At 35.8% G+C, this 48,317-nt stretch carries 22 protein-coding genes (1 of these 22 only partly in view); 13 read left to right on the top strand and 9 right to left on the bottom strand.

Annotation, left to right across the window (positions count from 1 at the left end):
• From B0A81_RS21630 to B0A81_RS10130, 6 genes are all read left to right on the top strand, one after another.
• Positions 1-253, top strand: a 253-nt coding sequence (locus tag B0A81_RS21630; protein ID WP_089057915.1) for a hypothetical protein, incomplete at its 5' end; no start/stop codon positions are given.
• Between the two features lie 198 nt (positions 254-451).
• Positions 452-21,628 (top strand): DUF7507 domain-containing protein, encoded by a 21,177-nt coding sequence (locus B0A81_RS10150; RefSeq protein WP_089057914.1) that lies wholly within the window; start codon positions 452-454, stop codon positions 21,626-21,628.
• Between the two features lie 15 nt (positions 21,629-21,643).
• Positions 21,644-22,561 (top strand): PorP/SprF family type IX secretion system membrane protein, encoded by a 918-nt coding sequence (locus tag B0A81_RS10145; RefSeq protein ID WP_089057913.1) that lies wholly within the window; start codon positions 21,644-21,646, stop codon positions 22,559-22,561.
• Between the two features lie 10 nt (positions 22,562-22,571).
• Positions 22,572-24,518 carry an OmpA family protein gene (locus B0A81_RS10140; RefSeq protein ID WP_089057912.1) on the top strand — a complete coding sequence of 649 codons (1,947 nt, stop codon included), beginning with the start codon at positions 22,572-22,574 and terminating at the stop codon, positions 24,516-24,518.
• Positions 24,519-24,701: 183 nt separating this feature from the next.
• Complete coding sequence (locus tag B0A81_RS10135; protein WP_165768056.1) at positions 24,702-28,580, top strand: hybrid sensor histidine kinase/response regulator transcription factor; 3,879 nt, start codon at positions 24,702-24,704, stop codon at positions 28,578-28,580.
• 569 nt (positions 28,581-29,149) lie between these two features.
• Positions 29,150-29,716 carry an RNA polymerase sigma factor gene (locus B0A81_RS10130; RefSeq protein WP_089057910.1) on the top strand — a complete coding sequence of 189 codons (567 nt, stop codon included), beginning with the start codon at positions 29,150-29,152 and terminating at the stop codon, positions 29,714-29,716.
• Between the two features lie 173 nt (positions 29,717-29,889).
• Here the strand turns inward: B0A81_RS10130 and B0A81_RS10125 are convergent, their stop codons facing one another.
• Positions 29,890-30,099 (bottom strand): hypothetical protein, encoded by a 210-nt coding sequence (locus B0A81_RS10125; protein WP_089057909.1) that lies wholly within the window; start codon positions 30,097-30,099, stop codon positions 29,890-29,892.
• Positions 30,100-30,444: 345 nt separating this feature from the next.
• The gene (locus tag B0A81_RS10120; RefSeq protein ID WP_199170224.1) at positions 30,445-31,755 is read right to left on the bottom strand and encodes a DUF389 domain-containing protein; all 1,311 of its coding nucleotides are present in this window, start codon (positions 31,753-31,755) and stop codon (positions 30,445-30,447) included.
• Positions 31,756-31,975: 220 nt separating this feature from the next.
• Here B0A81_RS10120 and B0A81_RS10115 point away from each other — a divergent pair, with 220 nt between their 5' ends.
• A complete protein-coding gene (locus B0A81_RS10115; RefSeq protein ID WP_089057908.1) occupies positions 31,976-32,467 on the top strand; it encodes a GNAT family N-acetyltransferase in 492 nt (163 codons plus the stop codon).
• Positions 32,468-32,470: 3 nt separating this feature from the next.
• Positions 32,471-32,956, top strand: a complete 486-nt coding sequence (locus B0A81_RS10110; protein ID WP_089057907.1) for a MarR family winged helix-turn-helix transcriptional regulator — start codon at positions 32,471-32,473, stop codon at positions 32,954-32,956.
• A 332-nt stretch (positions 32,957-33,288) separates the two neighbouring features.
• Here the strand turns inward: B0A81_RS10110 and B0A81_RS10105 are convergent, their stop codons facing one another.
• From B0A81_RS10105 to B0A81_RS10095, 3 genes are all read right to left on the bottom strand, one after another.
• Positions 33,289-34,134 carry an outer membrane beta-barrel protein gene (locus tag B0A81_RS10105; RefSeq protein WP_089057906.1) on the bottom strand — a complete coding sequence of 282 codons (846 nt, stop codon included), beginning with the start codon at positions 34,132-34,134 and terminating at the stop codon, positions 33,289-33,291.
• 51 nt (positions 34,135-34,185) lie between these two features.
• A complete protein-coding gene (locus B0A81_RS10100; protein WP_089057905.1) occupies positions 34,186-39,126 on the bottom strand; it encodes a T9SS type A sorting domain-containing protein in 4,941 nt (1,646 codons plus the stop codon).
• A 120-nt stretch (positions 39,127-39,246) separates the two neighbouring features.
• Positions 39,247-39,834, bottom strand: a complete 588-nt coding sequence (locus tag B0A81_RS10095; protein WP_165768055.1) for a phage tail protein — start codon at positions 39,832-39,834, stop codon at positions 39,247-39,249.
• A 587-nt stretch (positions 39,835-40,421) separates the two neighbouring features.
• On the opposite strand from B0A81_RS10095, the gene B0A81_RS10090 reads away from it, so the two are divergent.
• The 3 genes from B0A81_RS10090 (at position 40,422) to B0A81_RS10080 (ending at position 42,669) form a co-directional block, all read left to right on the top strand.
• Positions 40,422-41,324, top strand: a complete 903-nt coding sequence (locus B0A81_RS10090) for an urea transporter (RefSeq protein WP_089057904.1) — start codon at positions 40,422-40,424, stop codon at positions 41,322-41,324.
• Between the two features lie 156 nt (positions 41,325-41,480).
• Positions 41,481-42,119, top strand: coding sequence for a hypothetical protein (locus B0A81_RS10085; RefSeq protein ID WP_244281353.1), 639 nt, complete (start codon positions 41,481-41,483; stop codon positions 42,117-42,119).
• A gap of 103 nt (positions 42,120-42,222) precedes the next feature.
• A complete protein-coding gene (locus B0A81_RS10080; protein ID WP_089057903.1) occupies positions 42,223-42,669 on the top strand; it encodes a hypothetical protein in 447 nt (148 codons plus the stop codon).
• A 125-nt stretch (positions 42,670-42,794) separates the two neighbouring features.
• Here B0A81_RS10080 and B0A81_RS10075 read toward each other — a convergent pair whose 3' ends face one another.
• The 4 genes from B0A81_RS10075 to B0A81_RS10060 form a co-directional block, all read right to left on the bottom strand.
• Positions 42,795-43,265: a heme-binding domain-containing protein gene (locus B0A81_RS10075; RefSeq protein WP_089057902.1), complete on the bottom strand. Its 471-nt coding sequence runs from the start codon at positions 43,263-43,265 to the stop codon at positions 42,795-42,797.
• A 2-nt stretch (positions 43,266-43,267) separates the two neighbouring features.
• Positions 43,268-43,837 (bottom strand): DUF3347 domain-containing protein, encoded by a 570-nt coding sequence (locus tag B0A81_RS10070; protein WP_089057901.1) that lies wholly within the window; start codon positions 43,835-43,837, stop codon positions 43,268-43,270.
• 306 nt (positions 43,838-44,143) lie between these two features.
• Positions 44,144-44,512, bottom strand: coding sequence for a hypothetical protein (locus tag B0A81_RS21625; RefSeq protein ID WP_165768054.1), 369 nt, complete (start codon positions 44,510-44,512; stop codon positions 44,144-44,146).
• 190 nt (positions 44,513-44,702) lie between these two features.
• Positions 44,703-46,310, bottom strand: a complete 1,608-nt coding sequence (locus B0A81_RS10060; protein ID WP_089057899.1) for a class I SAM-dependent methyltransferase — start codon at positions 46,308-46,310, stop codon at positions 44,703-44,705.
• Between the two features lie 286 nt (positions 46,311-46,596).
• Here B0A81_RS10060 and B0A81_RS21620 point away from each other — a divergent pair, with 286 nt between their 5' ends.
• Both B0A81_RS21620 and B0A81_RS10055 read left to right on the top strand, forming a co-directional pair.
• Positions 46,597-46,755, top strand: a complete 159-nt coding sequence (locus tag B0A81_RS21620) for a hypothetical protein (RefSeq protein WP_165768053.1) — start codon at positions 46,597-46,599, stop codon at positions 46,753-46,755.
• 76 nt (positions 46,756-46,831) lie between these two features.
• On the top strand, positions 46,832-48,317 hold the 5' portion of the coding sequence (locus B0A81_RS10055) for a DUF1254 domain-containing protein (RefSeq protein WP_089057898.1). It continues 5 nt past the right edge of the window; 1,486 of the gene's 1,491 nt are visible here — the first part of the coding sequence; its start codon is at positions 46,832-46,834; its stop codon lies beyond the right edge, outside the window.

Here is a 48,317-nt window from a genome sequence, read left to right as displayed (position 1 = left end):
TATGGATTTAGATGTAAATAATAGTATAGTAATAGAACCCATTATTGATGGTGAGAGATACAAAGTAAACGGATACTTTGTGTATAAAAATAAATTAAGGAATTGGTCTTGTGAAGAAGATCTTTCTGATAGTGAACTTGGAGCATTTGATTTGTATGAGAAATTAATCATTAATAATCCAAGGTTAAAAAAACATATTATTGCGGTTTATAATGTTACTATTGGTCAAAATTTAAAACATAATTTTTTATAAGAAATATCTTGTAATTTGTTGCTGTTTTGACAGTGTTTTAAATCGTAAATACTTAAAAACGCTATTTTGCTTTGGTAATTTGAAGTTCAATTTTTTATAAATATTTCCGTACACGTTATCAAATGAAAATTTAACATTTCGTTTTGTGACTTTTAACAGAAGCTTGGGTCAAAATTAAATAATTAGTTACCTGAGCTTATGAAGAAATTTTACGTACTCCTTTTGGTTTTGTTTTTGTTTGGAAAAAATTTTGTTTTCGCAAATAAAAATACTTCAGATCGCAATTTTTATTTTGACTCGTCGCTGGTAGTTCTGAAGAATTATTCAAGCGATTTTTCTGCGTCTAAAAATGTGTTTCATTTGTTTACTCATGGAAGAAGCGGTGAACTGCTGATTGATGGAAAATGGCGAAATTCAGAGGAAATTGCAGCTTGGTTTTTAACCAATGTTGACTTAGATAAGTACGACTATATTAACCTTTATGGCTGTGAATTTGCTAAGGGTGAAAAAGGAATTTTAGCAGTTAAAAACCTTGAAAAACAGCTTCATAAGAAAATTTCAGCTTCAAATAATATTACTGGAGCAGGAGGTGATTGGATTTTAGAAATAGGATCAAATCAGAATACAATTGCATATCCTTCGTATCCTTACAGTCTTCAATGTGCTAATTATGGAACTGCTCCAAATCAGGATTTTGATTGTGATGGTATTATTAACAGCCTTGATATTGATGATGATAACGACGGAATTGTGGATTCAACAGAAAGTCCGTCGTGTTTTTATTTGGCCTCTGAATGGAATACTGGCGCTAAACCTGCAAATGGAGTTACTATAACATCAGGATTAACAACTACAACGGGCAATTTTTCTGAACTGACAAATGGGGTTAGTAATACAACTGCGGTGACTTTTACGGCTGGACAAGCTATTTTGAATGCTAATGTTTATCTTTTTACTTTTGCTCGCGCAGTAAAACTTGATGCTTTGTATTTGCAGTTTAATACTGTTACACAATTTGGAGGTACGACTAAAATACAAGGATCTAATACAAATAATGGCTCGGACTGGGTTGATCTGTCGGCTGCAATAGCCTTAACAGCAGCAACAAATGTGACTGCAAATGGTATTGTCAGTGCAACTACTTCTATTAAATATCCTGTAACTTTAAATAAAACAACTGCCTACAAATATATCAGGATTACAGGTGCTGCAGCTTCTAATATTGCAGCTCAGAATGCATCTGAAGTGTACTTTGATTTCAATATTGCGTCTTATGTAGCTTCTTATTATTCGAAAGCAACTTGCGTTGATGCAAATATTGATGGTGATGGTTTTGCTCCTCATATGGATCTCGATAGTGATGGTGACGGCTGCAGTGATGCTTTTGAAGCAGGAGCTACAACGGTAACAACTGCTAACTATGTTTTTCCATATACAGATAGTAACGGTGACGGTTTGGTAAATGCTGTAGATTCAGATGGTGATGGTATTACAAATTATACTTCTACATATGTTGCTTATGCAAAGAATAATCTGATATTGTTATGTAACGATTCTGATGGTGACGGCATTCTGGATGTTAACGATATTGATGATGATAATGATGGAATCCCAGATAAAGATGAACAAGCACTAGGATCGTGTGTTACCACAAATTGTGATTCTTGGGTTACTCCACCTTCAACGGGTGCGGGAACTACTGCACCTGCAACAATAATTGTTGATGGCGAAGAGGTATCCTATACCATGACTACAAATACAAGTTTTACACAGCAATCGGGAGCTTACACATTACAATGTTCTGGAGCAAACGTAACCAATGTGCCTTATTGGCAGCGTGTTGATGCAAACAATCAAACAGTAACATTTAATTTTAGTAAACCGGTAACTAATTTTCAAATTGTCATGACGGCAATTGAAAGTGCTCCGCCAGGCCTGCTGGAATCTATACAAGTAACAACAAACAATTCTACTGGCCAGCAAACCATGTGTGAATCTTGTAACAAAAGTGGTATGGTGACTATAGACAGTCAAAATATTACGGTTATGGGGAATGGAACTGCTGCGGAAATTTTTAATGTAAATGGGCCTGTCTTTACATCAGTTACTGTAAAAGTTACTAGTGTAGGAGGAGCATATTTAATGTCGTATGGTCTTTGCGCATTAAAAACTTACAGCGAATCGCTTTATACAGATATTGATACTGATTCAGACGGAATTCCAAACCGTTTAGATTTAGACAGTGATGGCGACAATTGCCCTGATTTAAAAGAAGCTAAAGTTAGTCCGGCTACAGATATAATTACTCCATCGGCATTAAACAATGTTGGGAAAAGTTATGGAATAGCAACCTTAAGCGGAAGTCAGTTAAATCCTTTGGCGGCTGATACCAATAATGATGGTCTAAATGACAGTGTTGATACGGATCTAAACGGAAGTCCTGATTATTCTAGTTCTTATATTCCTTCGGCATTAAGTAAAGCAATTAATTTATGTTCGGATATGGATGGAGATGGTATTCCTGATCTTACCGATATAGATGATGATAATGATGGTATAACAGATGCGGTTGAAAGTCCGAGTTGTTTTTACACAACTATAAATGATCTTAAGACTACAGCCAATATTACTTCTGATCTTTCATTTACATCATCCTCGCAGCCTTTTCCTTTAACTATAGATGGAAATACTGCAACATGGGCGGATATAGATTTTGGAATAGTTATAGATAAAAATTTAGTGCAGCTAAGTTTACCACTTGCAAATCCAATTCCGTTATCTACAGTTACCATTCAGATCGGAATTAATAATGCATTTCCAGGCAGTAGTTTTCAACTTCAGGGATGGTCTGGCAGTGTATGGGAATCTTTATCTGCAACTCAAGCAATGGCTACATCTAGTACAACATATACGTTTACTAATACGCTTAACACTTCAAAAGCATATAGTAAATATAGAATTAGAGGTTTGGCAGGTTATGCTGCAAGTGGAACTAGATTACACGAAGTTAATTTCACTTTTGCACAACCTATAGTAGGTTCTTTGCAACCAAGACAAAATTGTACTAATGATACTGATGGTGATGGAATTTACAATCATCAGGATTTAGATAGCGATGGTGATGGTTGTTCAGATTTAGTAGAATCGGGAGTTAGTCCTTCTACGGATATTTTTACACCATCTTCTGTTAATAATAGTAACGGTACGAGTTATGGTATTACAGCGAACAAACTTGCTGGAAGTCAGTTAAACCCTGCCGCGGCAGATACCAATAATGATGGTCTTAATGATTCTGTTGATTCTGATCTAAATGGAATTACGAACTATGCTTCGACTTATATTCCTTATGCGATCGGCTCTAATTATGCTGCTTGTTTGGATAGTGACGGCGATGGTATTTTGGATATTGATGATATTGATGATGATAATGATGGAATATTAGATGCGGTTGAGAGTCCTTCTTGTTTTTATACAGAGACTGAAGCTAGAAATCTTATAAATACGACTGTTGCATCTGATTTTGCTTGGAATACTTCATTCCCTTTAACAAATGCATATGATGGAACTACAACGAATATTGCATGGGCTAATACTGCTGTTACTAACATTGCAGGATTAGGTCTTATTGATTTTACAGTTCCAACACAAAAAAAGACACTGCTTTCGAATATTCAAGTTGTGGTAGGAGTTACAGCTTTATCTAGTTCAACTTCGGCATTGTGGAGGCTTGAAGGTTGGGATGGTACTGCTTGGGTCGCATTATCAGCGGCACAACATATGAATACCGTAAGTACTAGTTATACATTTAGTAATACACTTCAGCCTGCTGTAAAATATATTCGATATCGTGTAGCAGGAACAACTGCAGTTGCAGGAATTCCTGTAAATGGAAGATTAGTAGAAGTATATGTTAATTATAATAATTATGCTCCTTCTCTTTATCCAAAAACAAACTGTATAAGTGATCTTGATGGTGACGGCATCCCAAATCATTTGGATTTGGACAGTGATGGTGATGGATGTTCGGATTTAGGGGAATCTGGAGTGAATCCTTCTACAGACATTTTCACACCTTCATCGGCGACAAATAAAGAAGGTAAAAGCTATGGTATTATATCCAGTAAACTTAATGGAAGCCAGTTGAATCCTGCGGCGGCAGATGTTAATAATGATGGGCTTAACGATTCTGTTGATCCAGATCTTAATGGTATTCCTAATTATACTTCGACTTATAATCCTTATGCTATAGGTGCAAATATCGCAGCCTGTCTTGACAGTGATGGAGATGGAATTAATGATGTAATTGATATTGATGATGATAATGATGGTATATTGGATGCTGTAGAAAGTCCTGCTTGTTTTTATTCAACGGCGGAAGTAACAACGCCAACTACTATTACGTCTGAATTATTACCTTATTCTACTAATGTAGCTGTTAACACCATTGATAACAATCCTGCTACTTATGGCGCTTTTAGTCCTTCTGTAAACTGGGTTGGTAAGGAATTGTATAAAATTAGTCTTCCTACTGCTGTACCTATTACCTCAGTACAATTGGATTTAATCAATTGGGCTTTGTCTTCTACTACAGCAATGACATTTAAGCTGCAAGGTTCTACTAATAATACCACTTGGGATGATCTTTCTGCAGCAGTAGCTTCTACAGCTTTATCTGGAACATTTTCAGTTAATAATACATTATTGCCTAATAATGCTTATAGTTATTACCGTTTGCTTGGTGTAGCAGGAACATCTTATTATGGAGGTGTTACAGAAATTCGATTAGTAAGTACTACTTACAATCCTTCTACCAATCCAAAACCAACTTGTGCTACGGATACTGATGGAGATGGGATTTTGAACCATTTGGATTTAGACAGTGATGGAGATGGTTGCAGCGATGCTCAGGAGGGAGGATCAACTAGTAGTTTAACAGCCAATTATAAATTTACTGGAGCAGTAGGAGCAAATGGGCTAGACAATACATTAGAAACATTAGATAATGGAGTTGTTACCTATACGTCTACATACAATCTTTATGCAATTAACTCGTCTATTAAAGCTTGTACGGATACTGACGGTGACGGAATAGTAGATGTAATTGATATTGATGATGATAATGATGGTGTATTAGACAGTGTAGAATGTCCAACACTTTTTGCAAGTATGACCGGAAATGGGGGATTCTCTACAGCGGCCGCTAGTATAACAAATTGGTATATGGGATTAGCTTCTGCTACACTTCCTATAGCGGAACCTTTTACACCAACAGTAATAACGATTACTAATACTGGAAGCGTGTATAATTATGGTATTGGTGGAGGAAATCAAGTTAATTCGCCACTTACTGGAGGACTTTTTGATATGTATGGAGGAGTAAATACGGCTACTGGTGTTCAGTATATTTTGCAAGAAAACGATCCAAGCAGACCTGTAGTTTCTAAACTGCCGAATGTTTTGGTTGCGGGAGCTTCTTATAATTATTCTTTCGATCTTGGAAATAGAGGTTCTGGCTCTGCTAATAAGTATATTGTATTACTGTATAATGCTGATACAAAAATGCCTGAAAAAATAATAGAATCAGGTGTTTTAAATACACTGCCAGCAGTTTCTGATACACCTAGCTATAAAAACATCACGGGAAGCTTTATTCCAACATCATCAGCAAACTACTATTTATTATTTTATCCATCTGTTTCAGGAGGTGCAAATGATGATTTTGCAATAGATCGTGTTGCTGTAGTTGGATCAGGAGTATCTGCTTGCGATATTGATAATGATGGTATTCCGAATTACTTGGATCTTGATAGTGATGGTGATGGTTGTCCGGATACTAAAGAAGCTGTATTGTATAATCATTCAACAGAAGCTTCTATAGTAGGAAATGTACAAAATGGCAGTGGAGGTGCTGTAACTTCTACTGTATCAACACCAAATGCTATGGTCCCTGGTCCTTATGGCAGCAATGGTTTTGCAGATGCTTTACAATTGGCATCTGATGCTAATGCTTATAAATATGTATATACTTATTTATTCTTGGCTACTCTTAAAGATATTAGCGCTTGTGATAATAAATTTTTAATGGATATCGATTCAGATGATGATGGTATTCCAGATGCAGTAGAGTCGCCTTCTTGTTTCTACACAGAAACACAGGCGATGGATATTACTGAGGGAGTAACTTCAGATTTTACTTGGCAGGCCGCCAATCCGCTTTCGAATACCTATGATGATAACATTGCAACAACTAACTTTGGAACAGTAACTCCTGCAATTAGCATTCAGAACAAAGCACTTATTACTTTCGATTTACCTGTGATAGATGCTGCGCTTATTGATAATGTAAAATTAAATGTAGGAAGTACTGCTTTTGGTACAGGAAAGTGGAAGTTACAAGGATTAGATCTTAATACTATGGTATGGACAGATCTTTCTGTTTCTGCTGGTCAAGCGATGAGTGCTGCCAGTACTACTTATACCTTTACTAATACTTTAATGCCTGCTACAAGATATTACTCTTATAGAATTATAGGAATTGATAATATTAATATTACTGATACAGCAAAATTAATAGAGTTCAGTATTCAGTATAAAAATTACAATCCTTCGCTGCATCGTACCAAAATGGGATGTAGTTCTGATCTAGATGGAGATGGTGTTCCTAACTATATAGATCGCGATACCGATGGTGATGGATGTCCAGATGCGGTAGAAGCTGGTATCAGTTTATCATTATTAGTTCCTTCAAATTTCTATAATATTGGCGGTGAAGTTTCAGGTGCCCACGTTATTGTAGGCGGGAACTACAGTTCTAATGGTATGTCTGATTCTGTAGAAACGACGCCAGATAGCGGTATTATTAATTATAATTCTACATATACCCTTTATGCAAGAAATAGTGCTTTTAATTTGTGTACAGATACAGATGGCGACGGTATTCCAGATCTTATAGATATAGACGACGATAATGATGGAATTCCAGATGCGGTAGAAAGCCCTAGTTGTTTCTATAGTTATGACGAAATATCTGTTCCTTCAACTGTAACAACGGCTGTTGCAAATACAGGTGTTTTAAGTTATGTAAACGATAGTAATAAATCAACCACTTTTGCTTTTACTAATAGTGCGACTAAAGCCAATGTTACCGTGTTTGAAATGACACCTCAGTATCCTTTGGAAGCAACAGCTATGGAGATTGAAATGGGCACTGGAGGGCAAACTATTTTTTCTGCAACGAATGCTTCATTAGCGATTGATGGTTGGAATGGTACGACTTGGGTAAACTTATTACCTGCGTTTACGCCACCTACGACAGGAATACTTAATTTCATGACGTTTACATTTACTCAAAACCAAACAGTAAAGTATAGCAAATTTAGATTACAAGGACTTGCCGGTACAGTAACAAATAATTTAGTTAAAGAAATAAGGCTAATTCCTGCAATTACATATGTAGCTTCTGCAAATCCTAAAGCAAGCTGTTCAGATGATTATGATGGTGACGGCATTCCAAATCACCATGATCTTGACAGTGATAATGATGGATGTTTTGATAAGTATGAAGCACATGTTACAGGTGTAACCCTTACAGGTACGTATTCAGACAGCCTTACAGTCCCTGCCAATACAACAGGTGATGTAGGTGTTAATGGTTTATCTAATTCTGTTGAAACAGTTAATGATAATGCAATTTTAAATTATAACAATACGTACCAATATGCGATCAACGCTGCAATAAAATTTTGTACGGACACTGATGGTGACGGAATACCAGATTCAATAGATATTGATGATGACAATGATGGAATATTAGATACTATAGAAGGAAATAGTGATGGCGAAATTGCAATAAAACCAACTTCGAACGCTTTTGCTTTTACGTCATGTTCAGCACCTGCTGCTGTGGTAAACAATACAGTTACTTTTACAACTAATGGAGGAGTTTTATCTACTGCTACGGCAGCAGATGGTTTCACATATGGAGAAAAGGGAACAGGTGTTGATGCAGGTGATAAATATTCATTAACTTTTGCTACACCTGTAATTTTAAGTAAATTAATGGTTAACTCTGTTTTCGCTCCAATAGGAGAGTTTACAGTGGTATACGATGACAATACTACAGCGACAAAACTGCCTGTTACAATTGTTGCTGGTCAATCGCCGGCAACATATGGATACACAAATGTTTCGTCAAGTTTGAGCGTAAATATTGATGGTACTTATGGCCCTTATGTAGCCAACTATCTTTGGGGCGGTTCTTCAAACGGTCAGGGAGGAGCAATTCTTAGTTTCCCGACTTTAAGTGAAACTAAAAAAATAAAATCAATCACTTTCACAATTGTAGCTATTCCTACTGGTGGAACAGCTACATTAAATGGTCTTGTTGCTCCAATTCTTAGAGAAAACTGCAATTTAGATACTGATAATGATGGAATTCCAAACCACCTCGATCTTGATAGTGATGGTGATGGCTGTACAGATGCTTTTGAGGCAGGAACGTACAATCAAAGTGGTGTGACTATGCAAGCAGGAAACATTAAAAATGGTTCTGGCGGCGCAGTAACTTCTACGGTTAGTAATCCTGCTGCAGTTGTTGCAGGTCCTTATGGGAATAATGGTTTTGCAGATAGTGTAGAAACTGCAATTGATTCGGGAATTTATAAAGCTGCATATACATATTCTGACGCAACTACTGCTGCAGTTCATAATTGTTGTCCAATAATAACTAATAATACTATTAGTTCAAATCAAACATCGTGCTCTAATAGTACACCAGCTGCATTAAATGGATCATTACCAACTTTAACTCCAACAGGAAATACAGTACAGTATCAATGGATGAGCAGTATAACAAGTGCTTCAACTGGATTTAGTAATATATCTGGAGCTGTATCTCAAAACTATACATTCTCAGCACCTTTAAGTCAAACGACCTATTTTAAAAGAGTTGCTTATGTAACTGGATGTTCTTCATCTGATAATACTTCAGCTGTTGTAACCATAACCGTAAATAGTGATACTGCAGGAACGGCTTCATCAACTCCAACGGTTTGTATAAATACTCCTATTACAAATATTACACATACTACAAGTGGAGCAACTGGTATTGGTACTGCTTCAGGTCTTCCTGCGGGAGTAACGGCTGCTTGGGCAACAAATACAATTACAATAAGTGGTATACCAACAGCAAGCGGTATATTTAATTACAGCATACCATTGAATGGAGGTTGTGGTGGAGTAAATGCGACTGGTACAATTACAGTAACAGCTCTGAATGCTGCAGGGACAGCATCATCAACTCCAACAGTATGTATTAATAATGCTATTCCGAATATTACACATACTACAACTGGCGCAACTGGTATTGGTACTGCTTCAGGACTTCCTGCGGGAGTAACAGCTGGCTGGGCATTAAACACGATTACTATAAGCGGTATACCGAGCAGCAGTGGTACTTTTAATTATACAATTCCATTAACAGGTGGATGCGGAAGTACTAGTGCAGTTGGTACAATAACAGTAACTCCCGCAAATACAGCTGGTAGTGCTTCATCGAGTCCAATTGTATGTGTAGATACAGCAATATCAAATATTACACATACTACCACTGGAGCAATTGGAATTGGTAGTCCAATTGGGCTTCCAAGTGGAGTAAGTGCTGCTTGGGCTTCCAATATGATTACAATTAGCGGCGCACCAACACAGAGTGGAACATTCAACTACAGTATACCATTAAATGGTGGTTGTGGAGCTGTGAATGCTATAGGAACTATTACGGTAACAGCTGCAAACACAACAACAGCGGCTTCATCGAATCCAACAGTTTGTATAACTTCGGCTATACCGAATATTACTCATACAACAACGGGAGCCACCGGCATTGGTGCAGCTTTGGGGCTTCCAGCGGGAGTAACAGCAGCTTGGGCCTCTAACACGATTACCATCAGCGGAACACCAACGGAAAGTGGTTCGTTTAATTACAGCATCCCTTTAACAGGAGGTTGCGGTAGTATAAATGCGGTAGGTACAATAACAATAACACCAGCCAATACAACTACAGGAGCTTCATCTAGTCCTACAGTATGTATTAATAATGCTATTACGAATATTACACACACTACGACAGGAGCAACTGGAATTGGTTCAGCTTCAGGTCTTCCAACGGGGGTAACAGCTTCTTGGGCATCCAACACTATTACTATCAGCGGCACACCAACTGTAAGCGGTACATTTAACTACAGTATACCTTTAACAGGCAGCTGCGGCAGTGTAAACGCTATAGGAACTATTATTGTAACACCTGCAAACACAGCAGGTTTGGCTTCATCAAATCCAACATTGTGTATCAATACAGCTCTTGTAAATATTACACATACTACAACAGGAGCAACTGGTATTAATACAGCTTCAGGTCTTCCTGCAGGAGTAACAGCATCTTGGGCATCCAATACGATTACCATCAGCGGAACACCAACAGAAAGCGGCACATTTAATTACAGTATACCATTGACAGGCGGATGCGCAAATGTGAATGCTACAGGTACAATAACAGTAAAAGCGGCAAATACTACAGCTGGAGCTTCATCGAATCCAACAGTGTGTATTAATACAGCTCTTGTAAATATTACTCATGTTACAACTGGCGCAACAGGAATTGGTACAGCTTCAGGACTTCCTGCAGGCGTAACAGCTTCTTGGGCATCCAACACAATTACGATCAGCGGAACACCAACCAGCGGTGGGACATTTAATTACAGTATTCCGTTAACAGGAGGCTGCAGCAGTGTGAATGCGACAGGCAGTATAACAGTAACACCAGTAAATACAACCACAGGAGCTTCATCTAGTCCAACGTTGTGTATTAATACAGCTTTAATCAATATTACGCACACTACTACAGGTGCAACTGGTATTGGCGCGGCTTCAGGACTTCCAACAGGAGTGACAGCTGATTGGACATCCAACACCATTACCATCAGCGGAATACCAAGTGTAAGCGGTACTTTTAATTATAACATACGATTAATTGGCGGCTGCGGTACAGTTAGTGCTATTGGCACAATAACAGTAAAAGCAGCAAATACCGCTGGTTCAGCTTCATCAACTCCAACAGTATGTATTAATAATCCTATTACTAATATTACGCATACTACAACAGGAGCAACAGGTATTGGCAGTGCGAGTGGTTTACCAGCAGGAGTAACAGCTGTTTGGGCTTCTAATACCATTACCATCAGCGGAACACCAACTGCCAGCGGAACATTTAACTATACAATTCCACTAACAGGAAACTGTGGTACTGTAGAAGCTGCTGGAACAATTACAGTAACACCAGCAAATACAGCTGGTACAGCTTCTTCAAGTCCGACGGTTTGTATCAGTACAGCTATTACCGATATTACGCATACAACAACAGGAGCAACCGGTATTGGTGCGGCTTCAGGACTTCCGTCAGGAGTAACAGCTGCTTGGTCATCCAATACCATTACGATAAGCGGAACACCAACTGCAAGCGGTACGTTTGATTACAGTATACCATTAACAGGCGGTTGCGGTACTGTAGAGGCGACAGGCACTATTACAGTAACCCCTGCAAATACAGCAGGTACAGCCTCGTCAAGTCCGATAGTTTGTATTAGTACCGCTATTGCTGATATTACTCACGCTACAACAGGAGCAACAGGTATTGGCAGTGCGAGTGGTTTACCAGCAGGAGTAACCGCCGCTTGGGTATCTAATACCATTACGATAAGCGGAACCCCAACAGAAAGCGGAACTTTTAATTACAGTATTCCATTAACAGGAGGATGCAGTAATGTGACCGCTACAGGTATTATTACAGTAATTCCTGCCAATACAGCAGGCACAGCTTCTTCAAGTCCAACAGTTTGTATTAGTACAGCTATTGCCGATATTACGCATACTACAACAGGAGCAACAGGTATTGGCAGTGCGAGTGGTTTACCAGCAGGAGTAGCCGCTGCTTGGGCATCCAATACAATTACCATCAGCGGAACTCCAACAGAAAGCGGTATTTTTAATTACAGTATTCCATTAACAGGAGGCTGCAGTAATGTGAACGCCACAGGCACTATTACAGTAACCCCTGCAAATACAGCAGGCATAGCTTCTTCAAGTCCAACAGTTTGTATTAGTACAGCTATTACAGCTATTACGCATACTACAACAGGAGCAACAGGTATTGGCAGTGCAAGTGGTTTACCAGCAGGCGTAACAGCTGCTTGGGCATCCAATACTATTACGATCAGCGGAACTCCAACAGAAAGCGGTACATTTAATTACAGCATTCCATTAACAGGCGGCTGTGGTAGTGTGGACGCGATTGGAACTATTACAGTAACTCCTGCAAATACAGCAGGTACGGCTTCATCAAGTCCAACAGTTTGTATTAGTACAGCTATTACCAATATTACGCATACTACAACAGGAGCAACAGGTATTGGCAGCGCGAGTGGCTTACCGGCAGGCGTAACAGCTGTTTGGGCATCCAACACTATTACTATCAGCGGTACTCCATCAAGCAGCGGTACCTTCAACTACAGTATTCCATTAACAGGAGGCTGTAGTAATGTGAATGCTGTAGGAACTATTACGGTAACGCCGGCTGCCAATGCAGGTACGCTAAGTGGAGCAAGTAATATTTGTGTAAACGGAACAACTACTTTTACAGGAAACGGCAGCAGTGGAGGAAGCTGGACGTCTAACGATGGAAGTATAGCTACAGTTGATGCTGCAGGAATAGTAACAGGTCATGCAGTTGGTACAGTAACAATTACATATACAGTATCTGCAACAAGTCCTTGTACAGCAGCGGCAACGGCTACAAGAGATGTAACAGTAGCGTCGGCACCAAATGCAGGTACATTAAGTGGTGATACCGAAATTTGTTTAGGCGGAAGCACAAAATTTATTCCTGTAGGCGCAAATGGTACAGGTACTTGGTCTAGTACGAGTCCAGGAATAGCTTCTATTGATGCATCTACAGGTGTTGTAACAGGCGAATCGTCAGGTATAGCAACTATCAGCTATACTGTAACAGGAGGTGCTGGATGCAGCAGCTCGACATCAACAGTAGATGTTACAGTAGGAGTTACGGCTGGACCTTCAGCCGGTATATTAACTGGTACTCAGGAAGTTTGTGTTGGAGAAAGTACTGTTTTCGGTTCATCAGGAGCAAGTGCAGCTGGTGCATGGTCTACTTCAGATCCAAGCATAGCTTCTATAGATGGCTCTGGAGCGATTACGGGTCTGACTGTAGGAACAGCTACGATTACTTATACTGTTGCCGGTGGCGGCGGTTGCGAAGATGCATTTGTTTCTCGCACAATCACTGTAAATCCTACAAACACAACAACAGCAGCTTCATCGAATCCAACAGTTTGTATAACTTCGGCTATACCGAACATTACTCATACAACAACAGGAGCAACTGGCATTGGTGCAGCTTCGGGACTTCCGGCAGGAGTAACAGCGGCTTGGGTCTCTAACACGATTACCATCAGCGGAACACCAACGGAAAGTGGTTCGTTTAATTACAGCATCCCTTTAACAGGAGGTTGCGGTAATATAAATGCGGTAGGTACAATAACGATAACACCAGCCAATACAACTACAGGAGCTTCATCTAGTCCAACAGTATGTATTAATAATGCTATTACGAATATTACACACACTACGACAGGAGCAACTGGAATTGGATCAGCTTCAGGTCTTCCAGCGGGAGTAACAGCTGCTTGGGCATCCAACACTATTACTATCAGCGGCACACCAACTGTAAGCGGTACATTTAACTACAGTATACCTTTAACAGGCAGCTGCGGCAGTGTGAACGCTATAGGAACTATTAATGTAACACCTGCAAACACAGCAGGTTTGGCTTCATCAAATCCAACATTGTGTATCAATACAGCTCTTGTAAATATTACTCATACTACAACAGGAGCAACTGGTATTGATACGGCTTCAGGTCTTCCTGCAGGAGTAACAGCATCTTGGGCATCCAATACGATTACCATCAGCGGAACACCAACAGAAAGCGGCACATTTAATTACAGTATACCATTGACAGGCGGATGCGGAAGTGTGAATGCTACAGGTACAATAACAGTAAAAGCTGCAAATACTACAGCTGGAGCTTCATCGAATCCAACAGTATGTATTAATAATGCTATTACGAATATTACACACACTACGACAGGAGCAACTGGAATTGGATCAGCTTCAGGTCTTCCAGCAGGCGTAACAGCTTCTTGGGCATCCAACACAATTACGATCAGCGGAACACCAACCAGCGGTGGGACATTTAATTACAGTATTCCGTTAACAGGAGGCTGCAGCAGTGTGAATGCGACAGGCAGTATAACAGTAACACCTGTAAATACAACCACTGGAGCTTCATCTAGTCCAACGTTGTGTATTAATACAGCTTTAATCAATATTACGCACACTACTACAGGTGCAACTGGTATTGGCGCGGCTTCAGGGCTTCCAACAGGAGTGACAGCTGATTGGACATCCAACACCATTACCATCAGCGGAACACCAAGTGTAAGCGGTACTTTTAATTACAACATACCATTAATTGGCGGCTGCGGTACAGTTAGTGCTATTGGCACAATAACAGTAAAAGCAGCAAATACCGCAGGTTCAGCTTCATCAACTCCAACAGTATGTATTAATAATACTATTACTAATATTACGCATACTACAACAGGAGCAACAGGTATTGGCAGTGCGAGTGGTTTACCAGCAGGAGTAACAGCTGTTTGGGCTTCTAATACAATTACCATCAGCGGAACACCAACTGCCAGCGGAACATTTAACTATACAATTCCGCTAACAGGAAACTGTGGTACTGTAGAAGCTGCTGGAACAATTACAGTAACACCGGCAAATACAGCTGGTACAGCTTCTTCAAGTCCAACAGTTTGTATCAGTACAGCTATTACCGATATTACGCAGACAACAACAGGAGCAACTGGTATTGGTGCGGCTTCAGGACTTCCAGCAGGAGTAACAGCTGTTTGGGCTTCTAATACCATTACGATAAGCGGAACACCAACTGTAAGCGGTACGTTTGATTACAGCATACCATTAACAGGCGGTTGCGGTACTGTAGAGGCGACAGGTACTATTACAGTAACCCCTGCAAATACAGCAGGTACAGCTTCTTCAAGTCCGATAGTTTGTATTAATACCGCTATTGCTGATATTACTCACGCTACAACAGGAGCAACAGGTATTGTCAGTGCGAGTGGTTTACCAGCAGGCGTAACCGCTGCTTGGTCATCTAATACCATTACGATAAGCGGAACCCCAACAGAAAGCGGAACTTTTAATTACAGTATTCCATTAACAGGCGGCTGTGGTACTGTAGAGGCAACAGGTATTATTACAGTAATTCCTGCCAATACAGCAGGCACAGCTTCTTCAAGTCCAACAGTTTGTATTAGTACAGCTATTGCCGATATTATGCATACTACAACAGGAGCAACAGGTATTGGCAGTGCGAGTGGTTTACCAGCAGGCGTAACAGCTGCTTGGACATCCAATACAATTACGATAAGCGGAACCCCAACAGAAAGCGGAACTTTTAATTACAGTATTCCATTAACAGGAGGCTGTAGTAATGTGAACGCTACAGGAACTATTACAGTAACCCCTGCAAATGCTGCAGGCATAGCTTCTTCAAGTCCAACAATTTGTATAAGTACAGCTATTACCGATATTACGCATATTACAACAGGAGCAACAGGTATTGGTGTGGCTTCAGGACTTCCGGCAGGCGTAACAGCTGCTTGGGCTTCTAATATCATTACAATAAGCGGAACCCCAACAGAAAGCGGTATTTTTAACTACAGCATTCCATTAACAGGAGGTTGCAGTAATGTGAACGCCACAGGAACTATTACAGTAACTCCTGCAAATACAGCAGGAATAGCTTCTTCAAGTCCAACGGTTTGTATTAATACAGCTATTACCGATATTACGCATACTACAACAGGAGCAACAGGTATTGGCAGTGCGAGTGGCTTACCGGCAGGCGTAACAGCTGTTTGGGCATCCAACACTATTACTATCAGCGGTACTCCATCAAGCAGCGGTACATTTAACTACAGTATTCCATTAACAGGAGGCTGTAGTATTGTGAATGCTGTGGGAACTATTACGGTAACTCCTGCGAATACAGCAGGTACGGCTTCTTCAAGTCCATCAGTATGTATTAATACAGTTCTTACTAATATTACGCACACAACAACTGGAGCAACAGGTATTGGTACAGCTTCAGGTCTTCCTGTGGGAGTAACAGCTTCATGGGGATCAGATATGATTACTATAAGCGGAACACCAACTGTAATTGGTACATTTAATTATAGTATTCCGTTACTTGGAGGATGCAGTAATGTAAACGCTGCTGGTATTATTACAGTAGTGTCAGAAAATACAGCAGCGGCAGCTTCATCTAGTCCTGTTGTATGTATGAATACTGCGATAGCAGATGTTACTCATGTTACAGCGGGAGCAACAGGTATTGGTACGGCTTCAGGTCTTCCGGCAGGAGTAACAGCTGTTTGGGCATCCAATACAATTACCATCAGCGGAACACCTGCTGAGGATGGTACATTCAATTACAGTATACCATTGACTGGAGGTTGTGGCAGTATAAATGCAACTGGAACAATAACAGTGACTGCTGCTCCAAATGCTGGTGTAATAAGTGGTAATTTATCACTTTGTGGAAGTCTTACAACGGTGTACAGTTCAAGTCAATCTGGCGGTACTTGGTCTTCCAGCGATCTAACAATTGCCTCAATAGATACTAATACGGGAGTGTTAACAGGTATTTCTGAAGGAAAAGCTATGATCAAATATACTGTTAATGGTACTGGAGGCTGCACAGACGCAATTGCGGAGCAAGAGATAACAATCTTGTCAATGTCAGTTTGTGCTTCACTAGAACTTAATAAAACGGCAGTATTCAATGATACCAATAATAATGGTATTGCCGAAGCAGGTGAGACAATTACGTATAGTTTTACAGTTAAAAATACAGGAAGTGTAAACATTACTGATATTACAATTAGTGATCCATTAGTTACAGTAACTGGCGGACCTATCAGCTTGGCACCGAATGCATCAGATTCAACAACTTTCACAGCTGTTTACACCATTAAACAGTCAGATGTTGATGCAGGAAAAATTACAAACAGTGCAACAGCGACAGGAACAAATCCATCAGGAACACCTGTAACAGCAACTTCTGATGATCCGTTAACACCAGCTCCAGGAGATAGCACCGTAATTGATCTTCCACAATCAGGTAAGCTTGATTTAAAGAAAACAGCTGTATTCAATGATACCAATAATAATGGTATTGCAGAAGCAGGTGAGACGATTACGTATAGTTTTACAGTTAAAAACACAGGAAATGTAACCATTACTGGAATCACAATAAATGATCCATTAGTTACAGTAACTGGCGGACCTATCAGCTTAGCACCGAATGCATCAGATTCAACAACATTTACAGCTGTTTATACCATTAAACAGTCAGATGTTGATGCTGGAAAAATTACAAACAGTGCAACGACTACAGGTAAAGATCCAAATAATACTACGGTAACAGTTACTTCTGATGATCCTTTAACACCAGCTCCAGGAGACAGCACCATAATCGATCTTCCACAATCAGGTAAGCTTGATTTAAAGAAAACAGCTGTATTTAATGATACCAATAATAATGGTATTGCCGAAGCAGGTGAGACAATCACGTACACTTTCACGGTTAAAAATACAGGAAATGTAACCATTACTGGAATCACAATAAATGATCCATTGGTAGCAGTAACTGGCGGACCGATCAGCTTGGCACCGAATGTATCAGATTCAACAACTTTCACTGCTGTTTATACCATTAAACAGTCAGATGTTGATGCAGGAAAAATTACAAACAGCGCAACAGCGACAGGAACAAATCCATCAGGAACACCTGTAACAGCTACTTCTGATGATCCGTTAACACCAGCTCCAGGAGACAGCACCGTAATTGATCTTCCACAATCAGGTAAGCTTGATTTAAAGAAAACAGCTGTATTCAATGATACCAATAATAATGGTATTGCAGAAGTAGGTGAGACAATCACGTACACTTTCACTGTTAAAAACACTGGAAATGTAACTATTACTGGAATCACAATTAATGATCCATTGGTAGCGGTAACTGGAGGACCTATCAGCTTGGCGCCGAATGTATCAGATTCAACAACTTTTACAGCTGTTTACACCATTAAACAGTCAGATGTTGATGCAGGAAAAATCACAAACAGTGCAACGGCTACAGGTAAAGATCCTAATAATACTACGGTAACAGTTACTTCTGATGATCCGTTAACACCAGCTCCAGGAGACAGCACCGTAATCGATCTTCCACAATCAGGTAAGCTTGATTTAAAGAAAACAGCTGTATTTAATGATACCAATAATAATGGTATTGCCGAAGCAGGTGAGACAATTACATACAGTTTTACAGTTAAAAACACAGGAAGTGTAACTATTACTGGAATCACAATTAGTGATCCATTGGTAGCAGTAACTGGAGGACCTATCAGCTTGGCACCGAATGTATCAGATTCAACAACATTTACAGCTGTTTATACCATTAAACAGTCAGATGTTGATGCAGGAAAAATTACAAACAGCGCAACAGCGACAGGAAAAAATCCATCAGGAACACCTGTAACAGCTACTTCTGATGATCCGTTAACACCAGCTCCAGGAGACAGCACCGTAATTGATCTTCCACAATCAGGTAAGCTTGATTTAAAGAAAACAGCTGTATTTAATGATAGCAATAATAATGGTATTGCCGAAGCAGGTGAGACAATTACATACAGTTTCACTGTTAAAAACACAGGAAATGTAACTATTACTGGAATCACAATTAATGATCCATTGGTAGCAGTAACTGGCGGACCGATCAGCTTGGCACCGAATGCATCAGATTCAACAACTTTCACTGCTGTTTACACCATTAAACAGTCAGATGTTGATGCAGGAAAAATCACAAACAGTGCAACAGCGACAGGAACAAATCCATCAGGAACACCTGTAACAGCTACTTCTGATGATCCGTTAACACCAGCTCCAGGAGACAGCACCGTAATTGATCTTCCACAATCAGGTAAGCTTGATTTAAAGAAAACAGCTGTATTCAATGATACCAATAATAATGGTATTGCAGAAGCAGGGGAGACAATTACATACAGTTTTACAATTAAAAACACAGGAAATGTAACCATTACTGGAATCACAATAAATGATCCATTAGTTACAGTAACTGGCGGACCTATCAGCTTAGCACCAAATGCATCAGATTCAACAACTTTTACAGCTGTTTACACCATTAAACAGTCAGATGTTGATGCAGGAAAAATCACAAACAGTGCAACTGCTGCAGGTAAAGATCCAAATAATACTACGGTAACAGCAACTTCTGATGATCCGTTAACACCAGCTCTAGGAGACAGCACTGTAATTGATCTTCCACAATCAGGTAAGCTTGATTTAAAGAAAACAGCTGTATTCAATGATACCAATAATAATGGTATTGCCGAAGCAGGTGAGACAATTACATACAGTTTTACAGTTAAAAACACAGGAAATGTAACCATTACTGGAATCACAATAAATGATCCATTGGTAGCAGTAACTGGCGGACCGATCAGCTTGGCGCCGAATGCATCAGATTCAACAACTTTCACAGCTGTTTACACCATTAAACAGTCAGATGTTGATGCAGGAAAAATCACAAACAGTGCAACTGCTACAGGAACAAATCCATCAGGAACACCTGTAACAGTTACTTCTGATGATCCGTTAACACCAGCTCCGGGAGACAGCACCATAATTGATCTTCCACAATCAGGAAATCTTGAATTAATGAAAATGGCAGTCTTTAACGACTTAAATGGTGACGGGATTCCAGAGGCTGGAGAAACAATTACGTACACCTTCACAGTTAAAAATATTGGAAGTGTAACTATTAGTAATATTACAATCAATGATCCAATGGTAACAGTAACTGGCGGGCCTATAAGTCTTGCTCCAGATGCTAAAGATAATACCACTTTTAGAGCGGTTTATACAGTTCTACAGTCAGATATTGATGCGGGACAAGTAAGTAATTTAGCGATTGTTTCTGGAAAAACACCAGACGGAACACTTGTAACGGCAGCATCAGATGATCCGATGACAGCAACACCAAGAGACAGAACCATAACGCCGCTGCCACAATCAGGTAAACTTGATTTTAAGAAAACAGCTGTGTTTAATGATGAAAATGGTAATAAAACTGCCGAAGCCGGCGAAACTATTACTTACAGTTTCATTGTTAAAAATACGGGAAGTGTAACCATTAAAGGAATTACTATCAATGATCCATTAGTAGCTGTGACTGGCGGGCCGATAGATCTAGCGCCAAATGCATCTGACTCGACAACTTTTAAAGCTGTATATAAATTAACACAAGATGATGTAAATGCTGAAGGAGTAACGAATCAAGCCTTAGTTATAGGAACAGAGGCAGGAGGTATTCCTATTGCAGCCGTTTCTGATGATCCTTCAACTCCTGCTCCTGAAGACAGCACGGTTACTTTATTGCAGCCACACGGAGCTATTTCTTTAAAGAAAAAAGGAGAGTTTAATGATATAAACGGTAATGGTTCGGCAGAAGCAGGCGAAACGATTACATATTCATTTGAAATAAGTAATACAGGAGCGGTTGATTTATTAAATGTAGCACTTGACGATCAACTTGAAGGCATTGTAATAACAGGCAAAACTATTCCAGTACTGGCAGTTGGAGCAACAGATTCAACTACTTTTAAAGGAACATATACCTTAACACAAGCTGATATTAATAGAAAACAAGTAGATAATCAAGCTGTCGTTTCAGCGAATACGGTAAAAGGACAAAAAGTTTTAGCTAAATCCGATGATCCTTTAACAGCTGCTGTGGAAGACGCAACAGTAATACATTTAAAAGCTTGTGAACTTATAGTATACGATATCGTAAGCCCTGATGGTGATGGCAAAAATGAAGAGTTGGTAATAGAAGGTTTGGATTGTTACACCAGCAACAAAGTAGAAATCTATAACAGATGGGGAATAAAAGTATTCGAAATGGAAAATTATGGAACAAACGGAAATGCATTTAATGGATATTCTGATGGAAGAGCCACTTACAAAAGAGGTCAAAAACTTCCTACCGGAACCTACTATTATATACTTCTGGTAATTGATTCAAACAATACCATTCACGAAAAAACTGGTCCTATATACGTTATCACAGATTAAAATACATTAGAAAATATGAAAAAAAGATTGTTTATTCTTGTTACATTAATCTCATTAAGTACCAGTTTTGTAAGAGGTCAGCAAGACTCACAGTTTACAAATTATATGTACAATACAATGAGTTTTAATCCGGCCTATACAGGCACAAGAGATGCGTTGAGTGTATTGGCATTATATAGAAATCAATGGGTAGGAATAGATGGAGCGCCAAAAACTATGAATTTTTCGGCGCAGGCGCCCGTAGGTAAAAAGCTTGGATTAGGTGTTAATGTAGTCAGTGATAAAATATTTGTGGTTACCGAATCTGCGGTAGATTTTATGCTTAGCTATCAAGTAGATGTTTCTTATAGAGGGAAATTATCATTTGGAATAAAAGGAGGCTTAAATATTTTTAATACCGATTTTACTCAGGCGAATACTGGACCAAAAGATCCAAATGATATAAATTTAAGTATAACCAATGAAGTTTCACCGCAAGTTGGAGTAGGAGCTTACTATTATACAGACTCGTTTTATACAGGTTTAAGTATTCCGAATATAATAGAAACTAATCATTTTAATGATTCAGAACGCAACGTAAAAACAGAGCGTCTTCATCTTTATTACATCATTGGAAAAGTATTTGACTTGAGTCCAGATTTAAAATTTAAACCATCTGGACTTGTAAAAGTGGTAACTGGAGCGCCAGTGCAAGTTGATGTTTCAGCAAATTTTTTAATTTCCGAAAAGCTGACATTAGGACTTGCCTACAGATGGGATGCAGCGTTAAGCGGCATGGCAGCATTTCAAGTTTCTGACAGATGGATGATTGGATATGCTTACGATTGGGAAACAACCAAACTAGCAAACTACAACAGCGGATCGCACGAAATTTTTCTGCGATTTGAACTGATATCTAATAGAAGTAAAATATTATCACCTCGATTTTTTTAATATCTAATTTATGAGAATAGTAAAAACTTTAAAAACTAGTTTTCTTTATTTCTTCCTTTCATTTTCCTGCTTAACGTATTCTCAAAATCGAGTAATTAAAGAAGGTAACAGAGAGTATGATAGGTTTGCATTTATAAACTCGAGAGATTATTACTTAGAACTTGCCGAGAAAGATGCTCCTCCGCAAGAACTCCTAGAAAGGCTAGGCAATTCCTATTATTTTACAGCAGATTATGTAAATGCTGCAAAATGGTACAAAAAGCTATTTGCAAATTACAAAAAAGCAAAAGCTGAATATTTATACCGTTATGCCCTTGCGGTAAAAAGTACTGGAAATTATACCGTTTCAGATTCGTTAATGAATTCGTTCTATGCCTTAAAGGGAACCGATTTTAGAGCGCAGCTCTTTAATAAACAACGTGATTATTTGAAAGAAATCGAAATGCAGTCGAATAGATATGAAATAAATAAAGTTTCATTCAATTCCCCTATGTCCGATTTTGCTCCAGCCTTTTATGGAGATTCCATCGTGTTTTCAAGCAGCAGAGGTCGAGTTTCATTAGAAAAAAATATCCATCTCTGGAATAATCAGCCATTTTTAGATTTGTACAAAGTCACAGATCTAAATAAAGAAAATAGAAAAAACACAGTTAAAGAGTTCGATAAATCAATAAACACCAAATTTCATGAATCGACAGCTGTTTTTTCAAATGATTTTAAGACCGTCTATTTTACAAGAAACAATTATTTTAATAATGTCTATCAAGAAGATTCACAAGGTGTTAATTTGTTAAAACTTTTTAGAGCAGACAAAGTCAAAGGCAAATGGATTGTTAAAGAACTGCCTTTTAACAGCAATGAATATTCAGTAGCTCATCCTGCACTAAGCACAGACGGAAAAACACTCTATTTTAGTTCTGATATGCCAGGTGGATTTGGACAAGCAGATCTATATAAAGTGGAAATAAAAGGAACAGGATATGGGACTCCAGTAAATTTAGGAAGTTCCATAAACACAGAAGGACGAGAAACGTTTCCGTCTATTTCAAAAGATAATAAATTGTACTTCTCTTCTGATGGTCATATAGGTTTAGGCGGATTGGATATTTTTACTGCCGAAATAGATTCAAAAGGAACGCTTGGAGATTCCTTTAACTTAGGAAAACCACTTAACAGCAAGTATGATGATATAACTTTTATAATGAACAGTACTACCAGAATAGGATATTTTTCTTCAAATAGAGATAATGAACCCTATAATGATGATATCTACGAAGTGCTGCAAAAGCAAGACATAATTTCAAAATGCAGTCAGTTCTTAAAAGGGAATATCAAAGATGCAAAAACGAATGAACCTATCGCAGATACAGAAATTCAATTGTACGATCAAGATAACAAACTCATATCGACAACAAAATCTTTAAAAGATGGAAGCTACAGTTTTGATAAAGAACTTTTATGCCAAAAAGTATATTCGATACGAATAGCAAAAAGTATTTATGCTCCGATAGACTTGATTATCTCTACAGCTGGAATGACACAAGATACCATTCATGCAGATGTACTTCTTGAAAGAGAAACTTTAATTAAGAATACAGATTTAGCCCGAATAATGAACTTAAAGCCAATTAAATTTGAGTTCGACCAATCTAAAATAGCTGCAGAATCTGAAAGTGAGTTGAATAAAGTTATTGAAGTTATGCAGTTGTTCCCAGACATAAAAATTGAAGTTCGTTCACATACTGATAATAGAGGTACTGCAGTATACAACAAAGCATTATCTGATAAAAGGGCCAAATCAACAATTGCCTATATAATCGAAAAAGGGAAAATAGATCCTAATAGAATATCTGGCAAAGGTTATGGCGAAGCTGTTCCGTTATACGATTGTGACAAAATTTTATGTACGCCGGAACAACACCATGCCAATAGAAGAAGTGAATTTATTATTAGATAATCTAATTTTCTTACTTCTTAGTTTCTAATAAATTACGCATAATAACAAAAGCTGTCTAGTAGACAGCTTTTGTTGCGTTTGCCCAGTAGTGGGAATTCTGTAAAATTTTTAATAGTATTTGAATGTTAAAATCTCTCATATATCGTAACTTTATGTGCCCAAATCTTTGTAATTATGAAAAAAATGAAAAATAGTATACAACTTTTGCTTGCACTATTTTTTTCTTCTTCAATGCTCTTTTCACAAAATATTAGGCACTTATCGGTTGACGAAGGACTTCCACAATCTTTTGTATCAGGCATAGTAGAAAATAAAGATGGCTTTATATGGTTGAGTACCAGAAATGGGCTTGCAAGATTTGACGGGCATAATTTCAAGATTTTTCAGCACATTCATAACGATAAAAATTCACTTACCTCAAATTTAATTGAACAAATAAAAGAGAGTGACAGTAATACTCTGTGGATAAAATATGAATCAGGAGAACTCGATAAATTCAATTATAATACTGAAAAAGCAAATCCAGCTATTACTCAGTCATTCTTAGAAAAAAACAATATAACAATAAGCAGAAGAGTTTGGTTTGTAGACCATGAAAATATACTTTGGTTTAGAACCAAAGACAGTAATGTACTTTGTAAAATAAATTTAAACGAGAAGAAAAAACTCGTAAACTATGGTTCCTACTTTAGTCAATTTGGGCCAATTTATAACATACTCGAAACTTACAATAAAGAGCTGTGGGTTTTAAGTAATAAAGCAATCAGCAGATTCGACAAGAAAAAGAATAAATTCATTCCCGTAATAATACCATATCAACTTTTTCCTGAAGGATACAAAGAAGACGGAGTAATATTTAATGCCTTTACAGAAAGAAAAAATGGAGAGCTAATGTGGGCCGATAATTCTTTTATCTATTTTTTTAATCCAATAAAAAAAGAATTTAGAAAAGTAAGCCTGCCTGTAAAATCACCATTTCCTGTAAGATATATAGATGCTGATACTGAAGGTAAAGAATTCTTTATTTTCGAAAAAACGATCTACGAGTACTCAGATAAAAAAGGTATCGTGAGCATGGCTAAAATAAAAATGGATGCCAATGCTCAAGCTTTTTTAGTAGATAAATCAGGTCTTTTTTGGGTAGCAGGCGATGCAGATGGCGTTTATACTATTGATACAAGTATAGATTTCGCCAGCTTTGACTATAAAGAAGGTTTTATTACAGATTTATTCAATCAGTATTATCATATTCCGGCCTTACAATTCTTTGATTGGAAATTTTCAAATGCACCATTAACTCCTTCTTATTATGTGCGATCCGTAAAAATTAAAGATGGCGTTTGGATTGCCCTTAATCGAACAGTTGCATTATTTGATAATTATGGCAGTGTTGTAACAAAACTTCCTCAACTGCCAAAAGTTCCCGAAACACTTTTTGCACCTATAATCGGGTTTTCTTTATATAATGATAATCCAATAGCACTTGATAGAGAAAATTCTATTTATTTTTTCAATAAAGAAAAAAAGGAATGGGAATTATTTATATCGTTAAATACTATTTCTGTCCATCCAAAGAAAAGAATTGTCTGCAGAGGAATGCATGCCGATATGCAAGGAAACGCATTATGGATTACAACTGAAGCACATGGATTAATTCGTATTGCAGTTGATACAAAAAAAGTTGAATTGTATCAAAAGTCAGAGAAAGGACTGCCTATTAATAATCTTATAAGTATAAGACCTGATTATAAACGCAAAGATGTATTGTGGCTGGGAAGTTCAATAGGTTTGATTTCTTTTAATACCATTACCCATAAAACAAAAGTTTTCTCAGTTGACGAAGGCTTTCCTGATAACTTCATTTACTTGATTCTTCCAGATAAATCGGGCAATCTATGGCTGGGAACTAACAAAGGTTTGGTACGTTTTAACACTATAACTTACAGAACGAGAATTTTTACAAAGTATCATGGATTAAATAATCTAGAATTTAATCATTATCATCAACTGCCGCTTCCAAATAATAGAATTGCATTTGGAGGGCTAAAAAGCGGAGTAGTATTTAATCCTTCCAGTATAATGGAAGATACAGTCTCTCCCGTAACAGTTGTAACAGATATAAAAATAAACAACATATACATAAATGATCTGAGACCAAGTTTACAGCCGGCTCACACATTAAAGGATTTGCAGTTGTCTTATGAAGAAAACAATTTGTTCTTTTCATATGCAGCACTGCAATTTGGGCAGCCGCTTGGTAATCAATATCGATATCGACTTAAAGGTTATGATGATAATTGGGTTATGGCAGGAATTAAACGAGAAGCCGTATTTACTAAAATCCCTCCAGGAAACTATACTTTTCAAGTAACAGCAACCAATACTTCTGGAAAATGGAGCAGTCACATAACATCTTTACCTATAAGCATAACGCCTCCTTGGTGGTTTAGCAGATGGGCAGTATTGTTTTACATTTTGATTTCTACGGCAGGAGTATTGTGGTATTTTAAATTTAAAATACATCAAGCTCTGATTAAAAAAGAAATTGAACTTAAAAGACTTGAAGCAAGTGAACTTCGAAAATTAAATGCAGTAAAAATTCGCTTTTTTTCTAATATAGCGCACGAACTTCGTACACCATTGTCACTTATTCAAGGACCAGCTGAACAACTGCAGAAAAGTACAAAAGACAAAGACCGTCTGTTAAAGATGATTACAAAAAACACCAACAGTCTTATCAACCTTACGGATCAACTTTTGGATATAGCAAAATTAGATGCAGGAGTTCTTAATCCTGAAATGATTTGGGGCGATATTGTTATTGTGATTTCAAACATTATTAGCGCTTTTGAACAAGACGCAGAAGAGAAAAATATCAAAATAATACTTGAGTCACCTGAAACTGCCGAGTTTTTATTTTCTGTAAATACGCTCGATAGAATTCTTTATAACCTTATATCTAATGCATTAAAGTTTACCGAAGCCGGCGGTACAGTAAAAGTTTCCGTTTTAAAACAAACAGTAGGACTAGTGTTAAAAGTACAAGATAATGGAAGAGGAATGTCTGTTCAAGACAAAGAGAATATTTTTAAGAGATATTATCAAGGGACTAATAACAGCAGTGAAAAAAAAGGAACAGGTATTGGTTTATCGCTTGTTCATGAACTTGTACAATTGCACAAAGGAACTATTAATGTAGAAAGTCGAACGGAATCACCGTCAGGAACAACTTTTAGTGTTTGGCTTCCATTTTCAATTCAAAGAACACAGGTTCAAAATGATGAAATCCCAGCAGCGGCAACAGATGAAAAAAAACATACCATATTAGTTGTTGAAGATCATCTAGAACTCGCACAGTTTATTGCGGATAATCTTAGAGAAATTTATAATGTAATTACAGCCAAAAATGGTAACGAGGGATTAGATTTTTGTTTTGAAAAAATGCCCGACTTGATATTAAGTGATATTACTATGGAAGGTATGGATGGTTATAAATTTTGCAGAGCTGTAAAAAACAATACAACTATAAATCATATTCCAGTGATTTTATTAACCGCCAAAGCTGATATGGAAAGCAGATTGAAAGGTCTTGCGATTGGTGCCAACGATTATGTTACAAAACCTTTCAGCATTAATGAATTACGTCTTCGAATTAAAAATCAGCTGGATCAACAGAAAAAAATGCGAGACAATTATCATAACAGCTTGACAAAACCTTTAGAAAACAACATTAGAATCGAAAATGAAAGCGATAAATTCTTGAATGAAATTTATAGAATTATCGATGCTAATCTTGATAATAATAATTTAAGTGTAGAAATGTTGGCCGAATCATTATTTATAAGCCGAGCCAATTTACAGCGAAAAGTCAAAATATTATTCAATCTTTCGGCAGGTGAAATTATAAATAGTTACCGTATAACAAAGGCGGCAGAGTTTCTTAAAAATGGTCATTCAATTTCAGATGTTGTGTACATGGCTGGCTTCAATTCGCCGTCTTATTTTTCTAAAAGTTTTAAGGATTATTATAAAGTAACTCCAACTGAGTACGTTAAAAAATAGTGATGAGACAATTTTGCAACTTTTTGGGATGATTTTGATAATCAAAATGTAATAAAAAAATGACTTTTGATATGACCAAACCTAATTTTAGCAACGAATCTATTTTTAACGAATTATTACTTAATCTGCTTTTTTTACACATTCTCAACATTTGCAAAACAGTAGTTTCAAACGAGCAATTGACTCTTAATTAAAACATGAAATTTTGATGTTTACAGTATAATAAACTTCATAAGAGAAATTAAAATCAATTGACCATTTTTAAACGAAAATTTTTTGAATAAAATGAAATGTGAAAAAAAAATAAAAAAAATCACAAAAAAAATGTGACGTAATTGCACTGCCGGTGTCTTAATAGAAGAGATGGTTTCCTTTAAGAATTAATATGTATTTGGGGGTACTCTATGATTTTTTATAATCATCTCAGTAAATTTGGAAGAACGGTGCCTTGGAATAATAATCCAGGGCATCTTTTTTAAAATTGTTAACGATTACAATTAAGTGCATAATACTTTTAAAAATAATTTTATTGCTTCTAAGGTTTTTAATTGTTTTAAATATTGACAAATATGCCAATTGATAAAAAAATATTGAAAATCTCTGATGAAGAGCTTGTTTTACAGATAGCGGAAAGCAATAATTCTGACCTATTTGAAATTATATACGATAGATATGCCAATTTGGTATATCATAAATGCCTGAGTTTTGTTAAATCAAAATCTGAAGCACAGGATTTAGCGCATGATATTTTCGTTAAACTATTTGTTAGTTTAAAAACGTTTAATGGGAATTCGAAATTCTCTACTTGGCTTTATTCTATTACGTACAATTATTGTACAAACTATGTAACTAGAGACAAACAAAGCAAAAATATCCAAAGAGATGCCGATTTTGAAATGTTGGTAGATACTATCGATGATGATATTCTAGACGAAGACATTTTAAGCATGAATGCAAATAAACTAAATGTTGCACTTGATAAAATCGACGTAAAAGAAAAAATGATTCTCCTTATGAAATACCAAGACGAACTATCTATAAAAGAAATAATGAAAGTTCTTTCGCTTGGTGAGAGTGCGGTAAAAATGAGAATTCAAAGAGCTAAATTCAGTTTAATTGAAGCTTATCGAAACTAATTTTATTGACTTGAATAAATTCTGAAAAACAAAAAGCTTTAAGAAATTTTCTTAAAGCTTTTGTTGAATTAATAACAACTATTGTTTTTTGTATAAGCTGATTGTTTTACAGAGAAGATGAAGTTTTTAGCACATAAAATTGCTTGTCTAACATTTCTCGTAAGCGCCTTTTTTTACTTACTTAAATTTTGATCAAGATTTACTTTTGAAGAATCAATTTCTTTGTTATCCACAATATCAGAAAAAATATCAGGATACTTTACAAGAAGCAGATCAGTAATATCAGTGGAATTCTTAAGACGGGCAATATCTGCCATAACCCTTTTTTTTATTTCATCGGGTAATTTTTCATCATTTAGTATTTCCTTGAAAGGATTATTCATATGCACAACAATAATAATATTTAAACATCTTAAAATTTAAGACATCTTGTTAAATCTATGGGCTAATATACTGTAGACCAAAATAATGTTTTTCTGTCTTGAATAAAAATATACTAGACGTATTGATGAAAAAATCAGGTCAAATACACTTTGATCTAATTATCAAAACTAATTTTCTCACAATTAAATTGAAGCTAGTTAAATTTAGACACAAAAAAATGTATTAGGTCACAATTAAATATCATTTTTTTTTCTAAACTAAAGGAGAATTTTTAAAATAGGAATAAGAAAGATTCTTTCTAGGTTTCTAGAAGCTGTAAAATTTTATAAAAAAACACAAGGTACTTACTGCTTCTTAAAGATTTCTACATCCTTAACAGCAAGTCTAACAGCAAGCCAATCTTTAAATTTCTTTTGATCACTTTCGTTAAAAGCTCCTTTTCCATCATAGATTACAGCAGTAATTGTATATGTGCTGTCACTTTCAGTAACGAAATCTGTTTTTGTGACAGATAACGAAGAAATAGTAGGAAACAAAGTTTTAGTCTCCTTTAAGATTTGTTGATTATCAAATTTATTTTTGGCAAGTTCCTTTTCAAGATGCAAAACTTTTAAATCTTTCGCATCCATTTCATTTTCACTGCTTTTAATTTTATTCAGAAGATCATTTTTTAAAGGATCCTGTTTATCATCGATATCCTGTCTGATAAGAAGTTCAGTTCCCTTTAAGTATTTGTTTCTGTTAAGTTTAGTTTTAAGTTCCTTTATTTCTTGCGGATCAAATTTTTTAGAAAGAAAAGCCAATTCAATTTTTTTCTTCTGCGGATTAAATTCCGTTTTCTTATACACCACCGTATATCCCTTACTGCTAAATTCATCATCAAGAAAAAGATCTACATTTTTTTTAAACTGCTGTTCTACATATAATGAAAATGCAAGATAACTGCTTGGTATTAACATACTCGTAGTAACCACAACTATAATAAGTTTTACTCTTTTTTGCTGTTTTTCATCAATTTGTTTTACCGGTGGATAATTCAAGTATTTTATAATCAAGAAAGTGGCAATACCAATAAAAACGCAGTTTATGATATACAAATAAAAGGCTCCCAGAAAAAATGTCCACTGCCCAGTTGCCAATCCATAACCCGCGGTACACAAAGGAGGCATTAATGCTGTTGCGATTGCAACTCCTGGAACAGGATTTCCTTTTTCAGTTCTTGTAATTGCAATAACTCCCACAATACCGCCAAAAAAAGCAATAAGAATATCATAAATATTAGGAGAAGTTCGCGCTAACAATTCAGATTGAACATCTTTGAAAGGACTTAAGTAAAAATAAAGTGTTGAAACTGCTAAACTTACAAAAGTAGCATTTAGAAGATTTCGTAATGATTTTTTTAAAAGTGCAAAATCATAAATACCCAATGCAAAACCAGCTCCAACAATAGGTCCCATTAATGGAGAAATAAGCATGGCACCAATTATTACTGCGGTCGAATTTACATTTAACCCAACCGAAGCGACCATAATTGCACAAGCCAAAATCCATAAATTTGCCCCTTTAAATTCAATGTCTTTTTTTACATGTTCAAGAGTTAAAGCTCTGTCGTTTTCACCTTCACGTAAATTTAAAATGTCTATAATCTGCTTCATACTTTCCCCGAGATTTAATTGAACCTAAAGTCACTTTATTTACTAATTTAAAACAATTTAAGGGATATAGCACTAGAAAAAGTGTTATTTATTCTCGATTCTCTTTTTAATATTAAACAGTAAAGACACTAAAAACAATCTCAAATAAATCATAAAATTTCGTATTTATTTTTATTTATGTATTTAACTACGTAGTTTTGCATAATAAAATTTATACTATATGAAACTTGTTATTAAACCTGTCGATAATCAATATTCGAACGACATTGTAGATTTGATATTAAACATTCAGCAAAATGAGTTTAATGTTGCAATTACAATTGAAGATCAGCCTGATTTGCTAAACATAACTAATTTTTATCATGCAGGAGGCGGAAGCTTTTGGGGTTGTTTTATTAATGATGAATTAGTAGGAACCATTGCTTTAATTAAGTTTGAATCGAATACAGGAGCCATTAGAAAAATGTTTGTTAAGAAAGAATTTAGAGGAAAAGAATTTTCAATTGCTCAAAAATTATTAGAAACTTTAATTGAATATTGCCAGCAGAATAAAATTGATGATCTATATTTAGGAACTGTTTCGATATTAGAAGCTGCATTACGTTTTTATGAAAAGAATGATTTTGTACGAATCGAAAAAGGAGAGCTTCCAAAAACATTTCCATTAATGGCTCCAGACAATGTTTTCTGCCATTTAAATTTAAAGAAATAAAAGATGAATATTATAGACGAATCAGGGATTTTGGCTCTTTCAACACGATTGCAGCGGCTTAGCGAACAATTACGAAAAGACGGTGCATTGTTTTATAAAGCATATGGTATTGATTTTGAACCAAAATGGTTTCCAGTAATTTATACTTTATACCATAAAGGAGTTCTAAGTGTAGTGGAAGTCGCCAATGAAATTGGTTATACACATCCTTCAACTATAAGTTTGCTTAAAGAACTGGAAAAACAAAAACTGATTCGATCTAAAAAAGATAAAATCGATGAGCGTAAAAGGCTTATTCAACTTACTTCAAAAGGGCAGGAGCTGATCGAGCAGATGAAACCTGTTTGGGAAATTATGAAAAACGTGCTTACAGAGATTACAGATAATCAGAATAATTTATTTGAGGCGATTAATGAAGCTGAAAATAAGATATTGCACCAAAGTTTTATTCAAAGAGCGCTGCAGTTAAAAAGTGAAGGAGAAAAGTAATAAAAAAGCGATCTAAATAAAGATCGCTTTTTTGTTTAAAGTATTTAATTTGATAAACGATAATTTAAGAATGATAAAGCCAACATGCTCCAAAAACTACTTCATTTGAATTTACAGCATCCTCAAATGTCGTCTTTTAAATGTACGATAAAAATTACATATTGGTTTTTTGTTTTGTCATAAAATTTTGTAAAATTTTGTTTCTTAATAGCTTTTTAATCTTATCGAATAGAAAATCTTTACCGCTTACTAAAACACTTCTGTTATATGAGCAAAAGCTAAAAAAAAGCTTCAGAATTACTGAAGCTTTTAAATGTTTTATACTTTTAAGATTAACGCATTGCGATTCTTAATTTTAGACCATATGAAACTAAATTTACTTTATTGGTAAAACCAGAATCAAATACACTGTTGTATCGCAAAACTACCGGCTGTTCTGGACTATATTGAACAAGGTTTTTGTCCCCTTTATGATCAAAAATGTTATTTAAACCATAATCAAAGTAAACGCCTAAGTACAAAGAGTTTCTTTTTCCTATTTGTTGTTTTAAACCCGTTTCAAAGGTTGCTGAATAAGAAACATCGGCATCAAGATCTTGTTTATTTGAAGAAACATTATCTGTATCAACAAAACCCGCAAATGCCGGGCCAAATAATTCTAAGTTGTATTGCGGATAGTAACCACTTGTAGTAAGATTACTCATAGATGTTTTGTAAGCACCATTTGTTGCAAATCCTATTTTGGCACCTGCCGCAAGATACAAACTTGAAGTTCCCGGTGTTTCAAACTGAATATTAACGGGAATATTGATGTAAGATAGATTTTGTTCTTCTCTTAAATTGGATACTTTATATCTAAATTGAAAAGGTTCATTTTCGTCATCTTTTGCGGAATACTGCCCACTAACCGATGAAAGTTTTGAGTCTGAATTGTAGGTTTGATATTCAACTCCAATCCCAACGCTTAAACCTTCATTTAAATAGTAGGAATAACGAAGACCAGCATTAACGCCATTTCCACTAACAGTCAGTCCAGAAGAATTTAGAAAAGAAAACGGCCCTCCCAATGAAATCGAAAATTCCTGTTTCTTGTTTTGACTATAACCGTTCGAATGCACTATTAAAAATGCTGTAATTAGAAAAAAGGATTTTATATAACTGTTTATATATTTTTTCATCTTAAGATACATTATGCCCGTACCGTTTGTAAACAGCACGGGCAGATTTTATTATTTTACAATTACTTTGAAAGATTTTTTGATATTAGCACCTTCAAGTAAAACCAGATACATATTGCCTTCTGTTGTAGGAGGTAATTGTATTTCTGTTTTAACTGAAGACGATTTTACAGTTTTAATTAATTGACCTGTTACAGAGAAGAGACTAATCTGCATATCTTTTAAATCTTTTTCAGGAAAATCAGCTTCAATGGTAATCATTTTTCCTGTTTCAATTGGATTAGGATAAAGTTTAGCCTGAAGTGAATTTGTAAATGTAATTTTTGCACCGCAAGTCTGCAGTACTTTTCCATCTTTTGTAGTCATTTTTACACTGTATTCTGCATTAGGATCTAAAGTTGAATTTAAATCATTTCCTGCTGAATAATATTGACCAGTTCCTATTAATTGTCCATTTTTGAACCATTGATAAGAAACAAACTCATAACCGCCGTTAGTTTGAGGATTGTTGTTTACAAGAAGTACATTATTAAATTTCTGGTGAACAATATCATAAAAACTAAAAGGTTTTTCAACTGTAATAGTATACGTTTCTGAAGCACTTCCATCTTCAGAAGTGATTTTCACATTTTGACTATAAATTCCAGGTTTTGGCGTTTGAATCGTAAAATTCGCTGAAGGACTGATAACAGCATTTGTTTCATTTACAATAGAAACATTTGGATTATTATCACCACAAGCCATAACATGGTTAATTGCTTTTACAGGATTTTCAAAAACCTTACCGCCTAAAGTAATTCGTTTAATATCAATGTTGTTATTTAAAATTACCAGTAATTGCGAAACATCTGATGCAGGAAGGTAATTGTCATTTCCAGTTTGGTGAGCTGTGATTAATACTTCACCAGATCTTATTAGATTAACAATACCAGTTTCTGAAACTGCTGCAGGAGGCAGCGCGGTATCATAAGTAAAAGAGTAACTTATAGGTAACTTCGAATTAGAAGCCGCAGTTAAACTAAAACTGTTATTTGCTCCAAGTGTTTTTTCTGAGAGTGCACTAAATGTAATTTGCTGCGCTGCTTTTTTAATTATAAGGTTTGCAGTAAGAATTACAGGAGTACAATTTGGACTGCTCGCAGCTGGAGTTATTGTTGCTTTAACAGAATAAGTTCCAGCATTTACAGCGCCATTATTAGCAGAATAGGTAACAGTAGCTCCGGCAGGAACATTTAAAGCTTTAACACTATGAGCATTTCCATCATATGTAAATTCAGCATCATTAAATGTTACCTGATCAAGAGGTGAAGCAAGTACTTTTAGTGTTTGCAATTGTGTTGTACTATTACCATTTCCATCATCATATTTCCATGTAATTGTATAAGTACCAACTGTAGAATAGCTCAAAGGATCTAAAGTTGTTGCTTTTAAAATACCTGCGCAATTATCTTGAGCAGTTGGAATACTAATATCTGATGATAAAATAGAACAATAGCCTACAATATCTGGCAGATTTGCAAGAGCAGGTTTTGGTGCCGTTACATCTTTTGTTAGGCCTATAACTACTGTTTTAGTCAATGTACAGGCATTTGTATCTGTAATAGTTACGGTATAAGTATTTGGACTTAATCCTGATACGGCAGCTGTAGTTTTATTAGAAGGCGACCATAAATAAGTATATGTTTCTGTTCCTCCTGTTACCACTGCCGAAGCGGTTCCATCATTAGCGCCATTACAAGAAACATCAGTTTGAGATATTACTGCAGAAAGAACAGCTGGTTCAGTTATTTTAACACTTGCTGTAGTTTGACATGAATTAGCATCTGTAACTGTAACTGTATATGTTCCAGGAGAAAGGTTGGAAGCTTTCGCATCATTTCCGCCAGAAGGCAGCCATGAATAGGTATAAGCTCCAGTTCCTCCAATCACGTCTACTGTTGCTGTACCATTATTTGCGCCATTACAAGAAACATTGCTTTGAGATACAGCCGCAACAAGTTCTTCAGGTTCTTTTATTGTAAAAACTTGAGTTTCAACACATGATTTTCCATCCTTAACTGTTACTGTATATGTTCCAGCGCTTAGTCCTGCTGCGGCAGCCGAACTGCCTCCATAAGGAGCCCAATCATAAGTATAAGATCCAGAACCACCAGTAGCAGTTACCGCAGCCGATCCGTTTGTTCCGCCTTTACAGCTTACATTATTTTGTCCCGCAGGAGATACTTTAAGAGCAGAAGGCTCAGTAATTGTAAAATTCTTCACGGTTGAACACCCGTTAGAAGATGTGATTGTAACAGAATAATTACCCGCGGTTAAGTTATTTGCTGTATCAGAAGATCCACCGCTAGGAGACCAAACATAAGTGAAAGGTCCTGGCGCACCATTAGGCACTACAGCAGCAGATCCTGTTGCAGATCCGTTACACGATACATTAACTTGCGATGTAACTGCATTAAGTGTATTAATAGTGGTTATATTAAAAGTTTTAGTCAACGTACAGCCATTTTGATCTGTAATTAAAACTTCATGTGTTCCCTCGCTTAAGCCAGCAGCAGTGGCAGTAACAGCTCCAGAAGGAGACCAGTTATAAGTGTATACTCCAAAACCTCCGCTAACAGCCACTGAAGCTTCTCCAAGAGTAGTACAAGTGGCGTTTATTTGACTTTGTACAGCCGTTAACTCATTAGGTTCTTCAATAGTAAATACTTTAGTTAATGTACAACCTCTGGCATCAGTAATTAAACAAGTATAATTTCCTGCGGCAAGATTAGAAGCTGTAGCGCCAGTACCTCCAGATGGAGACCATAAATAGGTATAGTTTGATGTTCCGCCAGTTACAACAACAGATGCTGATCCAGTTGAACTGCCCTTACAAAGGATATTTACTCTCGATTGTGCAGCTTCTAAAACAGCTGGCTCTACAATTGGAACAGTTACTGTACCAGTACATCCATTAGCATCTGTAATAGTTACAATATAATTTCCTGGTGCTAACCCTGAAACTTTAGCTGTTGTTAAACCAGAAGGAGACCAGGAATAAGTATATGCTCCAGTTCCTCCAGAAGGTGTTATTTCAGCAGTACCATTACTATTTCCATTGCAAGAAACATCTGTTTTTGTAAACGTTCCAGATATTGCATTTGGAGTTTCAATTTCAACACTTACCAACGTAGTACAGCCTTTTGAATCAGTAATAGTACATTTATAAGTTCCGGCCGGTCTGTTAGATATTGAAGATCCAGTACCTCCCAAAGGCGTCCAAGAATAGCTGTAAGCAGGTGAACCGCCAAGAACAGTTACGCTTGCACTTCCATTAGAAGCTCCAAAACAACTTACTTTTGTTGAAGTTCCTGTTGCAGTAAGAGCAGCTGCGGGCTGCGTTATGGTAAAAGTTTCACTGGTTGTACAAGATTTTTGATCGGTTATTGTAACGGTGTATGTTCCAGCTGCTAAACCTGATGCTGTAGCGGAAACTCCGCCAGACGGTGCCCATGAATAACTATAGCTACCTGTTCCTCCAGTTACGTTTACAGTTGCAGATCCAGAAGCTTCACCATGACAGTTTACATTTACAGTTGTTCCTTTAGAAGCTGTTAAGGCAAGAGGTTCAGTTATAATGAATTCTTTTTGAATTGAACAGTTTTTAGCGTCAGTAGCCGTAACAGTATAAGTTCCTGCAGTAAGGTTGGAAGCGCTTGCACCAGATGTTCCTACTGGCGGGTTCCATGAATACGAATATGCGCCAGTTCCTCCGGTAACAACTATACTTGCAGATCCTGTGGCATAGCCGTTACATACTATGTCAGTTTGAGAAGCTGTCAGAGAAAGTGCGTCTGGTTCCGTGATAGAAAAATTTTGTATAGCTTCACATAATTTGCTATCCGTTACAGTAACACTATAGTTTCCTTTTGTTAAACCAGTTACGTTTTGTGAAGTCGCACCGTTTGACCACAAATAAGTATAAGGAGAAGTTCCGCCTGCTGCATTTACAGCGGCAGTTCCATTTGAACCTCCATTGCAGCTAACATTATTAACCACTCCTTTTGATGTTGTTAAAACAGGAGGCTCCGTTATAGAGAAAATTTGTGTTTTAGTACAAGAACTTGCGTCTGTGACAGTAACAGTGTAATTTCCTCTTGCCAGATTGTTTATTGCAGCGGTAGTTTTTCCATTAGACCAAGAATAGGAGTAAGGAGAAGCACCGCTCGAAGCAACAACCGTTAAAGAGCCATTTGAACCTCCATTACAGCTTACATTAATTTGAGAACTGGCAGTTAGTTCGATATCACATACATTAATTACATTTACAATGAACACTTTTTCTAAAGATGCCCCTGCCTGATCTGTTGTTCTAATACGTATCGAATAGAAATTCTTTGCTTCAAAATCAGGACTGAGCCTTATTTGTAAAGTATTGCCAAAAATAGAAAAATAAGCATTATCAACATCTCCAGTTCCAAATACTAACGAATAGTTAAATGTATTTCCTACATCTGGATCTGTGGTGGTTAAAATACCTACGATGCTGTTGGCAGGTACGTTTTCGTTTACTGACGGAATTGTTAATACGAGATCAGTTGGAGCGCTATTTGGCGGCGTAACGACTACACTTCCTGTACAATCTAATAGTGATGCAATTTCATCAAATCGTGAATAAGTAGCACTGGGGGCTGTTGCTGCTGTCGAAATGGCATAGAAATAAGGCTGCCCACCTAAAAGAATTACCCATCTGTCTTCAGGTGTTCCTAATTCTTCTTTTAATAAAAATGCCAAATATCCTTGTGCCTTTTCGGCACTGCCTTGAATATCTACATTTGCATTGTAATAAACTGGTTTTCCATTAAGAGTTGGAATACTTGAATCTCCACCCAAAACAAAAGTTTGTGTTCCTGCAAAACAAGAACCAGTTATGGTAATGTCTTGTGCATTTGCAAAATAAGTAAAGAGAAAGAACAGAAAAAACAGTATTAATTTATTATTATATTTTTTCATTTGTATAAAATTTTATATTAGTTATCGCCAGCCTTTTATAGGCCGTATCAATACAATTTTAACTATTGTTTGTTTGCACAAACAGCAGTTAAAACAAACATTTTTAAACAAATAAGGCGTTTAAGGACGCGGAGGATAAATACCTTCAATGGCAATAATAAAATTAATAGTTTGAAAGGGCTGCATAATAGTAACTGGTGCGTTTGAACCTGAAATGCCAATTGATGCATTATTCATAGCAGTGTTGGGCGAGCCATTATACTCTTTATCAAGTACAGAAGTGTTTGCAAGCACATTTCCTGTTGGTACATTAGAAGTTCCCACTGCAGTACTTGCATTCAATTGATGATTATGTGCAGGCATATTACTAATCGTTAAAGTAACATTTTCATTACCAGAAGTTTCACCTAAATTTCTCGGGCTTAAGCCAGGTCCTTGACCTTGACCAACAGGAACTCTGCCTCTTAAATCGGGTAATGCAAAATTGTTTATTCCATCGCCGCCATAAGTAGTTCCTATAATCGAAAACAAAGTGCTATATTGCGGAATTGGAAGAAGTTGGCCATTACAAAACAACCAGCCACGAGGGGCAAAAGTACCCGCAAACATCGAAATTTGACCGATTAGTGGATCTGCTTGTGCAGAAGCTTTATTTGTGCTAAAAAACGCAGTAAATACAAATAATAAAATAAAGTAGTTTTTTTTCATAAGTGATTGATTTAATTAAAATTGTTTTTGGAAATATAGTTTGGTTTATTTATTTAAAAATGTGCAATCATAGACTAATTGATAAACAAAAAATGATAGAAAAGTACTCTTGAGCTATATTTTCTATTAAATGTGTTTATGTTAATTGTATGACTTCTAGAAAATGGTTTGTATCTATTTACGATCAAATTCATTATCACTACTGGTTTGTGTAAATGATTATATAATAGCTTTTTACAATCGATTTGTATAACAAGATGATTCTTATAAAATTATAAAAATCAAATGAAATAACAACCTAAGTAAAGTTATTAATGCATTAAGAATTCCAGTGTTTTAATTTCAGACTAAATTATATGCAAGTTTAGTAATAAATAAACTAGTAATAGAGCGTATTTATACGTCTTTTTAGAACAAATTGAATTAAAGTGTGATATTTAATTGTATCGATTTAGCTGCGGTTTATTTTCTAAGTTTACTACATTTTTATACTTACAATAATAGCATCGGCTATCAGAAAAATACTAGAATTTTTACTAACTTTAGACTTAGTAAATATTGATAAAAATAATCGTACAATTTATATTATGCATATAAAACTATTTTCGAAACAGACTAGAATAATTGAGAACCAATTTCCTTCTGTTATACTTAAAGGTATTGGGCAGATTATGCTTCAAGAATCTGTATATACTGGATTACTTTTTTTGATAGGGATATTTTATGGTTCATTAGAAATGGGAATTGCTGTTTTACTTGCTTCTTGCTGCGGCACAATCACAGCAGGAGTTTTAAAATATGATAAAATAGAAATTGCCCAAGGAATTTATGGTTTTAACGCAGCTCTAGTCGGGGCTGGATTAGCTTTTTATTTCAAACCAGTTTTAGTATTATGGCTGGCGGTTGTAATTGGGAGTATACTGGCAGTTGTTATACAGCATTGGTTTAATCGTAAACGTATTCCTGTTTATACATTACCATTTATTTTGGTCTGCTGGTTTTTTATCTATATGCTTGAAAACGTTTTTTTAGCACCCAGAACAGTATCTTTAAATAGCGTTATAGACAGTAAACTTCATGCAGTATTAGCACTGCGGGGATTTGGACAGGTGATATTTCAGGAAAGTCTTTTTGCAGGAGTGGTGTTTTTTATTGGAGTTTTTGTAAGTTCCCCAATTCGTGCCGTTTACGGATTATTTGGAGGTCTTGCCGCAGGTTTTATAGCAGCATTCTACAATGCTTCAACGCAAGAAATTATGATGGGATTATTCAGTTACAATGCCGTTTTGTGCGCTATTGTTTTTGCAGGAAATCGGGTGATAAACATTGTTTGGACTTTTATTGCAGTTGTTTTATCTGTTTTTATAGGTTTTACTATGAATAACTATCAGTTTATACCACTTACTTTTCCTTTTGTTGCAGCAACCTGTATTGTTTTAATAATGCAAAAACTGCTTAGTAAATACTTCAGCTTTAAGACATATCCATAAAACTATTAAAACATAAAATCTTAAGCGTTTAATTTATATTCTAATTTTAGAAAAAAGTTGAGATGTAAAGAAAACAATTACGAGTTGATTTTTATAGATTTGTATAATCTGATTCTTCCTAAGAAATCAATTGGAAAACAATTACAAAATCTAAAAATGATAAAATCGGTTACTTCAATATATTTATTTTTAATATTAGTAGGCTCAAATGCTTACTCTCAATTGAGTTCAGATAAAATATTCGAAAGTTTTAAACAAGGTGAACGTACCAATTGTTCTTCAATTGCATTTATCAAAGCTTCTTTAAATGTTTATGGATTAGATAATCTTTTTGTTAGCGAAAAGATAAACGACAGTTTGTACAAAATCACTTTAAAGAATAATGCATCATTTAATTTGAATAGTGACGAAATTAACAAAGCCAAAATTTCTGCTGGTTTTGTCTATATAAAAGACAATTGCGAAAGTGAAAAAATCACAGATTATGCTATACTTACATACGCTGTAATGGCAAAATACAAACAAATCATCGACAAAGATGCTGTATTTGATAAGGCATTAGAGGATTTAGAAGACGGTACCATTTACACTCCAACCATTTATAAGTATTTAGGATTTACGGTTGGCAAACAAATACAAAAATTAAAGCGACAATCTGGAAGCGAATTTTGTGGAGTTGTTGCATGGTCAAAAGCGCATGCCGTTTTTGTTTGTGAAGAATTTATGGACTATTATGGCACTAGAAAAAGCATTTGGATAAAGTATCCAGGACGTTTTAGAATAATCAAAACGTAGAAGTAATGAAATTCTAAACATAAAAAAGAAATTAATAAGTTGTAATTTAAGTTAATTTATATATTTTTGTTTTTAAGAACAACACCCAAATCCTATTATTAAAATGAAGAGTAAGATTATTTTACTAAGTTTCCTTTTCTTCTTGACAACCGGCGCTGTATCAGCTCAGGCAAAAAACGCTCCAAGAAGTATTATCAGTACAACAGCTATCATCCGTAAATACCACGATCAAAAAGAATTGAGCGGTATGCAAAAAGGAGAACTTTTAGAATTGTACATTGAGCGTATTAAAGTTTTAGTAAAAACGCTTCCTTATATTGCTTTGGTTACTAAACCAGGTGTTACAATGGCAGATTTAGGTATTCCAGACGATGGAGATCATAAAAAAATACTTGATGGTCAAGCAGTAGGAACTACAAACTTCTTAGACACTACAGTAGAGTTTCAAAGAAAAATGATGCCATACTCAGATAAAGGAAATCTTATCGCGGCAATCTTGTTTTATGAAGGCACATTAAAATCATTACATGAGTTCAATGATTTGAACTAAATGTAATTCATTAAATAAAATTTAAAAGCTCCAAAGTCATTTGACTTTGGAGCTTTTTTTATAAAAAAAACAAATAAGCTCTTATATACTTGAGCGATAATAGTGATTCTGTTGTTACCATTACTTTAATTGTTTTTTGCAATGCTGTCATTTACGCTTTCAAGCCAAGTAGTTAGTAATTTCTTTTGCGTGGAATCCAGTATTGCATCTCTATGAATTAAAGTATAAGAACTTAAAGGCATTTTATCATCCTTTATTTGCTTGATCATTCGGTTCAGTTTAGTTTCTTGTTTTCTTTTCGAATAATTTCCCCATTCACTAAAATTTAAATCATCTTTTCCTTCAGAAATGTGACCGTCCATAAAAAAACGCATGGGCTGTATGTTTGAATACCAAGGATAACGTGTGTTATTACTATGGCAGTCGTAACAGGAAGTTTGCAAAATCGCTTCGACATTTTGAGGAACAGAATAGATTTTAGAAAAATGAATGGGTAAAACCTGCCCGTAATCGGAATTACGAGCAGGCTGATAAAATTGAATAAGTACAAGAACAATTGCACCAACGAAAATTATCTTTTTAATATAAGGTTTCATTTTTAAAGCGTTTTCTTAATCGATCCGCAGCTGCTCATTTTTGAACCGTAATAGGGATTTTTTATTTCTTTAGTTTCACTAATCCATATTGCGCCTTTACCATCGTTTGTCATTGGACAAAAATCTTGATACAACTTTTGATCTGTACCAAATTCCTCTATTAAATCGTTTACATCTTTACTTAGTAACACAAAATGCTCTCTTTGATGTTCTATATTTCCGTCATTATCACCAATATGTTCAGCATGTTCTTTGGCAACATCAGCAATATCATTATACTTGATTTTTAATTTCTCATCGATCGCTGCTGAATTGATATTATTAAATGCAGCAAGTAATTCTTTCCCTGCATTGGCGGCATTTTTTGAGTCGTCATTAACCAATGCATTTTTCAGATGCAGATAATTAGTTGTAATCTCATTTATAGAAAAATTAGATTTATCAGTACTTTCCTTTGCATTTGATTGATTTTGATTTTCTTTTGGATCTGGTGTTACAGCTTCTTTGTTTTTTTGATTACATGAAACCATTACAAATGCTGCTGTTATAGTTGATAGAATTAGATTTTTCATTTTTTCTAAGTTTTAGGTTGTTATTTTTACTATTTAACTTTACCTCAATACTTTAGATTAGTATTAAGGATTTAGTTTTATTCTCTTGGTTTGGCTTGCTTTATTTTTTCAACTTACAGAACAATGCTGCTAATAAAAGTATTATCGTGTTTCTTTTTTAAGAATAGATTTTGTGCCTTTTTTTAAACAAGAACAAAATAGAATACTGTAGAAATACAATATTTTTGTAATTGATTAGGTTGAAAATAAATAGCAGCAAGCAGTTATGCTTTAGAATTGACACACTTATGGCTGTCAATAAAGAATTTAGCTTATTTTAGGTATAAGCCAAAGAGATTGGAAACCAGCGGAAGTAAAGGTTTCTGAATTATAAAACTTTTCTTTTTCCGAATTAAAACGGAAAAAATTGGTATTGAATTGTGATTCATTAAAAATAGTAATCCCTCCATTACAAGCAAAAGTACAGCTACACATCGAGTGTTTGCATTTTCCGCTGCAGCCGTCATCATTTTTATCTTTCGAATGACTCATTTTAGCACAACAGTTTTTCTTCTCAGTTTTAGAAGTATTTTTTGTATAAGAATGATTTACAGATGGTTTTTTACATGCAAAAGTTACCGTTGGCACTAAGAATAGGCCAAGAACAGCGATCAATATGATGTAAAATTTAGTCACAATAGATTTATAATAATTTTAAAGTTAAAGATATTATTTTATTTTTAAAAGAATAAATCTAAAAAACCGCTTTTATCTAAATAAACAGAAAGAGATATAAAGAATAGAAAAGAAAAAGTAACATTTTGTTTTTTTATAAAATAAAGCAGTGTTTCTCTTAGTTCTATTTCTTATTGAATTAAGTTATAGATTATTTTCCTTTCAATAAATTAATACTCACCGTTGCGATATCTGCTTCTGGAAATCGCTTAAAAGTAGATTGGTCAGGAAACAATCCAGCTTCTGCCGCAATAGCATTAAAAACATCGATCTCGACAATATATTGATCCGAAAATCCATGCGTAGCATCATAAGCTGTGGCAGGAGTTTTTCCTAAATTGGCCGCTGCAAGTTCTGGATTTATGGTATGTAATTCAATTAAAAGTAAGCCAAACTTGCGAACATACGGTGACCATTTTTGTAAATGTTCCAAAAGATTGTCTTCTACTAAATTGTTGCTGATTCTTTTTCCTCTATAAGCAAATGCTCCGGTTGAAGCGCTGACTCTGTCTTTATTAATATGTTTTGGATCTTTCCAGATTCGGTTATGGTCCAGAAAAGTTCTCACATTAAGCAAATCCTTTAAGTCAATATTATAATTTTCCCTTAAATCATCCGAAAGTAAATCAGGACGTCCAATATCTCCCCAAATTACTTTTGCCCAAATATCGGCCTTTATCAAATTTGCTCTGGTAACTTTCAAAGCAGCTTGATTATAATCTGCTCCAACCAAAAACAATGGATATTCATCCAGCATTTTTCCTCGTAAAGTCTGTCTTTCGATTACTTCAAAAATGTGTTGCAAAAAAGTACCGTTGCCGCAGCCCATATCCAAAATCCCTTTTGGCTGTTCATTAATCGGCAGATTAAACAGGTTAATAATAATCTCATCAACAACTTTAAAATACGTATCGTGAGCACCGCCACTTCCCCAAACATTCATTACGCGATCAACATGAATTTCATTTTCTCCATCGGCAGCCATTCGTAAAACATCAGGATTACCAAAAATTAATTCTTCAATTTTAGCAAACGTTGGCAAATAAGAAACCGTAACGCCATAAGCACTGGCTCTTTTGGCAAAAAACAAACCTTCTTCAGTAAATTGATAATTGCCTTTTTTTTCTAAAAACCATCCAAGAAGGACAAAGAAATCCAGTATTTTTTTGAAATTTTCAGGCGATTTATGAAACTCTTCTGGTTTGAAAGAAGTTTCCATAAAATATTTATGAAACATCCCGTTCATTGCCAAACGAACTATTGTAGGACCAATCAAATGCCCTTCAATGTGTTTTAAAATCTGATCCTGAATGCTGTTTGTCAAGGGATCCTCAGACGATTCAATTCCGTATTTTGTTTTATACCTTTCAAAAATAACATTGAGTTTTTCAAAAGGAACATCTTCAAATAGACGAGGATGAAATTGGATAGACAACTGAAGTAAATCGACAACATCTTGATAGAGATAAAACAATGAAAAAGCTATTTCTGTTTTTTCGTTTACAGAAATTGTAATTTCCTGCTTATGATTATCAACCGCATAATTCAGAAATCCTTGAGAAGCTAAAATTCTCAAACTCACATTCAGATAGCCTTCATTTGCTTTAAAAACAGCAGCAAGCTCTGACAATTGTACTCGCTTTTTACTTAAGATAAATTCTAAAACCGCATTATTCTTAAGTGCTATTGCAGCTGGAGCAACAGCCAAACCGTCTAGATGTCTAAAAATAGAACTGCGAAGTTGTGATTTATCAGTCATAATAAAAGAATGAAAGTTTACTAAAAATAATGATTTTTTTAAACTTAAGAATGGTATTTCTAAAAAATAATTGCTGCATTAACTTTTTATGAAAAAGTTGGAGTAAGCGTTTTTTTGCAGCATAAATATTAGAACAGCGGTAATTTAGCCTTACGTCAAAGGTTTATGTAAAATGGTTTCATATTATAACTTGCAACATCATTTTAAAATTTTGTTTGACTCCTAATTGTAAATTAGTGTCAATAAAATTGTAAACTATGAAATCATTCTCTACATCAACAATAAATTGGCAGGTGAAGGACGAATTGATAAAACTGTTGCCGCCAGATTTGGTATTGATACTTTTGGAATTGGTGAAGATTCTGGTTCTCCAGTTACCACTTCCTATCAAGTACCCTTTAAGTTCACTGGCAAAATTGATAAAGTAGATATTGATTTAAAATAATACTGATATTCCGTTTTCATTTTTCAGAAAACGGAATACTGATTAAATGACTTTTTAACAGCTAAAATTACTCACCATGAAAAAAAATGTATTTCTATTATTAGCGATAACTTCAGTTTTTTTATCTTGTAAAAAGCAAGATAATGAACTAAAATCTAGTGCGGCCGATGCAACTGCAGTTACAGCAGATACTACCAAGCAGAAATGGCCTGCAGCGCCAATTCCTAATACCATAATGACAGAAGCTTTTGTAAAAAATCTTGCTGCCAATATTTACGGATGGGGCTGGCCACTGGTTAATATTCATAATCGAGTAGAAACATTTAGATCGCTACCAGGTGCAATTTATGCTGGTGGAGTACTTCCTTTAGCGCCGCCAAATCATTTGTGCATGCTGAACGATTATGTCGAACCAGCAGAAAGAGCTGTTGCCTGTCCTAATCAAGATGTAGTTTACGGCTTGTCGCCATTAGATCTTTCATTAGGGCCGGTAGTCGTACAGGTACCAGATTTTGGAGATCGTTTTTGGGTATATCAGGTTTGTGACCAGCGTACTGATGGTTTTGCAAGTTTTGGTAAAATGTATGGTACAAAACCCGGCTTTTACCTTCTTGCTCACAAAGACTGGAATGGAAAAGTGCCTGATGGAATTGCGGCTGTTTTTAAATCTTCAACACTTCGAGGTATTGTAATTCCTCGTGTATTTCAAACGGATGACCCAGCTGATAAAAAAGCAGTTCAGCCGTTAATTAACCAAATAGCGATATATCCTCTCGAAGATTTTGATGGCAAAATGAAAATTACAGACTGGAAAAAAACAAAAGTAACTCCGCCAGATGCAGGTGGAGAAAAAGGAGAAACCAAATGGGTAAAACCGGAAACTTTCTTTGATCAATTGGCTGATATTTTAAAAGAAGTTCCACCAATGCCGGGAGAAGAAGCTTTTTATGCTCAGGCACACGCACTTTTAGATGCATTAAATAAAAATCCGAAACTGAAAGAAATAGCAATAAATGCTGCAATCGATGCTGATAAAAATCTAGTTGCACCATTATTCCAGTTTGCAAATGTAGGTTATCCAGTAAAATACAATTGGACAACACAGCGTAACGGTGCACAATTTGGATACGATTATTTGACTCGACTTTCTTGTGCTAAAGCCAATATTTTTGTAAATAAACCAAATGAGACCAGATATTTTTATCAAGATCGTGATGAAAACGGAACTCGATTAAGCGGTTCAAACAAATATACAGTAACATTTGCAAGTGGAGAACTTCCGCCTGTAAAAGGATTTTGGTCACTTACACTGTACAACGCTGAACATTTTTTTGCACCAAATGAGCTTAAGAGATATTCATTGGGAACAAAAAATAAAAACCTGAAAAAGAATGCTGACGGTTCATTAACTATTTATGTTCAAAATACGCCGCCATCTGAAGACAAAATCAGCAATTGGCTTCCAGCGCCAAAAGAAGTTTTCTCTTTGTATGTAAGATGCTATTGGCCTGAAGAAAAGGTTTTAAACGACAGTTGGAATCCGCCGGCAGTTGTAAAAGTGA

The organism is Flavobacterium plurextorum, from assembly GCF_002217395.1.
Taxonomy (GTDB): domain Bacteria; phylum Bacteroidota; class Bacteroidia; order Flavobacteriales; family Flavobacteriaceae; genus Flavobacterium; species Flavobacterium plurextorum.
The sequence above is the reverse complement of the archived record's forward strand: the minus strand, read 5'-3'. Positions and strand labels throughout refer to the sequence as shown.

What these genes read in the sequence shown, in the direction of transcription:
- B0A81_RS10100 (WP_089057905.1), bottom strand. Translation starts at nt 39,126, where the DNA reads ATGAAAAAATATAATAATAAATTAATACTGTTTTTTCTGTTCTTTCTC.
- B0A81_RS10105 (WP_089057906.1), bottom strand. Translation starts at nt 34,134, where the DNA reads ATGAAAAAATATATAAACAGTTATATAAAATCCTTTTTTCTAATTACA.
- B0A81_RS10090 (WP_089057904.1), top strand. Translation starts at nt 40,422, where the DNA reads ATGCATATAAAACTATTTTCGAAACAGACTAGAATAATTGAGAACCAA.
- B0A81_RS10125 (WP_089057909.1), bottom strand. Translation starts at nt 30,099, where the DNA reads ATGAATAATCCTTTCAAGGAAATACTAAATGATGAAAAATTACCCGAT.
- B0A81_RS10130 (WP_089057910.1), top strand. Translation starts at nt 29,150, where the DNA reads ATGCCAATTGATAAAAAAATATTGAAAATCTCTGATGAAGAGCTTGTT.
- B0A81_RS10150 (WP_089057914.1), top strand. Translation starts at nt 452, where the DNA reads ATGAAGAAATTTTACGTACTCCTTTTGGTTTTGTTTTTGTTTGGAAAA.
- B0A81_RS10080 (WP_089057903.1), top strand. Translation starts at nt 42,223, where the DNA reads ATGAAGAGTAAGATTATTTTACTAAGTTTCCTTTTCTTCTTGACAACC.
- B0A81_RS10075 (WP_089057902.1), bottom strand. Translation starts at nt 43,265, where the DNA reads ATGAAACCTTATATTAAAAAGATAATTTTCGTTGGTGCAATTGTTCTT.
- B0A81_RS10145 (WP_089057913.1), top strand. Translation starts at nt 21,644, where the DNA reads ATGAAAAAAAGATTGTTTATTCTTGTTACATTAATCTCATTAAGTACC.
- B0A81_RS10095 (WP_165768055.1), bottom strand. Translation starts at nt 39,834, where the DNA reads ATGAAAAAAAACTACTTTATTTTATTATTTGTATTTACTGCGTTTTTT.
- B0A81_RS10070 (WP_089057901.1), bottom strand. Translation starts at nt 43,837, where the DNA reads ATGAAAAATCTAATTCTATCAACTATAACAGCAGCATTTGTAATGGTT.
- B0A81_RS10110 (WP_089057907.1), top strand. Translation starts at nt 32,471, where the DNA reads ATGAATATTATAGACGAATCAGGGATTTTGGCTCTTTCAACACGATTG.
- B0A81_RS10060 (WP_089057899.1), bottom strand. Translation starts at nt 46,310, where the DNA reads ATGACTGATAAATCACAACTTCGCAGTTCTATTTTTAGACATCTAGAC.
- B0A81_RS10140 (WP_089057912.1), top strand. Translation starts at nt 22,572, where the DNA reads ATGAGAATAGTAAAAACTTTAAAAACTAGTTTTCTTTATTTCTTCCTT.
- B0A81_RS10135 (WP_165768056.1), top strand. Translation starts at nt 24,702, where the DNA reads ATGAAAAATAGTATACAACTTTTGCTTGCACTATTTTTTTCTTCTTCA.
- B0A81_RS10120 (WP_199170224.1), bottom strand. Translation starts at nt 31,755, where the DNA reads ATGAAGCAGATTATAGACATTTTAAATTTACGTGAAGGTGAAAACGAC.
- B0A81_RS10085 (WP_244281353.1), top strand. Translation starts at nt 41,481, where the DNA reads ATGATAAAATCGGTTACTTCAATATATTTATTTTTAATATTAGTAGGC.
- B0A81_RS10115 (WP_089057908.1), top strand. Translation starts at nt 31,976, where the DNA reads ATGAAACTTGTTATTAAACCTGTCGATAATCAATATTCGAACGACATT.